This is a genomic window from Spiroplasma phoeniceum P40 (assembly GCF_003339775.1).
Taxonomy (GTDB): Bacteria; Bacillota_I; Bacilli_A; order Mycoplasmatales; family Mycoplasmataceae; genus Spiroplasma; species Spiroplasma phoeniceum.
On the sequence record NZ_CP031088.1, the window covers coordinates 1,614,800 to 1,672,470 of the forward strand.

Below are 57,671 nucleotides of genomic sequence, written 5' to 3' on the forward strand. Positions count from 1 at the left end.
TCAAGAATATGAAAAAGATGGTAAGTAACCATCTTTTTTATTTCCCTTGTTTCGCTGTAATTAATTCAATAACTACTTGTTGGCCAATTTCTGGGGCAACTTGTCCTTTTGTTAATTTCATTAATTCACCCATAAAAAACTTAATTACTCGTTCTGGCCGTTGCTCATATTGTTCTAGCATTGCTATATTAGCATTAAAAACTGGCTCAATAATTGTTTTAATTTCAACTGGGTCACTAATTTGTTTTAATCCTAATTCAGCAACAATTTTCGTTGGAGCACAATCTTCATTTAAAATTCGTTGTAACACTGTTTTGGCTTGTTTATTTGAAATTATATTTTGATTAATTAACATAATCATTTCAACTAAATTTTGTGGTGTTAATGCTGTTTCACTTATTGTTAATCCTTTTTGATTTAAATAAGCACTAATATCACCAATTAAATAATGAGCAATCATTTCATAATGTGGTGATAACTTAATTGCTGATTCAAAAAAATTCATTAAGGTATAATCTTGTAAAATAATTTCAATATCAGCTGGTTTTAAATTTAATTTTGATAAATAACGTTTACGTTTGACATCTGGTAATTCTGGCATATTTTTAAGAACTTTTGTCATTCAATTTGGATCTAATTTAATTGGAAAAATATTTGGTTCAGAAAAATATTTATAATCAATAGCATCATTTTTATGACGCATTAAAACCGTTGTTTTTGTTTTTTCATCAAATCGGCGTGTTTCTTGTTCAATTCTTTTTCCCATTAATAAAAGTTCACTTTGTCTTGTAATTTCATATTCAATTGCCTTTTCAACATTTGCAATTGAATTAAGATTTTTTAATTCAACCTTATCACCAAATGTTTTCACACCAATTGGACGTAACGAAATGTTAACATCGCATCGTAATGAACCCTCATTCATTTTAGCATTACTAACTTTTGTATAAACTAAAATTTCACATAAAGCTTCTAAATATTGACGAACTTGAAACGCTGACCGTAATACAGGGCGAGTTACAATTTCAATTAAACCAATTCCAGCACGATTATAATCTAATAACGTTTGGTCTTCTTCATGCAACTGTTTAGCAGTATCTTCTTCAATATGCAGACGTTCAATTTCTACTTTAAAAGGTTTATTATTCTCATCAATAATCGTTAAATATCCATTTTGACCAATTGGATAATATTGCTGAGTAATTTGAAAACCTTTTGCTAAATCAGGGTAATAATAATTTTTACGATCAAATTGAATGACTGGATCAATTGTCAAATTAAGTGCTTGGCAAGCAATTAACGCTAACTCAACTCCCTTTTTATTAACTGTTGGCATTACTCCTGGATACCCAACATCCATTGGATTAACCGTACTATTGGGTTTAGCCCCATAACTCACTGCGCCAGAAGAAAACATTTTTGTCTTTGTTTTTAATTCAACGTGATTTTCAATTCCAATTACTACATCAAAATTAATCATGATTGTTTCCCCTTTCTGGTGCCACTTTATTTTTAATTCCAACAATCTCTTCAATTAATAAACTAGCATTAAAGACCTTTTGGTCAGCAAAAGGAGCAGCATTAACATTTATTCCAATTGGCATTTTATCAACAAAAGCAAGTGGAACAGTTAATGATGGATTACCCATTAAATTACCTAATACTAATAAATCATCAACATAATTTTCTAGTTCTGCCTCTGTTAAAATTTGATCTTTAATAGTAGTAATTTTTGGAGCAATCGTTGATGCAGCTGGTAATAATAAAAAGTCATATTTTGCAAAAACAGTAGTTAAAGCATTGACAATTAAACGTCGTACTCGTTTTGCTTTTAAAAATAATAATGTTTGGTTATTTTTTGTTAAAGTGTATGAACCAATAACATAACGACGTTTAACAACATGACCAAAACCATTAGTTCGTGAATTCATCATTACTTCTTGATAAGTGTCCCCATCAACTCGTTTTCCATAATTAATTCCATCCAACATTGAATGACTACTTACTGCTTCGGCAAAAGAAATCACCATATAAACTGGCATTAATGCTTTTAGTAAATATTCTGGAAAATCAATTGCTGTAACACTAATCCCGCGGGCTGTTAATTCATCATATAAATGATCAAAATGAATTCTAATTTCATCTGGAAGAATCGCATGCGCATTTTTTAAATAAGCAAATTTTTGTTTTTTGATTTTTTCTGATGATAAATTTTTAAAATAACCTTGTTCCTTACTCTTTAATGAGGTTGCATCCTTGTGATCTTCTTGTGCTAAATAATCAAAAACAATTGCACTGTCTTCAACAGTTCGAGTAAAATATCCAACCGTATCTAATGATGGCGCATAAGGAAAAACACCATACCGTGAAATTAAACCATAAGTTGGTTTAAAACCAACAACACCACAATAACCTGCTGGTTTTCGTACTGAATCACCTGTATCTGTTCCTAATGCAAATGGAACAACACCAGCTACAACTAAAGCTGCTGAGCCAGATGATGAGCCACCAGTAATCCGCCTTAAATCTCAAGGGTTTAAAACATCTCCTGTTAAGGCATATAAACCATGCCCACCCATTCCTAACTCATCCAAAGCTGATTTTCCTAATAAAATACTATTGTTTTCTTTCAAAATATTAGTTACTGTTGATTCATAATTTGGAATAAAATTTTCTAAAATTTTTGAACTCGCCGTTGTCTTAATTCCTTTTGTTGCAAAATTATCTTTTGCAAAATATGGTAAGGCAAATAAATAATTATTTTTAGGAACAACAAGGTGGTCTAATTTAGCTGCCAAAGCTGTGGCTTCTGTTTTTAATTCTGTCACTGTTGCATTTAAAACCTGATATTTGTCTAAATTAGTAAAAGCATCCTTAACTATTTGCGATGGAGTAATTTTTTTAGCAACTAAAAGATGATGTAATTCTTTGATTGAATAAGATGCCATTCTATTTAACCACCTTATTAATTACAATATAATCATCTATTTTTTTTGGTGCTGCCGCTAAAATTTCAGCTTGCGGAGCAACATCAATCTCATCATCCTCACGCAAATAGTCAACTGTTAAATCAAATGGAAAATGCATTGAATGAACATTAGTTGTATCAATTTTTTGTACTAAATCCATTTGTTTTAAAATAACATCAAATTCTTGACTTAAATTAGTTAGTTCCTTATCTTGTAAATCTAGCATAATATCATGTGCTAACATTTGTAACACTTCTTTTGTAATTCGTGCCATCTTATCCCTCCTTATTTAATAATTGTTGAAATTCTTCTTCATTAATAATTTTAACATTTAATTTTTGTGCTTTTACTAATTTATTACCAGCATCAGCCCCTGCCAGTAAATAGGTGGTTTTTGCACTAACACTTTCAGAAATTTGCCCACCATAACTTTCAATTAACTCTTTAAAATATTCTCGTGGTTTTGATAAAACTCCGGTAATCACAAACCGATAATTTTCAAACTTCTGTGCTAAATGCTGATTAGTAGCATAATACTCCATTTTAACCCCTTTTTGGCGTAGTAAGGCAAGTTCTTGTTGATTAGCTGGAATTGCAAAATAATCAACAACACTAGCTGCTACAATTGGACCAATATCATTAATAATTGATAATTGTTCAATATTCATGGCGGCTAAATTAGCAATTGTTTTAAATTGTCGTGCTAATAATTTTGCTGTTTTTTGACCAACATGTCGAATTCCTAATGCAAACAATAATCGCTCTAAGGAATTATTTTTTGAATTATTAATTGAAGCAATCATATTTTCAAATGATTTTTCACCAAAATTTTCTAATTCAATAATTTCCGCTCGGTATTGCTCTAATTGATATAAATCACTAAAACTTTTTAAATATCCTAATTTAAATAATCGTTCAATAATTTTTTCACTAATTCCTTCAATATTCATCGCATTTCGTGAACAATAATGTTCTAACCCCCGAGTAATTTTTTTAGGACAAACAGAATTAATACAATACTGGTCAACCTCACCTTCAACACGTTCTAATAAAGAATTACATTCTGGACAATGCGTTGCCTCATGTCATTTTTGAGCATTTTTTTGGCGACAAGATACAACATAATTAATCAGTTCCGGAATAATATCCCCCGCTTTTTTAACTTGAACATTATCACCAATCCGAATATCACGCTCAGTAATAAAATCAGCATTATGTAATGTTGCTGCTCGTACAATTGTTCCTGCAATACGAACTGGTTCAAGAACAGCATTATAAGTAATCCGCCCTGTTCTTCCAACAGAAGGAAAAATATTAAGCAATTTTGTAATCACAACTTCTGCTTGAAATTTATAAGCTATTGCTCATTTTGGATTTTTAGCATTATAACCTATGCGATTATATAAATTTAAGTTATTAACTTTAATCACAATTCCATCAATTTCATAACCTAATTGATGACGTTTTTGTTCATACTCTTGAATATATTCTCACACTGCCGCAATATTTGAACAATAACGATACTCAGGATTTGTTTTAAATTTTAATTGTTCTAATCTTTGTAACGCTTCATACTGTGATTGAATTCCATGCTGCAAAGCATTAACATAATAATATAAAAATGCATTTAACTTTCGTTTTGCAACAATTGTTGAATCTAATTGCCGTAAAGTTCCTGCTGCTGCATTTCGAGGATTAGCAAATTCAGATTCGCCATTTTTTGCACGTTCCTCATTTATCTTCTTAAATTCTTCAACTGATAAATAAACTTCACCCCGAACAGTTAAAGTTGGTTGGACAATTCGAAGCGGAATTGATTTAATTTGTTTAATATTAATAGTAACATCTTCACCAGTAAGACCATCTCCACGAGTTGCCCCCATCACTAAAAGATGATTATCATAAACTAATGAAATTGATAATCCATCAATTTTTAATTCACAAGTATATTCAACCTCTGGCAAACCAGTCAATTCTTTAATTTGTTCATCAAAATGAATTAAATCATCATAATTAAATGCGTTTCCCAAACTTAACATTGGACTTGTATGAACATATTTATTAAACTTTTCGCTAACTTGACCAGAAACACGTTGCGTTGGAGAATCAATTGTAATTAATTCACTATATCGTTGTTCAATTGCAATTAATTCTTGCATTGCTCGATCATATTCTTGATCACTGACACTAGGGTTATCATTCACATAATATTCATAATTTCATTGTTCTAACTGTTCTTTTAATACTAAACTACGTTTTTTTGCTTGTTCAAAAGTCATAATATTCTCCTTTATTTTATTATTTTTAGGTTCTTTTTATGATGCGGGGAAATTGGTGGTTTTTTAAAATGCCATTTTTTAAACGGTTTAATTTTCAATGCATAAACACTAATATTTAAGGCAACTAATAACGCAACAATAAAAACCGTAGCATTGTTTAACAAAGCCTGTTCATTAAAAATTAAAATTAAAAAACGCCCAACTAACGGATTAAAGAAAGTTACTGTTAAAATTGATAGCATATTAATTGGAGTTTTTGCAACAAAATTCGGAATTCGTTCAAAAAGGAATAATCAAATTAAAGCTAAACCTAAAAAGACAAAAGAAATAATTAAAAAGACAATATTTGTTCATGGTTTTCAACTCCCTAATTCTAACTGCACATATAAGGCTGATGCAATTGTTTCTAATGTTCAAAAATTTAAGTTATTTTCCCCCATTGCTAAAACAATGACTACTGAAATTAGAGTAAAAATAATTGGTACAACAAATAATAATTTTTTTTGCCCTAGGTACATCATTATTTCAATATCATGTACTCGTGAATAATTGCGATATAACAAAAATGATAAAATTATCATTAACAAAAATAATCCTAAAAAAATAAAAATTAGTAAAATATTTTTTATTTGTGCGTTGTAAAAGATAAAACATAATGTTGAAAATAAAGTAAACTTAACCATATCTTTTAAGAAATTAGTTTTATATTTTAACATACTAATTCATGTTGAAACATAAATAATAAATAACATAATATACGATGCATCTCATTCAAAGGTAATATAACTTGCAAAAATAATACCAATAATTCAAGGAATATTACCACTGCGGTATTCTTCATTTGTGTAAATTGTCATTAAAATAAAAGTGACAAAAAATAAACCAGTTAACATATTCTGTTGATGCCATGAATCATATCCAAAATAATAAATTAATAATTTTGAAGCAGATAAAACAAGGAGTGATAAAGTACCAATTAAAAAACGATTACTTTTTTTATTAGCAAAATTACTCAATAATGTTACAAAAATTGAAGCAAATAGCATTGCATCTAAAATATTTAATAAATTTCAAATAATATCACTTGGATCAATTCCAGTCATTACAAATCAAACTGAAACATTTGTAAACCAAGATAATGTTGCTAAAGCTTGAGCATTAGCAATCGTAACATTTGGATTTAATTTAAAAATAATATTATTATCAACTGAAGCAAAAAAATAAAAACTTAAAACATAACTATTAGTAATGTTTGAACCTGAAGGAGCAATAAAATAATTTTTAGCATAATATAATGCCATAAAAACACCAAATGCAACAAAAAAAATGGCGTGATTTCAATCTCATAAATTAATATTAAATCAATAACGAATAAATAATAACAAAAATAATGAATATAAAATATTAATTGATAATAATGAATAAACTAAAATAATATAACGTAAATTAGGAATAAATTCTAATGGAATTAGCAAAAAAGAAATAACAGCAAAATAAAAGAAAAAACCCATAATCATACCAAAATAAATATTTTTAGTTCGAATTTTTAAAAATTCGGCTAAAATTGCCCCTGTTGAAGAAAAGACTCAGTAATAATATAAGAAAAAAACAATCGCAATTAAAACTATTTTTACCATTTGACCTTTTTCCTTTCTTAACAATTATAGCAAAAACACTCTAGAATATACTTTATAAACAAAAATAAAAGTGATTTCCATTTTATAAATCACTTATTAGTTAAAATTATTTCCTATTTAATAACAGCAATAATTTCTCCTTGTTTAACATTACCTGTTTTAATAATATTAATTGTCTTACCGCTCATTGTTTCTGGTGTAAAAACAATTGGCGTATCTAAACTTGGTACATTTTCAGCTTTTAAAACTGCTAAATCAACATTACATAATAAATCCCCTTGTTTAACATTATCATCTTGTTTTACTTGAATATCGAATCCTTTTCCATTTAATGAAACTGTATCCATTCCGATGTGTAATAACATTTTAACACCATTATTACTTTTGATTCCATAAGCATGACCTGTCGGAAAAACGGTAATTAATTTCCCAGCAATTGGAGCAATAAAATTACCAGCACTTGGTTTAATTGCTAAACCCTCACCTAACATTTTTTGTGAAAATACTTCATCTTCAACTTTATCTAAAGCAATAACTTCACCATCTACAGGGGCAATTATTTCAAGTTCTTTTGGTTTTTTACTAAATAATCCCATCTTTTCTTCTCCTTTTTTCATTAAGCAGACAACTTTGTCATCTACCTTTAGTATACTATAAAATTATTAAATTTATGTGCTATTTTTAAAACAATGGGAAACCAACTAGTTGTTTGACTAAAACCAAAATAGAACCAATTAAGCAAAAGAAACATAATAAAAATAAATTAAATACTTATTTTTTGAAAAGAAACCCGAATTGTTACCTTATGCTTAACCGCAAAATTATAATTTTTAGCATTATGGCGTGTTTTATACCATTGTCTTCAATATCAAAATCCACTAATAATTGATAATGCCGTAAAAATAACAACAAAAGCAATTAAAACTGGTAATGGAAGGTCAATTATTGCATACGTATTTAGATTTATCATTTAAACCACCTATTTTAATAGAAAAATAACACTATATAGTGTTATTTTATCAAAATTTTAGACTTCTAAAGCATTTTTTGTTCTTTTTTCAACTAAAGCCAAAACTTCATCACCTGTTTGGCATTCTAATGCTTCTGTTACTAATTTTTCCATTGCCGAAACTTCTAATTTGCTAATAATACGACGCGCATTTAAAATACTTGTGGCAGACATTGAAAAGTAATCTAATTTCATTCCCATTAAAAGCGGAATTGCTTGTTCCTCTCCAGCCATTTCACCACACATTCCAACCCATTTTCCTTCTTTATGGGCACCATCAATAATTGTTTTAATTAAACGTAAAACAGATGGATTATATGGTTGGTATAAATATGCCACAAATTGGCTCATTCGATCAGCTGCCATTGTATATTGAATTAAATCATTAGTTCCAATTGAAAAGAAATCAGCGTGTTTTGCAAACTGATCAGCTAACATTGCTGCTGCTGGAATTTCCATCATCATTCCAATTTCAATATTGTCTGCAACTTTATGTCCTTCTTTAAGTAAAATTGCTTTTTCTTCTAAGGTAATTTTTTTTGCAGTTTTAAATTCATCAACTGTCGCAATCATTGGAAACATAATACCAACTTTCCCATGCACACTAGCACGTAATAAAGCACGTAATTGTGTTCGAAAAACATCTGTTTTATCTAAACAAAGGCGAATCGCACGATATCCTAAAAATGGGTTCATTTCTTCTGGAAATTTAAAATATGATAATTTTTTATCACCACCAATATCCAATGTTCGAATAATCACTGGGCGCCCTTGCATTCCTTCCAAAACACCTTTATAAGCTTCATATTGCTCATCTTCAGTTGGGAAATGGTCATTATACATATATAAGAACTCACTTCTAAATAATCCAATTCCTTTCCCACCATTATCCAAAACACCTTGAACATCTTTTGGTGCTCCAATATTTCCTTCTAAAACAAATTTTTGATATCCATCTTTTGAAACTGTTGGTTTATCTTTAAATGCCAATAGTTCTTTTTGCAATTGTAAAAATTTTTCTTTTTCTGTTGTCCAAGTTTTAATCTCCACCGATGTTGGATTTAAGATAACTTCTCCTGTTGTTCCATTAATCATAATTATTTCATGATGGTTTGCTTGTTTTGTAATATCTTTTAATCCTAAGACAGCTGGAATTTCTAGACTACGGGCCATAATTGCAGCATGACTAGTACGCCCCCCCCTATCACAACTAAATCCTTTCACAAATTTAGGATTTAACTGCGCTGTTTGTGAAGGTGTTAAATCTTCAGCAACAATAATAACTTCTTCACTAATAGTTGCTAAATCTAAGACCGGAACATTTAAAATATACTTAATTAAACGATCAGTTACATCTTTAACATCAGATGCACGCTCTTTAAAATATGGATCATCCATACTTGCAAACATTGTAATAAACTTTTGAGCAACAGTATGAATTGCATATGCTGCATTATTTTTATTACTCTTAACGATATTTTTTGCTTCATCAATCATTGCTGGATCAAGCAAAATTTCCTTATGTGCTTCAAAAATTGCTGCTTTTTCCGCTCCTAATTTGTCTAAGGCAATCTTTTGTAGTTTTTCAATATCTGTGTTTGCCTTTTGCATTGCTGCTTCTAGTATTTTAATTTCTTTTGCCGAATCAGAAACCGTATTATTCGAAATTTCATATTTTGGTTCTTCTAATTTAAAAACTTTGGCAATTGCAATTCCATTACTGGCACCTATCCCGTGCAGTTTTTTTGACATAATAAAAAATCCTCACTTCTCTTTCTACTAAAACTATTTTTATTATATACCGAAAACTGGAAAATTGTTGCATTTTAACTAGACTTTTTGTTATAAGACATTATTTTCTGTAAAAAACAATAAATTTAAGTAACTATTTTATTTTTTTATTTTATAAAATTAAAAAACATTATTATACTCGTGGAAGATTATATAAACGAGTTTGCCTAATTCCGTTAATAAAAATCCTATATCAATAAAATCGAATTAATAAAGTACCTTGTTTAAAATTTAAATTTTTTATTGTATTAATTCTCATTCGTTGAATTTTTTTAATACTATAAATAGCAAACCAAGTTGAATTACAAACAAAAGCATAATCTGGAATTAATTCACTTAAATCAATTTTTTGCTCAATGCTTGATATTTTTTTCTACACGAAAAATAAATAACTTATTGTTATTATTATTTAATTTTCATTGTTTATAAAAATATTTAAATTTAAACTGACATTTATAACAAATCATTTGCTGTCCATTTTTTTGCATGACAAAACATACCTAGCTTTTCTTTTTGTCACCCCACAAGTGTTATTAATTAATATAAAATAAAAAATAAATAGAAATCACAGTTTTTTACTAAGTAAATTATATAATAATTTTATTTATTTTATTATTTTTTATTAAAAGTTATTTTAAATAATAAAAAGTAGAGTAAAACTCTACTTTCTAAAAATTTGTTTTATATTTTATTTTTTGACTCACCATTTGTTAAAATTTCTTTTAAATTTTCATATGTTGTTTCAATCATATTTTTGACAGCTTCATCAGTATAAGAACCTATATGTGGTGTAATAATTACTCATGGATATAAGGTAAGTAATTTATTTGTAAGATTATCTGGTGTTTTATTTTCATTAAAATCTTGGAAAAAAACATCACCTTCATTTTCTAATACATCTAATCCTACACCTTTTAAATGATTTGACTTAACAGCTTCATAAACTGCTTCACTATCCATTAGTTGACCACGCGCTGCATTAATTAACACTGCCCACGGTTTCATTTGTGCTAGAAATTCTTTATTAACAAAATGATGATTTTGGTCTTTAATATATGGACAATGTAATGAAAATAAGTCTGATTCTTTAAGCAAAGTATTTAAATCAGTATATGTTAAAACTGCTTGCACACTATCATTTTCATAAATATCATATCCTAATACTTTAGCTTCCATTCCATACCAAGCCTTTGCTGCTTCACATCCAATCCGACCAGTTCCAATAATTCCAATTGTTGAATTACGAATTTCTTTTGCAAACATAAAATCATCAACCTTAAAATTTGTTTGACGTTCATTATTAGCCATATAAAATAAATTACGTAAAAAAGCATTTCCCATTGGTACCGCTAATTCGCTAACTGCATTAGGAGAATATCCTGGTACATAAGCCATTTTAAAACCTAATTCGTGTGCTTTTGTTAAATCAATATGGTTATAACCAACTGTTCTTGTTAATAAATATTTAATCCCATATTCTTGCATTTTTAATAAATTTTCTTCATAACAATCACAATTTACACGAACCATCACTGCTTGATGTCCTTTAACTGTTGCAATATTATCTTTTGTTAAATATTCTTCATTTAAAGTTAAATCATAACCATATTTTTCATTTAGTTTTTCAAAAAATAGTCGTTCGGTTTTCCGAACGCCATAACAAACCATTTTAATTTTTATATTCATTGTTATTTTCTCCTAATATGTAAATAATGTAGTTGCCCCAATTGCTGTCGTAATAATTACTCAGAATGGTAACAAAATAATTGAAAATAAAGTTGAAACTAATGTTAAATTACTTGATAACATTGGTTGTTTTTTATATCCTATTGAATATGCAACAATAACAGACGCTGGTGGTTCTGCCAACATAATGACAATAACAGTCAAGCCAACTGAATCTAATTTTCATACTTTTGTTTCTTTTCCAATCACAGCAAAAATAATTGCTAAAACTAATCCAATAATTGGTGCTAGTATAACTTTCATAATCATTCCATATAAGACTTTTTTATCTTGCATTGCTTCACGCAATTTCCCTTTTGCTAAAGTCATTCCAATTGCTAATCATGCTAATGGTGTACATAATCCTTCCAATGTTTTTGTTATTTTAAATAATGGTGGAAAAGTATTATCTAATCGTAATGGTGAAAATAATCGACCACTACCAATTTTATTTTGATCAGGAACAATTTCAATTCCTGGAATTAATTGTGTTACTCAAAATATAAATCCAATAAATTGTTGCAATTAAAATTGGATTAACAAAAATTTGTTTTAAATTTGCCTTCACAGTTGCCATTTTTTTAGATCTTATTTCGGCTCTTACTTGTGCATAACCCGTAGGATCTATTTTTACATCGACAATTGTTTCTGCTGTTGTTTAAACTGCTGATGCTAATTGTCCTTGCACTGGTTTACTCATAACAATAAATCCTAATGAATATAAAAATACTCGATAAGGAATATTAAAGATATTAGCTGGTAATGTTGTTTGTCCGGCGGCAAATAAAGCTGTAACAACTGGAATTCCGAAGAAAGTAGTTGATGCAAAAACTGTACACATTGCTAACGTATCACGAACATCTTGCTCATATTTAATATAAAAATATTTTGCTACAATTCCTAAAATAATATAAAATAAAAATCCGACTAATAAAATTGCTGCTTGTGTTTTAACTTGTTCAACTGTTGTATCAGCCATAAAACCATCAAATGCTAAACATGGTAAAGCAACAACCATGACAATTTTAATTAAGACAGCTTCTCAATCTTTTTTAAAGGTTCCACGTTTTGTTAAAAACCAACCTAAAAAATTACAAACATGGTTGCAATAATTGCACTTCAAAAACCCCACGCTTTTAAAGTATCAAGTACTGCTGTACCAACATTCGCTTGTAAATATAAATACATTCTATTTTTTCCTTTCATAGTTTTAAATAATATCTAGATGTACTTTTTGTACTATTAATATTATAATCAATTACTAAACAGAATAACATAAAAAATGAAAAATTTTGGTAAATTTAAAGTTTAAGATCCTAAGGAGAAAAATATTTTGAAATTAGAGATATAAGTTACATAGTAATTTAATTTGTAATTATGGTATAATGTTAAAATAACTTATATAAAATCTAGTATTGTATAAAAAGGCTAAAATGTATAAATTATCAAAGTATAGTAAAAAATTAAAAATAATAATTATCACTTTAATGATTTTCTTAATTATTGTCCCAATCTCTGGTGTCATCATAGATTTATGTGACAGAATGATTAATTATGATTATTTTAAACCAAGTAAAAATGGACATAGTGAAAAAACAATTGATCAATTAATTGCATGATTATTTTTTGCTTTCACAAATTGGTATGCTTTATATTGTGTTATTTACGCCACAGTTTTTCTTGCAAGATTAGGATATAAAAATGAACCTTCAGAATTTAAAAAATTTATTATAACTCCAATTATTGCATTTATCTTATTTGGTATTTTTTCATATTATGAACAACATGATTTTAAATATTTTATTAAAAGAATTAATTACTTTAGTTTAATATTACCAATTTTATATATTATATTTTCATGAACCAGACTAGTGATATATGTTGAATGTCATGATTATGCTCCAACAGATGGAAGAATAATGTGATGAAATAGCTACAAAATTTTAAACCCCTATCTTCATCCAGTTTTAGCACCATTAATTATTAGTACTCTTTTCAGGCATTGGAATTTATGGCGTTTCAACTTTAGTTAGTTATCTAGCATTATTTTCGTTAAGAACTAAAAAGAAACAAAAAAAGAAAAAGATTAACAATTGTTAATCTTTTTCTTTTTTATAATTCAATTAAAACTTTAATTCCTGGTCCCATTGTTGTTGTTATAGCAATATTTTTAATATATGCTCCCTTAACAACCGCTGGTTTTGCCTTACGAATTGTTTCATAAATTACATCATAATTAGCTTTTAAATCTTCAACTTTAAATGATGCTTTTCCAATAATTGAATGAATGTTCCCATTTTTATCAACACGATATTTAACTTTTCCTTTTTTAACATCACCAATTGCTTTAATAACATCTGGAGTAACTGTTCCTGTTTTAGGGTTTGGCATTAATTCTTTTGGCCCTAATAATTTTCCAATTTTTCCTAATTCTGCCATAATATCTGGTGTTGCGATAATAACATCATAATCAAATCAGTTTTCTTTTTGAATTTTTTCAATTAAATCTTTACCACCAACAAAATCAGCACCTGCTGCTTTAGCATCAGCTTCCTTGCTATTTGTTAAAACTAAGATTCGTTGTGTTTTTCCTGTTCCTTTTGGTAACACAACAGCTCCACGAATTTGTTGGTCAGCATGACGTGGATCAACGTTTAAATTAAAAGCAACTTCAACGGTTGAGTCAAATTTTGTTGTTGCAGTTTGTTTTGCTAATTCAATTGCTTCTGCAATTGGGTATACCTTATTTTTATCAACTAATTCAGCAACTTTATTATATTTTTTACCAAATTTTGCCATTCTTAGTTTTTCTCCTTCTTACTTGGCATACCTTCAACAACAATCCCCATATTACGAGCAGTTCCTTCAATAATTTGCATTGCTGCTTCAACATCATTTGCGTTTAAATCAACAAGTTTATATTCAGCAATTTTGCGAACTTCATCAGCTGAAATTGTTGCTACTTTTTCATCTTTTGCCTTTGCTGATCCCTTTTGGATTTTTGCTGCTTTTTTTAATAAAATCGCTGCTGGTGTTGTTTTTAATTCAAATTTAAATGTCTTATTATCAAAAGCAGTAATAACAACTGGAACAACATCACCTATTCGTTCTTTTGTTGCATCATTAAACTGTGTACAAAATTGAGGCATATTAATTCCTAATGAAGCTAATTCTGGCCCTGGTTTTGCTTGTCCTGCTTGAAATTCTAATTTTGCAATTCTTGTAATTCTTGCCACGAGCAATTTCCTCCTTTTAATTAAATTCTCGCTGTGGTCCAAACGTAATGTTACCATTACTACCACATTTAAACATATTCTAAATAATAGAATAAATGCCTAATTAATTATAACAATAAAAAAATAAAAAACAACTTTATTTTATTCAAGAATACTACATGTTGAAGCAATTGTACTAGTAATTCCAGCTGAAATAGCGCTAAGAAAGGCAATAGTGGCGACAAGAGGGGGAAATAATAAGGAAAGACCCGCTGAAATTCCTAAAACACTAGCAGTTAAAAACCCATAATTACTACAATCTGTTAACACATTAAAATTGTTATTAGAATGCGAACGATTACATATTAAATCTAAATTATCTTGATATTTTTTTATTTGTTGTTTTAATTGATTAATTTCTTGCTCAATATCTGATTTTCAATAATAAATTTTTTTAACTGCAATTGAATTTTAATTATGTTAATAATATTAGTAATGTAGTATACCACACACATTTTAAAGATTACAAGAAAATAACAAAAATAATAAAAATATTTATTTATAATAAAAAAATATCATAAAATAAATAAATAAAAAATATAAAATTAAACACACTAAAAAATAATTTATTAAATTTTAATTAATAAATACATATTTTATTATTTTAATAACATATTTTATGAGTTAATTTACATATTATTAATTAATTAAAATATAATAAACTTATTTAGTTTAAACACAAAAACTTAATAATTTAAAATTATTTAATTAAACTTAAACTATTCAAAAAATTAAATGGTGCCTGAAAATTTAAAGACTTATGTACTCTTTCAAAATTATAAAAATAATAATAATCATTTAATTTATTCTGTAAACTAACTGCATTTAATATTTTTTCTTCAAATACAAATAATTTAGTATAATTTTGATGAAATATTTCAATCTTACCGTTTGACTGTGGAGAGCGAACTGGTGTTGTTTGATGCAAAATATTTTTATCTGTTAAAAATTGAGTAAAATTAGTCTTTTTAAAACTAATTTTTTGATTATTACGATAATTATTAATAAATTCAGAACCGTTATCAGTTCTAATCCGTGTTATTATAATATCAAATATATTTTTAAAATCACTAATTGCTTTTTTAACAGCATCAATAGCATTATCAGTACTTAATTTATCATAAACATATCCTAATGCTAATCTTGTTTTTTCATCAATAAAATCATAAACATAATACTTTTTATCAACTGGAAATTTACTTGGTACAAAATATTTAGCGTCCATCTGTAACAAACCTATTTCTTTAACTTCATATCTTGGATGTTGTTTTTTAATTTCTTTAATTTTATTTTTTATTTTTAATCATCTTTCATCTTTTTTAAGTAAACGAAAAAATGTTTTTAAATTTTTTGGTGCTTTATTTTTTAATTCTTCTCCATGAATTCCTTTTTTTAAATTATAAAACAAAGATAAAACACCACCAGCATGTTTATTACAATATTCAAAATATAAATCACAAATAATTTTGCGAATATCATCACTATATTGATAATTAATATTATTAGGAATTGTTGACTTTAATAATAATTCAGCAAAATCATTATTTTTATATGCAATTAAAATTTTATTCGCTCAATAATAAAAAGTTGAAAACTTATTTTTAAAATATTTTTTAATTAAATCTTTCAAAAAAAAATTACCATTATAATAATCATTACACAAATTAATATATGAAAATATTTTTTGTTTTATTCTTTTATAATATTTATTTTTATAATTTTTACTTAAAAAATTCTTTAATTTTGCTTGTAAATCAAACAAATTAAAATTATTAATAATATATTTCATTATTTTACACCTACCATCAAAAATATATAAAATTAATATTTAATACAAATAATTGATATATAATTGATATGTGATGAAATCAATTATATATAAATATATAAAACAATAAAAAGGAGCAATATATATGAAAAAATGACTTAGCATAATAGGAGCAATTTGATTAACCGCAACAAGCACAACAACATTAATCAGTTGTAAAAAAGAAAATAATAATGAAAACGGGGGAGGTAATAATCCACAACAACCACCAAAAGATAGTAATTGAAAATTAATTACTGATTATAATTGACTTAAAGATAATTTTGATAATAAATATTATTTTGTAATTTGGAAACAATCTTATAGTAAAGAATGAGAAATAATGAAATTTAAACATAATATACGTTATGATATGAAAATAGAAAGTTACATTAAAAATAATTCTTTTAAAGGTCTTTATCGTTGAGATGGTGATGGTGAACCACAAACACCAACTATTGACAAAAATACTGGTGAAATTACTGACTGAAAAAAACAAAAAGGAACTGAATAACAGTTCCTTTTTTATATTAATCGCACAAATTTCATAAAAATAATTAATAAAAAGATATTTGTTATTGTACTATACAATGCGGGATTAAATTTTCATACTTCAAATATTTGACTAAAAAAACTATATACTATTTCAAAAATCTTACCAACACCACTCGCTAACTCATTAACTTGTTTAACACCAGGAATAGTATTGACAATTCAAATCACCGCATTTTTAATATGAGCACCAAAATCTCATCAACCCTCTGGCGTTACATATTGCACTTGTCATCATTGTTTATCGGGGAACAACCCACCATTATTAATCTCTTGTCAGTTATAAATCCCAAAATTAAAATCATAATATCAGTACATATCATTCTCTTTTTGTGCTTGCAATTCAAAAACATTATAACCGATTTTTTGTTCTTCAATTTTTTTATACTTTAAACCATATTTATCTTTTAAAGCATCTTCAAAAACATAACCCGAATTTGAGTTAATATTATAATTATTAGCAACCGAAAAATCATAATTAAAAACACTACCATAATTATTAATCGTATAAAACCGATTTTTAAATGATGAATATAATTTAATATCTAATTGCTTATATTTATCCGAAAAATAAAAATATCGTGGGTAAATTTTAAAACCATTATTTACTGACAAACCATATTTTTTATTATAACCTTGAACATAAGTATTATTTTCTAAATCAAAAATCGTACGTAAATAATTAGTATAAAATTTCTGTGAAATCTTAAACATACTATTTAATAATTTATCAAATTGTAATTTATCGTTAATATTTTCACTCAACAAAATATTATTAAAATTTTGTAATTTCAACGCAAAAAAGTTAACTAAAACAGTATCATATTGTAAATTATCAATATATCCATTTTCAATAAAAGAACTACGATTTTGAAACACTGGCACCAATGCACTTGCAAAAAACGACTGTAAAAAATTAGATAAATCAAACTGACCGCTAAACTGTTGATAATACTTTAAATCTTTACTATTTAATGATGAATAAATTGAACCATTAAAATTAAAAACTTCACCCATTCACGTTCGCATAAAACTAAAATTAAAACTTAAATCATCATTATTAATATTATTTAACTCTAAACTTAAACTACCAGAAATAATTAAATTTGCTTCATCAACAGTCAAAATCATCCGATAAATTGCTTTTTTAATATTTTTAACATCCAATTCATCAACCGTCTCAAAATCAAAAATTATCCGCTTTGTACCAACCTTATTCGAATTTTCATAATCCGCACTACCACCTTGCTGAACTCTAATATTTTCTTGCAAAACAGAATATAAAGATAAATCAATAAATTCTTTTACGCGAGTTTGTTGATAACTATTTCAGTCAGTAATTTCACCACCACTAGTTATTTCTGGTGTTTTGGGTTCACCAACGCCATCTCAACGATAAAGACCTTTAAAAGAATTATTTTTAATGTAACTTTCTATTTTCATATCATAACGTATATTATGTTTAAATTTCATTATTTATCATTCTTTACTATAAGATTGTTTCCAAATTACAAAATAATATTTATTATCAAAATTATCTTTAAGTCAATTATAATCAGTAATTAATTTTCAATTATCTTGGTTTAACGTAACTCTTGGATAATGAACTAATTTATAACGGTCAACATTTTCCACAATTTTTTTCGATACATTAAACATCTTATATTTAACGGCAAAAGCATAAATAAAATCAGTTAAATCATTCAAAAAATTCTCTTTTTTAACATCATAAAATTTATCAACCATATACTTATTTTTTAAACTATGTCATTGTCGATAATAATTTAAAAATACTTCATTAGGTTATCATAAACAACTCCCGTTGAATAACTATCTTGTAAAAAATCCAAATACCATTTATCATTAAAAGATAATTTTTTTGATGTTTTTAAAGTTGGATTAATAAAATAATTTGTTTCCGACCAATTTTCAAAAAAACTACTGCGTAAAAACATTGTATTAATAAAATCAGTTTCATTAATACCTTTATCAGTACTATTCTCTTGTTTAAGCATATAATGCTCCTCATTTAAGGGTCTAAACGCCGTTAAAGTAATAAATGAAATAACCAAACCCAAAAAACTTAAAATAAATATGGCAAATAAAGATGATAACTTACGCATTATTCTTTACCACCTTTCTTATTTTTAAAATTAATTATAAATAAAATACATCAAACTAATTCAAATCAAAAAAACAAATTTGCAAATAACATAATAGTGAATTAAGATATTGATTTCCTAAGGGAACTGATTTTAATAATGTTAGTCAGAAAAGAATAAATTGAGTAGTTAATGTTATAAATGATAAACTCCGACCGTGTTTAAATTAAATAAGTGCTAAAAAATGTTTTTGCAGAATATATAAACAATAAATATTTAAAAATGTATATTAAATTATAAAATATGTTATTAAAATAATAAAATATGTATTTATTAATTAAAATTAATAAATTATTTTTTAGTGTGTTTAAATATGGATAAAATAAAAATTAAAATATTTTTAATTTTTTTAAATTTATGGTTGATTTTTGTAATTTTTATTATATTATGTATTATGTAAATTCAAGTAGCAAAATCTGTCTCTTGTTAATTTGATAATAACATCATTTTTAACAAATGCAACTCTTTTTTTAAAAAAATAAAATATTTTATAAATATAGCTTAATTTAACCATATTTAAGCACACTAAAAAAGCATTTATTAAATTTTAATTAATAAATTTACTTAATATTCTGTAAAAACATTTCTTTTGCACTTATTCAATTTAAACACGGTCGGAGTTTATCATTTATAACATTAACTACTCAATCAATTTGTTTTTGACTAACATTATTAAAATCAGTGTCCTTAGGAAAGCGTTTTCTAAATTCACGGTTAATTCTTTCAATTAAGGGTTTTTGTTTTGGTGAACCAGGGTCACAATAATAAACATTAGAACCAGTAATCTTTTCCATCTCTTCAAATTTACTAAATTCTTTACCTCTATCTGTTATTATTCCTTTAATTTTTCCAATTAAATTATTACTTATAACAATATCTTTAAACTTTTCTACAACTTCATTAGCAGTATGATTTTCTAATTTCATAGCAAAGTATTTTTTACTTGATTGTTCTACTAAAACTAAAACAGCAGATTTATGGTCTTTTCCAACAACTGTATCCGCTTCAAGTCATCCAACATTAGAAACTTTATTTTCAATATCTCAAATTGACTTAAATCTTTCATCTAATTTGCCACGATTATCAGGTCTTTTCTTTGTTCTATTTCTTCTACCACCATTTAATAAATTTTTCTTTAACAAACCCAAAAGACCTAAATAAATTCATTTATACAATGTTTTTACACAAACGGGAAATTTAATCCCAAACTTTATTAAAAAACGCTGAATAATTTCTGCTGGTGAATCATGATAAGCATTAAATCTCAGATGAATGAAATTTAATTGCTCTTCTGTAAATTCAGGTAGTTTTTTAATACATTTTTTACGCTTTTTATAATAATCTTTTTGTGCTTCTATTGCTATATAATCTTCTATATTTTTAAATCGCTTAATTTCTCTTTTAACAGTATTCACACTGCGATTTGTTTGTCTTGCAATTTCAGATAAATTAAGCGTACCATTTTTCTTTTTACAACTATCAGATAAAAATAAATCCTTAAATAAATTTCGTTCATCATATTTTAGATGTGTATAATCTTTCATATATTCTGTCTCCAATCTTTTTAAAATTATTTATACACTATTTTTAAAAAACTATTGACAATTATTTTTAAAGTTATACAATTAATTTATAACAAGTTGCGAATATCTGTCTCTATACTTGTTTTACAAAAAAAGACTTGAAAAAGTCTTTTTTTAATTGTAAAATAAACATAATAAAAATAATATTAAGTTCTTTAATACATTTTGCTAAGTTTTTAGTTCTTGATAAGTTTGATAGGTTTTTATACTCTTTTATTTAACCATATTGTTTAAATAATAGCAATTTTAATATGCAAAAAGGAGTAAAAAATGGTAACTTTTAAGACTATTTCAAGTAAAACTAAGGCATTTTTGAAGAAAAAAGACACCAAATTAAGCAATAAAAGAGCATATTTATACTATTTAAAACTACCATTTGATAATTGACAAGATGAAGTTGATACAAAAACCGCTTATTTTATTAAAAATACAATAAATCAATTAGAAATAGAATTGGAATTGGCTTTATTAAATGACAAATATGGCGGGGGGAAGAAAATATATGTTGAGAAATATGTTAAAGATACAAATATAAATAATGCTAATATTGTTATTAATTTTGATAATGTTGATTTACCTAAAATAAATGAGGTGATTAAAGATGCTTAAACATTTTTTACATTTAGATGAAATTCCAAGATGATTTTATCAACAACATGTTCCTAATGCACCGTGAAAAGAAATATATAATCCTGCTGATGAATATAATGAAATAGGAAGTCGTTATAGTGCTAAAACTTTTATGATAAAAGATAATGTAGTTGGCAAATGCTGTGCTATATCATTATTGGTTGGTAAGCCAATATTTATTATTGCTGTTATGAAAATGAATAAAGATATTAGAAATGGAGTATTTAAAAATATTCAAAATACTCTTAATGATATGAATATTAATTATAAAGTTAATTTATCTGAGAATTCTTTTACATTAGATAATGGTACTTATATTATTTGTAAAGGTTTACATTCACAAACTAAAAGAGAAAAATTAAAAGCATTTGCTGATTTAAATAATTATGAATTTGCTATTGAATGAAGAGAAGAAGCAGACCAATTAACAAAAGATGATATGAGTGAATTAAAATATGCTATTCGTGGTGCTAAAAGAAAATTTATTATTAATTCATCTAATCCTGAATCATTACACCGTTATATTATTAAATATTGTAATGAAATAATGTTATTTAATGAACAAATATTATTATCTAAATATCCTGATCAAATAGGTAAATTTAAAATTAATTATTATGAAAAGAATAAAAAACTTACTAAAACAGTAATAATACATTATTCTAGTTGAAGACTTAATCCTTATTTAGATGATAATGTAATTCTTGACCAATTAGAAACAGAAAAATTAGACCCAGTTAGAGCAAGAGTATGAAGTTGAGGATTACCTGGGCAAGTACAAGGTGCTGTTTTTGCTAGATATCTTAAATTTACTAAATTAACTTGAAATTTTGACAAAATATTAGGTGGTGTTGATTTTGCCCAAGCAGATAGTCCTAATGGACATAAAACAAGTGCTAGTTTATGAGTATATAATTCAACTTTAAAAAAAGTACATAAAATAGGTAAATATACACATTCTAATGCAACAATGGAATATAAAGATACATTTGAACAAGCAAATGATATTATTCAATTTTATTTATCTAGTTTAAAAAATAGTACTATTTTTATTGAAAGTGGTTTAACTATTAATGTTGATTATGGTGCTGGTGGTAGAGCATTTATTGATGTTCTTAATAAAGAAAAAATAAAATATAGATATGGTAAATTATTAAGATTTGAAGAAGTTGATAAAAGTATCTGGTCAGTTACTAATAGAGTTAATTCATTTATTGCAGCAATGATTAGTGATAAAATGACCCATGATTTAATACTAGAAGAAAGTAATACTGAATATCCAATGATTCAATGAAAAGAAAAACCTAATGGTGGAAAAGAAGAAATAGTTGATTTATATGATGATGAATTTGATGCTGATTATTATGCATTATCAGAATATATAAGAGAGATTGTTCAATCATCAACTAATAGATTAATAAGGGAGTATATTTAAAATGTATATATATTTAATTGATATGGATAAAATTATTGGAAAATATAAAAAGAATGTTCCTAAAAATAATATTTTTGTTTATAAATATAAAAATGATTATAAAGTTTTAAAAGTAGATAAAGTAGAAAAAGACAGTAAGATATTAATTTGTCATCTTGCTAGATTAGGAGTAAATAAAAATGAATAATAATATAAATAATTGATTATCATTTAATAATCGTGATTGAAAAATAAATGTGCCTTTAATTGTTGCACAAAGAAAAGTAAGAATGGAAATTGGGCGTGGTTTACTTTGTGATAGTGAAAATGAACAAGCATTAATACATTGACAAAATTGATATCATAAAAGAAAAATTTATGAAAAATTAATTAAAATGTCATGAACTAAATCATTATTAGGTGTTGCTGTTATGTTTATATATGAAACACATGATGGTGATTTAGATGTTATGTTAGGAACAGCATTATTTACTAATTTTGTATCAAAAATTAATGAAGAAGAGCAAGCAGCAGATATTTGAATATTACCAAATCAAGATGATACTGGTTATATCTTTCATGTTGTTATTAATGATAAATATATTCAAATTGATTCATATCCTAATGATGAAAATACTCAAGCAGGTGCAACTACTGGAAAAATAGATAAAAGTTTAAGAATTGAAAAAAGAACTTATATTAATAAATTAGGTCGTTTTCCATTAATTCAAATTCCTAATTTTATTCGTGCTAATCAACAAGGTCAAGCATCAAGTACAATGTTAAATGCTTATCCCGATATTTACCCTACTATGTGATTAATTGAAGATTTACAAGATAATTTATTTATTAAAAAGAAAACAAGAAGATTTTCACGAGCAAGAGGTTATATTCAAGCAACAAGTGAAGAAATAGATAATGTAAAAAAGAATAAAAAATCTTGAAATGATTATGAAAGTGATTTTGTTATTCAAAATGTATTAAATAACTATGATGAAAAAGGTGGTGGATCAACTGTTAATTATACTCAAGGACAATATAACTCAAATGATTATAATTTAGATACTGATCATATTTTAAAAAATGTTTTTCGTGGTATTGGTTTAAGTTGACAAGCAGATGAACAAGGAACTTATACTAATCAAAATCAAACATTAATTATGCAAGCAGAAGATATTGAATCACAAGCAGTATGACAAGATTTTTTATTAGATTATTTATATCGTTTATTTGATTGTTGATGAATATTTCATAAATATTGAATTGCTGAAAATAGTAATTGAGATAAAATTGAACGCCCCTATTCATTAAAATTTAAACCAGCAGGAATTATTGACCAAATGCGTTTAGTTGATGTAAATAATACAAGAATAGAAAATGGTACTATGTCTCGTGCAAAATATATTCATATTGTTGATAGTATTCCTATGACATTTGCAATAAAAGAAGTTGAAAAAATTGATAAAGCACAATTAGAAACTAATTCTAAATTTGATTTAGAAAATGATAATACAGGTGGTATAAAAGATGAATTTAAACAAAAATAATAGTAAAGAATTAATACAAATTAATAATCAAGTATTATATACTGCAATGAGAATGGCATCTACTGATAGTAAAGTTATTAAGCGTAAAATCCAAGAATTAGATAAATGATTTATTTTTCCTTTTGTAATTACTAATGGGGTTATTCCATTAACTACAAGTGGATATAAACCAATTAATAGTATTCCGCAAGATTATTCAGATTTTACTTTAGCAATTACTGGTAATGCTACTATTATTGCTCAATGAAAAAATGCTTTTAAATTAAAACAAGTTAATAAAGGAACAGAAGAAAAAAACTTTAAAGATGCTGATAATTTTTATACTAAAATTATTAATCCAATGCATTATCCTACTAATCGTGGTGATATGTATGAAGCATATTTACAAAATAGTACAAGTGGTGCATATTTTTCATCGCAAGGAACGCCTGACCCTATTTTTCAAGGTATTTCAACTCAAAGACAATATACTTTATTATCAACAGATAAACAATTTGGTCAAAATGATGAATTAAACCTTTATGTTGTTTTAAATAAAAATAATGAAAATATTGGTGGAGAAACTATTAATACTTATGAATATAATCAATCTATTCAATGATTATATATTTCTAATATTACAGATTACTATGATCCTTTTGATAATAAAAAGTTTTTATTTCAAGAAATTACATTTAGTAGTGTTAATGACCATTTATCTAAATCAGGTATGGCAATATGACAAAAAATACAACATGGTGCTATTGGTGAAGGTTATTTTTTCCCAAGAATTATTAATGGAATTGTTGATTATGACCCAGTTTTAGCCGAAGATGTTGGTGTTAAATGAATTGATTTAAAAGTATTAGGTTTAACTGCTTTTAGTTCTTTAACTGTTATTGGTCGCCCTATTAAATCAGGACAAATTAATAAAAGAGTATATCAACCACGAGATTTATTATTTTCAGATGAATTAAGTGGAATGCCAGATACTTTATTAACTAATTCTAATCCTGCTAATGTTTTATATAATTTACAAGGATTAAAACCATCTAATCAAACTACTTATGGAGAATGAACTAATATTTTTAATGCATTAGCAGATCCATTAGCAAAGAAAAATGCTGAAGGTGTATTAGGAAGTGATTTAATTGCTACTAGAGCAACAAATCCTAATAAAACACCTTTTTGAGATAGTGGATTACAATTTAAACCTAAAGGTGCTTATGATACGAAACAAATTCGTAAATTTATTTATCAAGACCCAGAATATAAAAAAGTCTCTTTTGGTGTTGCATCATTTGATTATTCACAATTAAAATCTTCATCATTTCATGATATATTAAATGCTAATCGTTATACACATTCATCAATTTCATTATTACCTTGAGATGTTAATGAATTTACTAAATTTAGTCTTAATAATTTACCTATTGTTGGTAAAATAATTTCATTTTTTGATTTAGGTTTACCAGTTAAATTAATGAGTCAAAAAAATACGCAATTAATACCAAAAATAGCACAATTAAATGCTTTTATTGATTATTTAAGTTATGAAATTATTCAAAATAGTTTATGAAAAGATAATAGTGCTGGAAAAGGTAATATTCCTTATGATATGTTTCGTAATGAAACAGAAGACCAAGTTGGTGGTTTAATTGGAAGTAATTCATTAACATTTGGTTGTATGCTTAAATTAACTGATAAAATCAAAACACATTATTATTCTGCAACTGGTCAAGATTTAGGTACAAAAGTTTATTCTACTATTGATTTAGGACAAAATAGAATTAATGTTAATGGTGGTACTGATGAAATTGTAATATTATCACAAGATTTTCAAGCATTAGATAAAGATACACCATTAACTAATTTAGATAATAAATTAGATTTTAATCCAACTACTGATGGAACATTAGAAAGTTATGTAATTGATTTAATTAATTTACAAACTATTGGTAAAACTAATTTTAAAATTACAACATATTCAGAAAATCCATTTACTTTAAATGATAATATTACTGCATTTCAAAATTTTCAAGGTGAATGACAAACAATGGCAAAATTTATTAAACCAAATGGGAATGTACAAGCATGAAATAGTGTTATTAAAACAAGTGCATTAGATTATGATTTATTAGAAGAAACAACATTTTTTTACCCTCAAGCAGTATTGCCACCAGACCCATTTACATATAAACCATATACTGTAAATATATTAGATGCTAATAGAAATTATCCATTAAAAACTAATATTACTGTAAATTCACACTGTATTAATCGTGGTAATTTATTTTTAGATAATTTATATACTTCTTATTATGAATTAGAAGTTGATTTAAAACAAATTAACCCAACAATTACTACTTTAGAACAATTTTTAAATGCTTATTCATCAATTCAATTTAATAATCTTAATAATTTATATGTTTGGTGTATTGAACCAGATATAAAATATTTTATTTCTAATAGAAATGTTAATTTATTAGCTGGGAAAAATAGTTGCAGCAATAATTTAGGTTTATTATCTAACGTAACTTTAAAAAAAGAAGGTTTATCACAACTTGACAATGTTAATTTTAATGGTAGTTTAATTTATGACCTTGCTAATATAAAAGAAAATAAGATGAAAACATTATTTACTGGTGAAACTACTAATACACCAAGTGAAGATTATAAAAGTATTTATTGGACTGAAAAAAATAGTGGTGTTTTTCAGTTTTTATTGAAAATTTCTGATATTTCTGATAATAAAGTTAAAGAAATATATTTACAAGCATATTATACAAATGATATGAAATTAAAAATTAGATTTTCAAAAAAATTGAAACCAGAATTAATATTTTTAGGTGGTGCTGGATATTGACCTTATTTTGGTAATGATAAAGATTTAACAATAGATATTAATAATCACCTTGTTTTAGGTATTAGAAATAAAAGTATTAACCCTATTAGTATTACAGTTATTCCCAAAAGTTAGGTTTTGATACTTGAATATATATATATATATATATATAATTGTGATTGTAAAAGGATTTAATGAAAGGAATTATAATAATGAAAAAGATATTAAGTCTTTTAGGTACAATCACTTTAATTGGAACAAGTACAACAAGTTTAGTTGCTTGTAATAAAACACAAGAATACACACCCGAAGAATTAAAAGAACTAAAAGAAAAGAATAAAATAGATACTACTAACCAAGAAATTAAAGATAATTTAGAATGAATAGCAGCACAAGAAAAACCATTTAATTCTCAGGGAGATTATAAATATTATATAATTGTATGAAAAGGTGCAAAAAACGATAATTGAACAATTAAAAAATATAAAAATATAGGTTATACTGAAAATAATACAATAAATGGTATTATTAGTTATACTAAAATTGACAAGTCATATAGTGGCGCATTTTTATATAGAAATGAATTTGATTTAGCTGCAAATAAAACAAGAGAACATGCGACTTGAATTGAAGATGATGGAACTTTTTTTAAATCAGTTTATTGCTGAAATGGTGAAGAACAAAAATTACCTAATTTAGTTATTGATGATAATGGTAATGTAAAAGTTAAGGGTGAATAAGATGGCAGTTATTAAAAAATCGTTAGATTGTGAGATGCCTGATTGTAAAGATAAGGTATTAGCAAAATTTAAAAAAGATGAAAATGATAATTTAGTTAGACAAATGCAGGGTGATTGACCTGTGCAGTTGTGTATTAATCATTTTAAAGAATTTCAACTAAAACTTAAAGAAACAATGGTATATATGGAAAAGCAAGATAAAGAATATAAAGATATGCTTAATACTATGATTGTTAAAAAGAATTAAAAAAGAGATTTAATATCTCTTTTTTTGTCGGGCAGCTTGCCTGCTCTCTAAGAACACACCAGCAATTTTGTTTCTAGAAGTATTTACCGACTAGACTCTGACCGACAACAACGATAATCTTGTATATCATCATTATAAATAATTTTTGGAAATTTGCAAGAATATATTTTAATTTCATGATTATTTAATAAGTCTAAATATTTATATATAAATATATTTGTTTGTAAATACCTTTATTACGTGTTTTAAGGGGTATATTAGCAATAAAATATATTAAGTTTAGATTTATATTTATGGAGAATTATGAAATTAAGTAAAAAAACTCTAGTTAAATGGCGGAACAGGAGAGATTTGAACTCTCACATCGGTTACCCGACCTAACATCTTAGCAGGATGTCCTCTTGTCCAATTTGAGTACTGTTCCATATGGAAATACTAAAAATGTCGTATTTTACAGCATTTCAATTTTATTATAACACTTTTATGTTATTTGTTTAGTATTTATATATAAAAAGTATTGTATTGGTAAAATAATAGTGTAAAATAAAGTTAATGGTTTAATCTTTTTCCATAAAAAGAGTCTTAACTATAATTTGTTAAAAGTGTTAATCCAACACTTAAATAAGGAGTGCAAAATAATGGCAAATGTAGAAAAAATTAAAGAGATTTTAAATATTGATGATGAAAAAGCACAAGCAGTTAATGAATTATTAGATGCTCAAGCAAAACAAATTCGTGAATCAATTAAAAATCGTGAAGATGTAGTTGAAAAAACAGATTGAGAAACTGTTAATGCTCAATTACAAGAATTAAAAAATAAAAGTAATTTATTAGAAAATGAATTATATTTACAAAATTTTACAGATAAAGATAAAAAAATTATTAGTTCATTAATTGATAATGAAAAATATAATGATTTATCTAAACAAGAAAGAATAAATAAAATAGCAGAAGAATATAATCTAAATCAAGTTGATGGCACTGTTGATGGTGGATCAGTTATTGACCAAATGTTAAAAAAGACAAGAAGAAATTAAATCTAATCGTTTAGAAGAAATTAAAAAAATGGTGCTAAAACTGATGAAGATATTATTGAAATTGCTAAAAATTTACAATGACAATAAGGAGATTAACCTATGGCAAAAATAGGTGGAAAATCAAGTATTGCATTACCTACTCTTTTTCAAATTGGTGGAAATAGTCCAACAGAAAAAGCAATTGGTGATGTTGCAGTTTTACAAATTAAAAAAATTTTAGAAGCAGATAGTCAATATATTGACGCAACAGAAATGATGATGATGTCTGCTAAACAAATTTCAATGGCAGGTCCTTTTGAACAAGGGCAATATGTATTTCCTGAAAGAATGGTTTGAGGAAATGATTATGATACATCTGATGGTGCTGAACAACAATCAGTAGGAGTACGAAGAGCAGTCGTTATGATGGATCAAATGCTAACTTTTAAGTATGATGTTCCTTCATTTGATACTGTTCGTTTTATGGAATCACCTGTTGAAGTAAGAACTAATACAATTGGAGAATGAATGCGTACTATTACTCGTAATTGATATTCAAATATGAATGCAATTTATTTACAAGGAGTTATTGATAGTTGTATTGCAACTGGTCAATATATTATATTACCAATTCCAACAGATGCAGATTCAGCACAACAAACATTTTTATAAAATTAATGATATTGCTATTAATTTAGTACAAAAAATAAATGCATTAATGTTTGGTACTTCAAAAGATGATTTAGTAGTACATGTAGCTATGCCAGCATTTGCTCAATTTACAAAAGCATATACTAAAATCTTAGACCAAATTGCAGCAGATACATTAGCAACTGGTCAATTATGAAGAAAATGATTGTTGGTGTTGATGTATTTGAAAGTTGATATTTAGGTCGCCAATTTAATAAAGGTAAAGAAACTGGAATTAATAAAGACTTAGATTTTAATTTAAACTTTTCACAAACAGTTGGAGCATGAGGATTTATTGGACATAAAGAAGATTGTGCTATGCCACAAGGTTGAAAAAGTATTCAACAAGTAATTAATCAAAATACAGGTAATCTTCGTTATATGGGGCGTGGAATTTTTTCATTACCAACATTTATGCGACAAATGCATTGATTATTTGTAACTGGAACTCCAACAAATAATGATATTACTAATGCTCAAAATAAAAAAGGTTATACATTTGAGTTAGCACCTTGAATAAATTTAGTACCGCCAACACTACCTGCTTTATCAACAGTTATTACAACACCTAATTTAGGTCAAAATTACAATGGTTGGTGATACACCAACAACAGCAGAATTAGAAACTGCTATTAAGACAAAAAATACTAATTATCAAACTGGAGATGCAACATTCTCTAATATTACATCTACTGGCACATTAGCAACTGGAAATCCAAATAAATATAGTGGAACAGTTTCTTTAATTTATTCAAAGTAAGTAGTGCCGTAGATATTCACGATAAAATTAAAAATGTTGATAGTTTAACAAATGATGAAATAATTAAAGGAATTATTGTACCTCAAAAAGTATCAAGTGAAGATTTAAGACCGCTTTTAAATGATAAAGTTTTAAAAGCAGTTAAAGCGGTTGATGCAAGTTTAACAGCAGATGATTATGATTGATGACCGTTATATTATCAAGGTGAACCATCAAGTTATGATATTACTACAACAGATATTTATGTTGATATTTATATTGCTGGTAAAAATAATGCAACTGGTGTATCACAAGTTCAGTATTATAAAGTAAAAAAGTAAATCAAATAAGTATTAAACAATTTAATAAAGATAATATTGGAACTTTAAAAACACCTTGATATAGTGATGTTCCTGATTTAACTAAAAAAAGCAGATGTAATTACTGAAATGAATACTGGTTTTATTTAAAGCAATTCAAAAACTTAATGCTGGTTTAACAACTTCAGATTATATTGTTAATATTTTAGATTATGATCATTCAATATTTAATGATAGAGATGAGGGTAATTTTAGCAATAATGTTTCGGTACCATATAGTTTAATTGGTACAAATTGATTAACTGGTGAAAACAACAGGAATGGAAATTACAGTTCCTGCTGCTACTAAAAAATAAAAAGGAGTGAAAATTATGGCAAATACAATTAAACCAACTTTATTTGGAAATAATCAAATAAAATCAATTAATAATTCAAATCAAGAATGGAGTTTGCAAAAAGTAAATAAATCAATTAAAGAACAAATGGAATTAACTTTAACAGTTGATAATGGTTCAAATAGTGGTTCTATTTCATCTAAAAAACCAACAAAAATTGACTAGGAGGTAGGTAGGAAACTACCTTTTATTGTTTAATGTTAAAATTAATTAGATTATTAACTGCTGCTTTACAAGATACTAAAATTGGTGAATTATTAAAAGATGGTTTAAAAAAGTATGGCATTATTAAAAAGAAACTTCTCAATTTAAAAAATTATATAATTGAACAGACCCAAGGAACGTTTTACAATATTTAAAAAAGGCAACAAAACAAGAAATTAATTCTTTATTAGATAAAAATAGAAAAAAGAAGTTTAGAACAAGGGAAAAATTTATTTAATGAGCAATATCAAGATTCAAAAGAATGAGTTAATATTCAATCTAGTTGAATTAAATATGGTAAGTTTGAAATGACAAATAAAATTACTAATACGGGTAATGCTACGTTTTTATTTCAACCAAAGGTAAAAGTATATGGACCTTATACTTATCCTTCAATGCCGGCTGATGTTTGATTAGCAATAAAAAATGCTAATGCTAATGCTGGGACTTTATTTTGAAGAATTTTGATTAAGAGTATGATTACCAAGTATGATTCGTAAACATGTTAAAGAAGGTTTAAAAAAATAAAGGTATTTATTATGGCAAAATATCAAAAAACTTTATAAATGCAAAAGATATTAATGATTTAAGAAAATACATTAGAAAACTTGAACAAGGTTTTTATCGTAATATTGGTCATGATAAACGAAGAACTGTTAATCAAATTGGTACTTATAAGTGAAAACAAAATCAAGCACAACAATTTAGAAAAAAAAGAAGAGAATATTTATCACAATTTTCTAAAATAAATAAACCAATACAATTTGTTAATTTTACTAAAAAAAACACAAAAAGTATTAAGAAATATTAAAATTGAAGGTAAAAAAATACAAAAAAATATTAAATATGTAAGGAGGGCTACATAATGGCAATACAATTAAAAGATATTGTTAATAAGTGAATGTATATATCAATTCAAGAATTAAAAGAATCTGGTTTTTGAACAAATGATTTTGAAGATAATAAACAAACTTATAGTGATGAATGAATTAAAAAAGCAATTAATTTAAGTTCAGTTAAAATTAATGATTGGACTGGTGGTTATATTGGATATGCCGATAATATTAATAATTTAACAGAAGAACAACAAATTGCTGTTAAATGAGCAACTGCTATTTATACTTTACATTGATTATCAAAAGGAACTGAATATCTTTTACAAGCAACAACTTTTTCACAAGGTAGTCAATCATACAATATTGATGTACCACAAGATATGCAATTTGTACCTGATGAAGTACAAAAAATATTAATTAATGCTGGTTTATATGAAAATATTCGATTTGCTAATTTAAAAGAAAAAGATAATTCTTGATTTGGTAATGATTGAAGATATGAATTTGATGAAGGAAGTGGATATGCTAGTTATGATTGAGTAAAAAATAATTATATTTCCAACAATAATATTACTTCAAGTGATAATTCAATTTTAATTAATTTTATAAATAAAATTGATTCTGTTCCTAAAAAATTAGATTTAAAAGTTAATAATATTTCCGTTAAACTGGATAATAAAAGTATTATATATAATTCTAATAATGAATTATCAGTGCCTTTTGATAATGATACGATTTATTATGAAAATAATGTATGAAAAGCAAAACAAGGTGGTGATATACCATCTGATGTTATTAAAGATAGTGATTTAAATAAAGATTATATTGATAAAGAAGATGGAAAATATATTGTTAAAAAAGCACAAAGTGGTAGTTCAATAACAGTTAATGCCCCATTACATCAAAAAGATGATAGTAGTTTAGAATTATTATTATCAGATGAATTTGGTGTTAAAAATAATAAATTATCTTTAAATCAAAGTTTTAAAGATACTTTTGAACAAGTAATAAAATGAATATTTGATATAGGTAAAAAAATAAAATGAGAAAAAGTAAGTATATCTTATACACCTGATAGTGCTAAGTATATTGATATTCCTGAATTTTCAGAAGAATATCGTTATCAAGTTTGATTATCACCAACTAATCGTAAAGGTGCTGAAGGTATGTTATGACTTGAACCACCTTATTTTACAGAAACAAAAGAAAATAAAACTTTATCTAAACATCAAGCAACTTGTTTTATTGATGATTTCGATAAAACCCCTTATAGTATTGCTTTATATAGTGCTAGTGGTCGGATTTATTTAACTAATGGTTCAGAGGGTTCTAATATACCAATTAATAGTGTTCGTATTTTTCGACAAGAGGTGTAAATATGATAGATAAAGAAAATATTATTATTAAAAATGAAAATGGTACTTATTGACAAAGATTAGGTTTTGAACAAAGAAATCCAAGTCAAAGTTTTAAAGCATGAAAAAATCGTAAGTTTTTAAAATATGATAAATATCCATTTCATATTAAAAAAAGCATATATTATGCGATATAATGCACTGTCAATTTTATATCATACTCCATTTTTAAGTTTATATGGATTATTTTTTACTAGTTTACATTTTAATTGAATACCAACATTAGAACCAATTAAAGAGTTTATGTTTGGTCAACACAATATAACTGATGGTGGTTTTTTTGGATATACTGGGATTATTATATCTTATCCAATATTACATGGTACTGCTTGATTAACAACAAAAATACCTAAAATACCAGCAATTAAATTACCGATTGGTAAATGTTTAGAGCAAGTTTATAAAATACCAAGTTATATCTTATATTTAATATTATTTGGTTGATTAATATTTCGTAAATATCTTAAAAAACATAATGTTAATATTTGTCATAATTGTAAAAAAACAATAGAACAAGTTAAAAGTTGAAATCAATATTGTCTTAAAAAAAGATGAATAAAAGAATAAGATTTGTTATAATTAAATTGTACGTACGGCAAAATATATAGATTATAAAATAGAAAGGTGGCAATTTATGCTTACATCAACAATTGGAATTATTGTAATTGTTGCTTCTGTTGTAGGTGGGGTTGTTGCTAGTTTATTAATTGGTTATATTAGTAAATTAATTAAAAATAAAGCAATCTCAGTAAAAGCAGAACGCATTACAGATGATTTTAGAGAAAATGCTGAAGAAAAAATCTTTAATAAAATTGAAGATGCATTTGAAAATATTGTGTTAGTTATGAATGATATTAAAAATCATTTTGGTGGTGTTGGTACTCAAAATATTGCTCGTGTTGAAGAAGATATTAATGATTTAAAATTAGCAATTTCTGATTTAGAAAAATATGATAATGAAGAATTAATTGAAGCTACTTTACAACATAAAGCAACAAAACGAGACATTACTCATAAAGCACATAAAGTCGCAGGACTTAAATTAAAAAAATAACCAATTAAGGTTATTTTTTATTTGTTATTTACAATATAATAATTAATAAAATATTCTACTTTTTCTGAAAAAGTATAGTTTTGTGGTAAATTATTTCATATTTTTTCTTGTTCGGTATTTAAGTAAAGATTAACAGTTTTACGAACCATACTAGAATAATATATTTTTCTTCTTTGATTATATTTTTCTTTTCGTTTTTTATTATATGTTTTCTTCATAATATTACCTCTCATAATTAGCAATTATAATTGCATCGCGGAGATGATTACTTATTTTTTCATTATTATAAAATCAACCTTTACCATATTGATAAGTTAAATTAGGATCTTTATCATATTTTCATAAACAACTATTATTATATTTACTTAAATTTTCCATATTTTTAACAACTGATTTAGTATATTTTGGTGATATAAAATTAAAAGTAAATAAAGTATTTTCAATCGCACCCAGTAATCTTAATAAATCATCACGGTCTTTTGAACCATTAGCATTTGTATATAAGCAATCTTCAATATTTCGTATGTCTGATAAAATTTTACCTTTATTTTTTACATAATAATCTGAATATAAATATTCAAGTATAAATCCATCTATAAACTCAAAATGTTCTTTTCAATCTTTATTTTTAAATTCATGCTGTTTAACTAATTTATTATCTTCATAAATAACAATACCAGTAGTACCAGTACCTGATGGGTCAATACCTATTTTTATCATTATTTTAAAAACCTTTCTTTAAATTGATAATAAAAATCTTCACTTTGTTTTTTAATAATAACTGGTTCTAATTTTGTTGCACTTGTAGTTTCTTTAATAAATTTTTTTGCTTCTTCTTTAATATTTATATCTATTTTTGTATTTGTAATAAAATTTTTAATATTATTAAAATGTTCTAAACTCATTGAATTTGGATTATTATTTTCTTTAATAACTTGATTACTATTTTCTTTACTTATTTCAGTACTATCAGGATCTAATTCATCTGTTGCTATACCAAAAGTTTTACATAATCAATAACGAGCTCCATAAGTTAAAGCACTACCAATTGCTTTTGCAATATCTGAATTTTGTGCTGATAAAATAATTCCTAATTCTATTTTTTCACTACCTTTATAAAGTGTTAATAATCCTTTTGAATAATAATTTATTAATTTTCCACCTTTACTACTTTGTGTTTCTGTAAAACTTGGTTCTCCAACTGCTTGAATAGTATAAGTTATACCTTGTTTACGTAATTGTGGTTTTAAGGTTTGATAGAGGTCACTTTCTGTAAAATAATTATAATTATTATGGTCATTTCTGGCATTTTTACCAACAAAAAGATTTATATCAGATTGAATTTCTCCAATACTTTCAATTAAGGTTTTTGTTTTAGTTTCTTGTGGCATTTTCTCACTCCTCTCTTTCTTGTCATATTAAAATGGCTTCTTTAATTTGTTCTAAATCTTGTTTAGTAATATTAACTTTTTCTTTAATTACTATTTTTAATTTTGGATTTATAATTATCATTAATATTTTTTTATTATCTATACAAAAGTTTTTTTCTAATAAATAATAAAGTTTTAATTGTCAAATATAGCGTTCAATATCCGCTTTTTCATTAGAACTTGTAATTTTTCAATCACACATTATATATTCATTATCTGTTGTTATACCAATAAAATCAGTTGTACCACACATTAAAGGACTATAAAGTGTTTTTTCAGTTTCATAATGTCTAAATTTAATATCTTTAAAAGTTTCTTGATATAGTTTTATAAAATTTTTAAATAATTCACGATGTGATTTTATTTCACAATCAATAAATTCAATTAATTCATCATCAAAATTATTTTTTATTCAAACATCAATCATATTATGTATACATATTCCACGATTTTGTGCTAATTTTAAAATATTATCATCAATTTGCGAATAGTCTTTTGGTAATAAAATATTAACAATTTGACTAACACTAGGAATTAAAATGCTATACTTATGTAATTCATCATTATAAATATATAAAGGTTTTAAATCTAATCTCATAAAATTGCTTCATCATTACCAATATTTTGATTATCATTATTAAATAATTCTTTTGTATCAGATGAATTAAATTCTATTTTTTCTTGTGGTTTTTCAGATAAAGTATCTTTTTTTAAATTATTATTAGTTTGTAAAAATTCACAACTATAAACTCTTACCATTCATTGTATTTTATTATCTTTATCTTTATAAGATTGTAAAATACCTGTAATTGCAATTTGACTACCTTTTTGACAATATTGTTGTAATAAATTTGCTTGTTTATTTCAAACTTGACAAGGAATAAAATCAGTTTCTTTTTGGGTTGAATGTGGTCTTGCTACTGCTAATTGAAACATAGCATATTCTTTCCCATTTTGAGTTTTCTTAATTTCAATATCTTTTGTTGTTCTTCCAATTCCAATAAATTTATTCATTATTCATCCTCCTTACTAGGTAATTTGTCATATTTAGAATTATCTTTAAGATAAAATGTTATTCCATTATCGCAGCAAATTGAACTATGTTCTCATAAACAAGTTACTTTTTGAAAATCTTCTTTATATAATATTTGTTGTTTTAATTCTGTAAGTTCTTCTTTAAGTACATCATTATCACAAAATAAACAATAATCAGAGTTAATTTGATTAACAGGGCATTGACATTTTTTACAATATTTTGCCATTATTCATCCTCCTTAATAACAGTTAATTGGTCTAATTGTTTTTTTGTAATTCTAACACCTCTTAAATTAGCACCTTGTAAATCAGCACCTCGTAAACTAGCGCCAGATAAATCAGCACGATATAAATCAGCTTCTATTAAAACAGCATCTCGTAAATCAGCCCAACATAAATCAGCACATTGTAAATCAGCTTCTAATAAATCAGCACCTCGTAAATCTAATGTTTTACTTTCTAAATATTTACTGATTTGATTTTGTTCAACATCAATTCCTGTTAAATCTTTAATTAAATCTTGTAATGTTTTCATTTTATAATTCCTCCAAATTCTTTTCTGCAATTAAAGTATCAATATAGTCATAAGCACTTTCTTCTGAATGACATTCTTCTAATGCTTCATTAAATAAATCTTCTTTTGTGTAAACTTTGCCATCTTCATCTTTTCACATATTATTTATTCTCCTTTAATATAAGTTCTAATAATTTAATAGTTTTTTTATGATTTTCAATGCTTTCAGTATATGGTTTACACATATTTAAACTTTTTTTAAGATATCCATTAAGATTTTCAATGCTTTTTTCCCTATTTTTTATTAATTCATTTATTGATACATAGTCGTCGCTACTTGATATTTCTAACAAGAAATTACCATCATTATCAATAATATTAATAGCGGTATCTTTATTTTGTTCTTGTGATGAAATTTTATAGCAGTACTCATCATCTAATTTATTAATAATTTCTTTTTGAAATTCTGATAATTGTAAATTTCTAATTTCTTTCATATTATTTATCTCCTTGTCATTTAATATTTTCGTTTTCTAAATCAATAATGGTTGTTAATCATTCATTTTCATTTTCAACACTAGCAGTAAGTTTTGCTTCTTTTAATGTATAAAACGATTTAGTTAGAACTTCATTTTCAAATTTCATTACTAATAAGTATCTTTTTTCCATAATTTTATTCCTTCCTACTTTTAATCTTTTTAATTATTTTTTTAGTTTTAATGACTTGGATTATTCCATATATTGTAAAAGGTAATGACACTAAGCATGAAATAATATTTATTATGATTATTATTAATGTTCATATACTCATATTTAATTCCTCCTAATTCTTTTTATTTAATGCTCAATGTTCATCAGTAATTTCATTGTGGGTAGGGATATATTTATTTTGTTTATCACATTTAAAGCAATAACCTCAATATCTTTTTTTAAGACAATATTTCTTTTTCATCTTTACCTCCTAAATTATTCCTTTTATTTTTTTCTCAAATTGTAATATTTTTCATCCATCTGATGCTAAATCTAAAATATCGTTAATTTTGTAATGTTCCATATAAGACGCAATAACACCTCATTTATCTTTAAATAAATTTAAGTACATTTTTGCTCATTCTAAACATTGAAAATCATAATGTTTTTTATGATGTAAAATACGACAATCAATAGGTTGACAATTAACTCAATCAAAAGATGTTGTTATTTCATCTCAAGTTTTATTAATATATTTACTTTTATATTCCATCATTTTTTCTCCTATCTTTAACTCGCTGGCACTCACTCCCAAGTGAAAGTGCCGAAGCGATAATTAGTTATATAAGTATTTATCTATTTATTTACTACGCCATCCGCTTTACTGGGGTAAGCGGTGGCGGTGTTATGTTTGTTTTAGCATCTATTAAAAATCTGCAACTATATTTTTAAATTAGACGCCAGACATATATATGTCTTCCTTCTCCGTTCCTTTTTCAAGGAGGCAACGCTCAGTTTTTGAAATTAAATTTACTCGCATCAATTTGAAGGACCTAATGCTAATCGCAAATTTAATTGTTTGTGTCACCATCTCTATTTTTATTGTGGTTTGATGTTAGCCTTGGACACATCACCACTATCGCAAGTTATTAAAAATAATAACCAACGCCGATTTACCTCTTTCCTCATACACTATTTCAGTACTTGCCTCGGACGGCTGTGGGAATGAGTTAATACTCATGTTCTTATGGAAGCACTTAGTTATTTAAAATAACCGTCCCACTCTGCATTAAGTTGTTTTATAAAATCAAATTTTTAATGAACCAGTTTCATAATCAAAGATAATTTTTGAATTTTCTAGTTTTTGATAAAATTGTTGTTGTGTTTTATCTTTTACCTTATTCAATAAATTTCTATGTTTTTCACAAGTTCATAAAACTTTATTTGATACAAATTCTTCGGTGATGAATGATGATAATTTATAACAATCATTAACATCACATATTTTTTGTTGTTTAATTATCATTACCTCCTTTTAGGAGTTGTTTTATTTCAAATAAAAAAACAACCCTTTAACAAGAGTTGCTTTTTTGCCGCTTCATCGTACATTATACATTATGTATTATGTAAATTCAAGTAGCAAAATCTGTCTCTTGTTAATTTGATAATAACATCATTTTTAACAAATGCAACTCTTTTTTTAAAAAAATAAAATATTTTATAAATATAGCTTAATTTAACCATATTTAAGCACACTAAAAAAGCATTTATTAAATTTTAATTAATAAATTTACTTAATATTCTGTAAAAACATTTCTTTTGCACTTATTCAATTTAAACACGGTCGGAGTTTATCATTTATAACATTAACTACTCAATCAATTTGTTTTTGACTAACATTATTAAAATCAGTGTCCTTAGGAAAGCGTTTTCTAAATTCACGGTTAATTCTTTCAATTAAGGGTTTTTGTTTTGGTGAACCAGGGTCACAATAATAAACATTAGAACCAGTAATCTTTTCCATCTCTTCAAATTTACTAAATTCTTTACCTCTATCTGTTATTATTCCTTTAATTTTTCCAATTAAATTATTACTTATAACAATATCTTTAAACTTTTCTACAACTTCATTAGCAGTATGATTTTCTAATTTCATAGCAAAGTATTTTTTACTTGATTGTTCTACTAAAACTAAAACAGCAGATTTATGGTCTTTTCCAACAACTGTATCCGCTTCAAGTCATCCAACATTAGAAACTTTATTTTCAATATCTCAAATTGACTTAAATCTTTCATCTAATTTGCCACGATTATCAGGTCTTTTCTTTGTTCTATTTCTTCTACCACCATTTAATAAATTTTTCTTTAACAAACCCAAAAGACCTAAATAAATTCATTTATACAATGTTTTTACACAAACGGGAAATTTAATCCCAAACTTTATTAAAAAACGCTGAATAATTTCTGCTGGTGAATCATGATAAGCATTAAATCTCAGATGAATGAAATTTAATTGCTCTTCTGTAAATTCAGGTAGTTTTTTAATACATTTTTTACGCTTTTTATAATAATCTTTTTGTGCTTCTATTGCTATATAATCTTCTATATTTTTAAATCGCTTAATTTCTCTTTTAACAGTATTCACACTGCGATTTGTTTGTCTTGCAATTTCAGATAAATTAAGCGTACCATTTTTCTTTTTACAACTATCAGATAAAAATAAATCCTTAAATAAATTTCGTTCATCATATTTTAGATGTGTATAATCTTTCATATATTCTGTCTCCAATCTTTTTAAAATTATTTATACACTATTTTTAAAAAACTATTGACAATTATTTTTAAAGTTATACAATTAATTTATAACAAGTTGCGAATATCTGTCTCTATACTTGTTTTACAAAAAAAGACTTGAAAAAGTCTTTTTTTAATTGTAAAATAAACATAATAAAAATAATATTAAGTTCTTTAATACATTTTGCTAAGTTTTTAGTTCTTGATAAGTTTGATAGGTTTTTATACTCTTTTATTTAACCATATTGTTTAAATAATAGCAATTTTAATATGCAAAAAGGAGTAAAAAATGGTAACTTTTAAGACTATTTCAAGTAAAACTAAGGCATTTTTGAAGAAAAAAGACACCAAATTAAGCAATAAAAGAGCATATTTATACTATTTAAAACTACCATTTGATAATTGACAAGATGAAGTTGATACAAAAACCGCTTATTTTATTAAAAATACAATAAATCAATTAGAAATAGAATTGGAATTGGCTTTATTAAATGACAAATATGGCGGGGGGAAGAAAATATATGTTGAGAAATATGTTAAAGATACAAATATAAATAATGCTAATATTGTTATTAATTTTGATAATGTTGATTTACCTAAAATAAATGAGGTGATTAAAGATGCTTAAACATTTTTTACATTTAGATGAAATTCCAAGATGATTTTATCAACAACATGTTCCTAATGCACCGTGAAAAGAAATATATAATCCTGCTGATGAATATAATGAAATAGGAAGTCGTTATAGTGCTAAAACTTTTATGATAAAAGATAATGTAGTTGGCAAATGCTGTGCTATATCATTATTGGTTGGTAAGCCAATATTTATTATTGCTGTTATGAAAATGAATAAAGATATTAGAAATGGAGTATTTAAAAATATTCAAAATACTCTTAATGATATGAATATTAATTATAAAGTTAATTTATCTGAGAATTCTTTTACATTAGATAATGGTACTTATATTATTTGTAAAGGTTTACATTCACAAACTAAAAGAGAAAAATTAAAAGCATTTGCTGATTTAAATAATTATGAATTTGCTATTGAATGAAGAGAAGAAGCAGACCAATTAACAAAAGATGATATGAGTGAATTAAAATATGCTATTCGTGGTGCTAAAAGAAAATTTATTATTAATTCATCTAATCCTGAATCATTACACCGTTATATTATTAAATATTGTAATGAAATAATGTTATTTAATGAACAAATATTATTATCTAAATATCCTGATCAAATAGGTAAATTTAAAATTAATTATTATGAAAAGAATAAAAAACTTACTAAAACAGTAATAATACATTATTCTAGTTGAAGACTTAATCCTTATTTAGATGATAATGTAATTCTTGACCAATTAGAAACAGAAAAATTAGACCCAGTTAGAGCAAGAGTATGAAGTTGAGGATTACCTGGGCAAGTACAAGGTGCTGTTTTTGCTAGATATCTTAAATTTACTAAATTAACTTGAAATTTTGACAAAATATTAGGTGGTGTTGATTTTGCCCAAGCAGATAGTCCTAATGGACATAAAACAAGTGCTAGTTTATGAGTATATAATTCAACTTTAAAAAAAGTACATAAAATAGGTAAATATACACATTCTAATGCAACAATGGAATATAAAGATACATTTGAACAAGCAAATGATATTATTCAATTTTATTTATCTAGTTTAAAAAATAGTACTATTTTTATTGAAAGTGGTTTAACTATTAATGTTGATTATGGTGCTGGTGGTAGAGCATTTATTGATGTTCTTAATAAAGAAAAAATAAAATATAGATATGGTAAATTATTAAGATTTGAAGAAGTTGATAAAAGTATCTGGTCAGTTACTAATAGAGTTAATTCATTTATTGCAGCAATGATTAGTGATAAAATGACCCATGATTTAATACTAGAAGAAAGTAATACTGAATATCCAATGATTCAATGAAAAGAAAAACCTAATGGTGGAAAAGAAGAAATAGTTGATTTATATGATGATGAATTTGATGCTGATTATTATGCATTATCAGAATATATAAGAGAGATTGTTCAATCATCAACTAATAGATTAATAAGGGAGTATATTTAAAATGTATATATATTTAATTGATATGGATAAAATTATTGGAAAATATAAAAAGAATGTTCCTAAAAATAATATTTTTGTTTATAAATATAAAAATGATTATAAAGTTTTAAAAGTAGATAAAGTAGAAAAAGACAGTAAGATATTAATTTGTCATCTTGCTAGATTAGGAGTAAATAAAAATGAATAATAATATAAATAATTGATTATCATTTAATAATCGTGATTGAAAAATAAATGTGCCTTTAATTGTTGCACAAAGAAAAGTAAGAATGGAAATTGGGCGTGGTTTACTTTGTGATAGTGAAAATGAACAAGCATTAATACATTGACAAAATTGATATCATAAAAGAAAAATTTATGAAAAATTAATTAAAATGTCATGAACTAAATCATTATTAGGTGTTGCTGTTATGTTTATATATGAAACACATGATGGTGATTTAGATGTTATGTTAGGAACAGCATTATTTACTAATTTTGTATCAAAAATTAATGAAGAAGAGCAAGCAGCAGATATTTGAATATTACCAAATCAAGATGATACTGGTTATATCTTTCATGTTGTTATTAATGATAAATATATTCAAATTGATTCATATCCTAATGATGAAAATACTCAAGCAGGTGCAACTACTGGAAAAATAGATAAAAGTTTAAGAATTGAAAAAAGAACTTATATTAATAAATTAGGTCGTTTTCCATTAATTCAAATTCCTAATTTTATTCGTGCTAATCAACAAGGTCAAGCATCAAGTACAATGTTAAATGCTTATCCCGATATTTACCCTACTATGTGATTAATTGAAGATTTACAAGATAATTTATTTATTAAAAAGAAAACAAGAAGATTTTCACGAGCAAGAGGTTATATTCAAGCAACAAGTGAAGAAATAGATAATGTAAAAAAGAATAAAAAATCTTGAAATGATTATGAAAGTGATTTTGTTATTCAAAATGTATTAAATAACTATGATGAAAAAGGTGGTGGATCAACTGTTAATTATACTCAAGGACAATATAACTCAAATGATTATAATTTAGATACTGATCATATTTTAAAAAATGTTTTTCGTGGTATTGGTTTAAGTTGACAAGCAGATGAACAAGGAACTTATACTAATCAAAATCAAACATTAATTATGCAAGCAGAAGATATTGAATCACAAGCAGTATGACAAGATTTTTTATTAGATTATTTATATCGTTTATTTGATTGTTGATGAATATTTCATAAATATTGAATTGCTGAAAATAGTAATTGAGATAAAATTGAACGCCCCTATTCATTAAAATTTAAACCAGCAGGAATTATTGACCAAATGCGTTTAGTTGATGTAAATAATACAAGAATAGAAAATGGTACTATGTCTCGTGCAAAATATATTCATATTGTTGATAGTATTCCTATGACATTTGCAATAAAAGAAGTTGAAAAAATTGATAAAGCACAATTAGAAACTAATTCTAAATTTGATTTAGAAAATGATAATACAGGTGGTATAAAAGATGAATTTAAACAAAAATAATAGTAAAGAATTAATACAAATTAATAATCAAGTATTATATACTGCAATGAGAATGGCATCTACTGATAGTAAAGTTATTAAGCGTAAAATCCAAGAATTAGATAAATGATTTATTTTTCCTTTTGTAATTACTAATGGGGTTATTCCATTAACTACAAGTGGATATAAACCAATTAATAGTATTCCGCAAGATTATTCAGATTTTACTTTAGCAATTACTGGTAATGCTACTATTATTGCTCAATGAAAAAATGCTTTTAAATTAAAACAAGTTAATAAAGGAACAGAAGAAAAAAACTTTAAAGATGCTGATAATTTTTATACTAAAATTATTAATCCAATGCATTATCCTACTAATCGTGGTGATATGTATGAAGCATATTTACAAAATAGTACAAGTGGTGCATATTTTTCATCGCAAGGAACGCCTGACCCTATTTTTCAAGGTATTTCAACTCAAAGACAATATACTTTATTATCAACAGATAAACAATTTGGTCAAAATGATGAATTAAACCTTTATGTTGTTTTAAATAAAAATAATGAAAATATTGGTGGAGAAACTATTAATACTTATGAATATAATCAATCTATTCAATGATTATATATTTCTAATATTACAGATTACTATGATCCTTTTGATAATAAAAAGTTTTTATTTCAAGAAATTACATTTAGTAGTGTTAATGACCATTTATCTAAATCAGGTATGGCAATATGACAAAAAATACAACATGGTGCTATTGGTGAAGGTTATTTTTTCCCAAGAATTATTAATGGAATTGTTGATTATGACCCAGTTTTAGCCGAAGATGTTGGTGTTAAATGAATTGATTTAAAAGTATTAGGTTTAACTGCTTTTAGTTCTTTAACTGTTATTGGTCGCCCTATTAAATCAGGACAAATTAATAAAAGAGTATATCAACCACGAGATTTATTATTTTCAGATGAATTAAGTGGAATGCCAGATACTTTATTAACTAATTCTAATCCTGCTAATGTTTTATATAATTTACAAGGATTAAAACCATCTAATCAAACTACTTATGGAGAATGAACTAATATTTTTAATGCATTAGCAGATCCATTAGCAAAGAAAAATGCTGAAGGTGTATTAGGAAGTGATTTAATTGCTACTAGAGCAACAAATCCTAATAAAACACCTTTTTGAGATAGTGGATTACAATTTAAACCTAAAGGTGCTTATGATACGAAACAAATTCGTAAATTTATTTATCAAGACCCAGAATATAAAAAAGTCTCTTTTGGTGTTGCATCATTTGATTATTCACAATTAAAATCTTCATCATTTCATGATATATTAAATGCTAATCGTTATACACATTCATCAATTTCATTATTACCTTGAGATGTTAATGAATTTACTAAATTTAGTCTTAATAATTTACCTATTGTTGGTAAAATAATTTCATTTTTTGATTTAGGTTTACCAGTTAAATTAATGAGTCAAAAAAATACGCAATTAATACCAAAAATAGCACAATTAAATGCTTTTATTGATTATTTAAGTTATGAAATTATTCAAAATAGTTTATGAAAAGATAATAGTGCTGGAAAAGGTAATATTCCTTATGATATGTTTCGTAATGAAACAGAAGACCAAGTTGGTGGTTTAATTGGAAGTAATTCATTAACATTTGGTTGTATGCTTAAATTAACTGATAAAATCAAAACACATTATTATTCTGCAACTGGTCAAGATTTAGGTACAAAAGTTTATTCTACTATTGATTTAGGACAAAATAGAATTAATGTTAATGGTGGTACTGATGAAATTGTAATATTATCACAAGATTTTCAAGCATTAGATAAAGATACACCATTAACTAATTTAGATAATAAATTAGATTTTAATCCAACTACTGATGGAACATTAGAAAGTTATGTAATTGATTTAATTAATTTACAAACTATTGGTAAAACTAATTTTAAAATTACAACATATTCAGAAAATCCATTTACTTTAAATGATAATATTACTGCATTTCAAAATTTTCAAGGTGAATGACAAACAATGGCAAAATTTATTAAACCAAATGGGAATGTACAAGCATGAAATAGTGTTATTAAAACAAGTGCATTAGATTATGATTTATTAGAAGAAACAACATTTTTTTACCCTCAAGCAGTATTGCCACCAGACCCATTTACATATAAACCATATACTGTAAATATATTAGATGCTAATAGAAATTATCCATTAAAAACTAATATTACTGTAAATTCACACTGTATTAATCGTGGTAATTTATTTTTAGATAATTTATATACTTCTTATTATGAATTAGAAGTTGATTTAAAACAAATTAACCCAACAATTACTACTTTAGAACAATTTTTAAATGCTTATTCATCAATTCAATTTAATAATCTTAATAATTTATATGTTTGGTGTATTGAACCAGATATAAAATATTTTATTTCTAATAGAAATGTTAATTTATTAGCTGGGAAAAATAGTTTGCAGCAATAATTTAGGTTTATTATCTAACGTAACTTTAAAAAAAGAAGGTTTATCACAACTTGACAATGTTAATTTTAATGGTAGTTTAATTTATGACCTTGCTAATATAAAAGAAAATAAGATGAAAACATTATTTACTGGTGAAACTACTAATACACCAAGTGAAGATTATAAAAGTATTTATTGGACTGAAAAAAATAGTGGTGTTTTTCAGTTTTTATTGAAAATTTCTGATATTTCTGATAATAAAGTTAAAGAAATATATTTACAGCATATTATACAAATGATATGAAATTAAAAATTAGATTTTTCAAAAAAATTGAAACCAGAATTAATATTTTTAGGTGGTGCTGGATATTGACCTTATTTTGGTAATGATAAAGATTTAACAATAGATATTAATAATCACCTTGTTTTAGGTATTAGAAATAAAAGTATTAACCCTATTAGTATTACAGTTATTCCCAAAAGTTAGGTTTTGATACTTGAATATATATATATATATATATATAATTGTGATTGTAAAAGGATTTAATGAAAGGAATTATAATAATGAAAAAGATATTAAGTCTTTTAGGTACAATCACTTTAATTGGAACAAGTACAACAAGTTTAGTTGCTTGTAATAAAACACAAGAATACACACCCGAAGAATTAAAAGAACTAAAAGAAAAGAATAAAATAGATACTACTAACCAAGAAATTAAAGATAATTTAGAATGAATAGCAGCACAAGAAAAACCATTTAATTCTCAGGGAGATTATAAATATTATATAATTGTATGAAAAGGTGCAAAAAACGATAATTGAACAATTAAAAAATATAAAAATATAGGTTATACTGAAAATAATACAATAAATGGTATTATTAGTTATACTAAAATTGACAAGTCATATAGTGGCGCATTTTTATATAGAAATGAATTTGATTTAGCTGCAAATAAAACAAGAGAACATGCGACTTGAATTGAAGATGATGGAACTTTTTTTAAATCAGTTTATTGCTGAAATGGTGAAGAACAAAAATTACCTAATTTAGTTATTGATGATAATGGTAATGTAAAAGTTAAGGGTGAATAAGATGGCAGTTATTAAAAAATCGTTAGATTGTGAGATGCCTGATTGTAAAGATAAGGTATTAGCAAAATTTAAAAAAGATGAAAATGATAATTTAGTTAGACAAATGCAGGGTGATTGACCTGTGCAGTTGTGTATTAATCATTTTAAAGAATTTCAACTAAAACTTAAAGAAACAATGGTATATATGGAAAAGCAAGATAAAGAATATAAAGATATGCTTAATACTATGATTGTTAAAAAGAATTAAAAAAGAGATTTAATATCTCTTTTTTTGTCGGGCAGCTTGCCTGCTCTCTAAGAACACACCAGCAATTTTGTTTCTAGAAGTATTTACCGACTAGACTCTGACCGACAACAACGATAATCTTGTATATCATCATTATAAATAATTTTTGGAAATTTGCAAGAATATATTTTAATTTCATGATTATTTAATAAGTCTAAATATTTATATATAAATATATTTGTTTGTAAATACCTTTATTACGTGTTTTAAGGGGTATATTAGCAATAAAATATATTAAGTTTAGATTTATATTTATGGAGAATTATGAAATTAAGTAAAAAAAACTCTAGTTAAATGGCGGAACAGGAGAGATTTGAACTCTCACATCGGTTACCCGACCTAACATCTTAGCAGGATGTCCTCTTGTCCAATTTGAGTACTGTTCCATATGGAAATACTAAAAATGTCGTATTTTACAGCATTTCAATTTATTATAACACTTTTATGTTATTTGTTTAGTATTTATATATAAAAAGTATTGTATTGGTAAAATAATAGTGTAAAATAAAGTTAATGGTTTAATCTTTTTCCATAAAAAGAGTCTTAACTATAATTTGTTAAAAGTGTTAATCCAACACTTAAATAAGGAGTGCAAAATAATGGCAAATGTAGAAAAAATTAAAGAGATTTTAAATATTGATGATGAAAAAGCACAAGCAGTTAATGAATTATTAGATGCTCAAGCAAAACAAATTCGTGAATCAATTAAAAATCGTGAAGATGTAGTTGAAAAAACAGATTGAGAAACTGTTAATGCTCAATTACAAGAATTAAAAAATAAAAGTAATTTATTAGAAAATGAATTATATTTACAAAATTTTACAGATAAAGATAAAAAAATTATTAGTTCATTAATTGATAATGAAAAATATAATGATTTATCTAAACAAGAAAGAATAAATAAAATAGCAGAAGAATATAATCTAAATCAAGTTGATGGCACTGTTGATGGTGGATCAGTTATTGACCAAATGTTAAAAAGACAAGAAGAAATTAAATCTAATCGTTTAGAAGAAATTAAAAAAATGGTGCTAAAACTGATGAAGATATTATTGAAATTGCTAAAAATTTACAATGACAATAAGGAGGATTAACCTATGGCAAAAATAGGTGGAAAATCAAGTATTGCATTACCTACTCTTTTTCAAATTGGTGGAAATAGTCCAACAGAAAAAGCAATTGGTGATGTTGCAGTTTTACAAATTAAAAAAATTTTAGAAGCAGATAGTCAATATATTGACGCAACAGAAATGATGATGATGTCTGCTAAACAAATTTCAATGGCAGGTCCTTTTGAACAAGGGCAATATGTATTTCCTGAAAGAATGGTTTGAGGAAATGATTATGATACATCTGATGGTGCTGAACAACAATCAGTAGGAGTACGAAGAGCAGTCGTTATGATGGATCAAATGCTAACTTTTAAGTATGATGTTCCTTCATTTGATACTGTTCGTTTTATGGAATCACCTGTTGAAGTAAGAACTAATACAATTGGAGAATGAATGCGTACTATTACTCGTAATTGATATTCAAATATGAATGCAATTTATTTACAAGGAGTTATTGATAGTTGTATTGCAACTGGTCAATATATTATATTACCAATTCCAACAGATGCAGATTCAGCACAACAAACATTTTATAAAATTAATGATATTGCTATTAATTTAGTACAAAAAATAAATGCATTAATGTTTGGTACTTCAAAAGATGATTTAGTAGTACATGTAGCTATGCCAGCATTTGCTCAATTTACAAAAGCATATACTAAAATCTTAGACCAAATTGCAGCAGATACATTAGCAACTGGTCAATTATGAAGAAAAATGATTGTTGGTGTTGATGTATTTGAAAGTTGATATTTAGGTCGCCAATTTAATAAAGGTAAAGAAACTGGAATTAATAAAGACTTAGATTTTAATTTAAACTTTTCACAAACAGTTGGAGCATGAGGATTTATTGGACATAAAGAAGATTGTGCTATGCCACAAGGTTGAAAAAGTATTCAACAAGTAATTAATCAAAATACAGGTAATCTTCGTTATATGGGGCGTGGAATTTTTTCATTACCAACATTTATGCGACAAATGCATTGATTATTTGTAACTGGAACTCCAACAAATAATGATATTACTAATGCTCAAAATAAAAAAGGTTATACATTTGAGTTAGCACCTTGAATAAATTTAGTACCGCCAACACTACCTGCTTTATCAACAGTTATTACAACACCTAATTTAGGTCAAATTACAATGGTTGGTGATACACCAACAACAGCAGAATTAGAAACTGCTATTAAGACAAAAAATACTAATTATCAAACTGGAGATGCAACATTCTCTAATATTACATCTACTGGCACATTAGCAACTGGAAATCCAAATAAATATAGTGGAACAGTTTCTTTAATTTATTCAAAGTAAGTAGTGCCGTAGATATTCACGATAAAATTAAAAATGTTGATAGTTTAACAAATGATGAAATAATTAAAGGAATTATTGTACCTCAAAAAGTATCAAGTGAAGATTTAAGACCGCTTTTAAATGATAAAGTTTTAAAAGCAGTTAAAGCGGTTGATGCAAGTTTAACAGCAGATGATTATGATTGATGACCGTTATATTATCAAGGTGAACCATCAAGTTATGATATTACTACAACAGATATTTATGTTGATATTTATATTGCTGGTAAAAATAATGCAACTGGTGTATCACAAGTTCAGTATTATAAAGTACAAAAAGTAAATCAAATAAGTATTAAACAATTTAATAAAGATAATATTGGAACTTTAAAAACACCTTGATATAGTGATGTTCCTGATTTAACTAAAAAAGCAGATGTAATTACTGAAATGAATACTGGTTTTATTAAAGCAATTCAAAAACTTAATGCTGGTTTAACAACTTCAGATTATATTGTTAATATTTTAGATTATGATCATTCAATATTTAATGATAGAGATGAGGGTAATTTTAGCAATAATGTTTCGGTACCATATAGTTTAATTGGTACAAATTGATTAACTGGTGAAACAACAGGAATGGAAATTACAGTTCCTGCTGCTACTAAAAAATAAAAAGGAGTGAAAATTATGGCAAATACAATTAAACCAACTTTATTTGGAAATAATCAAATAAAATCAATTAATAATTCAAATCAAGAATGGAGTTTGCAAAAAGTAAATAAATCAATTAAAGAACAAATGGAATTAACTTTAACAGTTGATAATGGTTCAAATAGTGGTTCTATTTCATCTAAAAAACCAACAAAAATTGACTAGGAGGTAGGTAGGAAACTACCTTTTATTGTTTAATGTTAAAATTAATTAGATTATTAACTGCTGCTTTACAAGATACTAAAATTGGTGAATTATTAAAAGATGGTTTAAAAAAGTATGGCATTATTAAAAAAGAAACTTCTCAATTTAAAAAATTATATAATTGAACAGACCCAAGGAACGTTTTACAATATTTAAAAAAGGCAACAAAACAAGAAATTAATTCTTTATTAGATAAAATAGAAAAAAGAAGTTTAGAACAAGGGAAAAATTTATTTAATGAGCAATATCAAGATTCAAAAGAATGAGTTAATATTCAATCTAGTTGAATTAAATATGGTAAGTTTGAAATGACAAATAAAATTACTAATACGGGTAATGCTACGTTTTTATTTCAACCAAAGGTAAAAGTATATGGACCTTATACTTATCCTTCAATGCCGGCTGATGTTTGATTAGCAATAAAAAATGCTAATGCTAATGCTGGGACTTTATTTTGAAGAATTTGATTAAGAGTATGATTACCAAGTATGATTCGTAAACATGTTAAAGAAGGTTTAAAAAATAAAGGTATTTATTATGGCAAAATATCAAAAAACTTTATAAATGCAAAAGATATTAATGATTTAAGAAAATACATTAGAAAACTTGAACAAGGTTTTTATCGTAATATTGGTCATGATAAACGAAGAACTGTTAATCAAATTGGTACTTATAAGTGAAAACAAAATCAAGCACAACAATTTAGAAAAAAAAGAAGAGAATATTTATCACAATTTTCTAAAATAAATAAACCAATACAATTTGTTAATTTTACTAAAAAAACACAAAAAGTATTAAGAAATATTAAAATTGAAGGTAAAAAAATACAAAAAAATATTAAATATGTAAGGAGGGCTACATAATGGCAATACAATTAAAAGATATTGTTAATAAGTGAATGTATATATCAATTCAAGAATTAAAAGAATCTGGTTTTTGAACAAATGATTTTGAAGATAATAAACAAACTTATAGTGATGAATGAATTAAAAAAGCAATTAATTTAAGTTCAGTTAAAATTAATGATTGGACTGGTGGTTATATTGGATATGCCGATAATATTAATAATTTAACAGAAGAACAACAAATTGCTGTTAAATGAGCAACTGCTATTTATACTTTACATTGATTATCAAAAGGAACTGAATATCTTTTACAAGCAACAACTTTTTCACAAGGTAGTCAATCATACAATATTGATGTACCACAAGATATGCAATTTGTACCTGATGAAGTACAAAAAATATTAATTAATGCTGGTTTATATGAAAATATTCGATTTGCTAATTTAAAAGAAAAAGATAATTCTTGATTTGGTAATGATTGAAGATATGAATTTGATGAAGGAAGTGGATATGCTAGTTATGATTGAGTAAAAAATAATTATATTTCCAACAATAATATTACTTCAAGTGATAATTCAATTTTAATTAATTTTATAAATAAAATTGATTCTGTTCCTAAAAAATTAGATTTAAAAGTTAATAATATTTCCGTTAAACTGGATAATAAAAGTATTATATATAATTCTAATAATGAATTATCAGTGCCTTTTGATAATGATACGATTTATTATGAAAATAATGTATGAAAAGCAAAACAAGGTGGTGATATACCATCTGATGTTATTAAAGATAGTGATTTAAATAAAGATTATATTGATAAAGAAGATGGAAAATATATTGTTAAAAAAGCACAAAGTGGTAGTTCAATAACAGTTAATGCCCCATTACATCAAAAAGATGATAGTAGTTTAGAATTATTATTATCAGATGAATTTGGTGTTAAAAATAATAAATTATCTTTAAATCAAAGTTTTAAAGATACTTTTGAACAAGTAATAAAATGAATATTTGATATAGGTAAAAAAATAAAATGAGAAAAAGTAAGTATATCTTATACACCTGATAGTGCTAAGTATATTGATATTCCTGAATTTTCAGAAGAATATCGTTATCAAGTTTGATTATCACCAACTAATCGTAAAGGTGCTGAAGGTATGTTATGACTTGAACCACCTTATTTTACAGAAACAAAAGAAAATAAAACTTTATCTAAACATCAAGCAACTTGTTTTATTGATGATTTCGATAAAACCCCTTATAGTATTGCTTTATATAGTGCTAGTGGTCGGATTTATTTAACTAATGGTTCAGAGGGTTCTAATATACCAATTAATAGTGTTCGTATTTTTCGACAAGAGGTGTAAATATGATAGATAAAGAAAATATTATTATTAAAAATGAAAATGGTACTTATTGACAAAGATTAGGTTTTGAACAAAGAAATCCAAGTCAAAGTTTTAAAGCATGAAAAAATCGTAAGTTTTTAAAATATGATAAATATCCATTTCATATTAAAAAAGCATATATTATGCGATATAATGCACTGTCAATTTTATATCATACTCCATTTTTAAGTTTATATGGATTATTTTTTACTAGTTTACATTTTAATTGAATACCAACATTAGAACCAATTAAAGAGTTTATGTTTGGTCAACACAATATAACTGATGGTGGTTTTTTTGGATATACTGGGATTATTATATCTTATCCAATATTACATGGTACTGCTTGATTAACAACAAAAATACCTAAAATACCAGCAATTAAATTACCGATTGGTAAATGTTTAGAGCAAGTTTATAAAATACCAAGTTATATCTTATATTTAATATTATTTGGTTGATTAATATTTCGTAAATATCTTAAAAAACATAATGTTAATATTTGTCATAATTGTAAAAAAACAATAGAACAAGTTAAAAGTTGAAATCAATATTGTCTTAAAAAAAGATGAATAAAAGAATAAGATTTGTTATAATTAAATTGTACGTACGGCAAAATATATAGATTATAAAATAGAAAGGTGGCAATTTATGCTTACATCAACAATTGGAATTATTGTAATTGTTGCTTCTGTTGTAGGTGGGGTTGTTGCTAGTTTATTAATTGGTTATATTAGTAAATTAATTAAAAATAAAGCAATCTCAGTAAAAGCAGAACGCATTACAGATGATTTTAGAGAAAATGCTGAAGAAAAAATCTTTAATAAAATTGAAGATGCATTTGAAAATATTGTGTTAGTTATGAATGATATTAAAAATCATTTTGGTGGTGTTGGTACTCAAAATATTGCTCGTGTTGAAGAAGATATTAATGATTTAAAATTAGCAATTTCTGATTTAGAAAAATATGATAATGAAGAATTAATTGAAGCTACTTTACAACATAAAGCAACAAAACGAGACATTACTCATAAAGCACATAAAGTCGCAGGACTTAAATTAAAAAAATAACCAATTAAGGTTATTTTTTATTTGTTATTTACAATATAATAATTAATAAAATATTCTACTTTTTCTGAAAAAGTATAGTTTTGTGGTAAATTATTTCATATTTTTTCTTGTTCGGTATTTAAGTAAAGATTAACAGTTTTACGAACCATACTAGAATAATATATTTTTCTTCTTTGATTATATTTTTCTTTTCGTTTTTTATTATATGTTTTCTTCATAATATTACCTCTCATAATTAGCAATTATAATTGCATCGCGGAGATGATTACTTATTTTTTCATTATTATAAAATCAACCTTTACCATATTGATAAGTTAAATTAGGATCTTTATCATATTTTCATAAACAACTATTATTATATTTACTTAAATTTTCCATATTTTTAACAACTGATTTAGTATATTTTGGTGATATAAAATTAAAAGTAAATAAAGTATTTTCAATCGCACCCAGTAATCTTAATAAATCATCACGGTCTTTTGAACCATTAGCATTTGTATATAAGCAATCTTCAATATTTCGTATGTCTGATAAAATTTTACCTTTATTTTTTACATAATAATCTGAATATAAATATTCAAGTATAAATCCATCTATAAACTCAAAATGTTCTTTTCAATCTTTATTTTTAAATTCATGCTGTTTAACTAATTTATTATCTTCATAAATAACAATACCAGTAGTACCAGTACCTGATGGGTCAATACCTATTTTTATCATTATTTTAAAAACCTTTCTTTAAATTGATAATAAAAATCTTCACTTTGTTTTTTAATAATAACTGGTTCTAATTTTGTTGCACTTGTAGTTTCTTTAATAAATTTTTTTGCTTCTTCTTTAATATTTATATCTATTTTTGTATTTGTAATAAAATTTTTAATATTATTAAAATGTTCTAAACTCATTGAATTTGGATTATTATTTTCTTTAATAACTTGATTACTATTTTCTTTACTTATTTCAGTACTATCAGGATCTAATTCATCTGTTGCTATACCAAAAGTTTTACATAATCAATAACGAGCTCCATAAGTTAAAGCACTACCAATTGCTTTTGCAATATCTGAATTTTGTGCTGATAAAATAATTCCTAATTCTATTTTTTCACTACCTTTATAAAGTGTTAATAATCCTTTTGAATAATAATTTATTAATTTTCCACCTTTACTACTTTGTGTTTCTGTAAAACTTGGTTCTCCAACTGCTTGAATAGTATAAGTTATACCTTGTTTACGTAATTGTGGTTTTAAGGTTTGATAGAGGTCACTTTCTGTAAAATAATTATAATTATTATGGTCATTTCTGGCATTTTTACCAACAAAAAGATTTATATCAGATTGAATTTCTCCAATACTTTCAATTAAGGTTTTTGTTTTAGTTTCTTGTGGCATTTTCTCACTCCTCTCTTTCTTGTCATATTAAAATGGCTTCTTTAATTTGTTCTAAATCTTGTTTAGTAATATTAACTTTTTCTTTAATTACTATTTTTAATTTTGGATTTATAATTATCATTAATATTTTTTTATTATCTATACAAAAGTTTTTTTCTAATAAATAATAAAGTTTTAATTGTCAAATATAGCGTTCAATATCCGCTTTTTCATTAGAACTTGTAATTTTTCAATCACACATTATATATTCATTATCTGTTGTTATACCAATAAAATCAGTTGTACCACACATTAAAGGACTATAAAGTGTTTTTTCAGTTTCATAATGTCTAAATTTAATATCTTTAAAAGTTTCTTGATATAGTTTTATAAAATTTTTAAATAATTCACGATGTGATTTTATTTCACAATCAATAAATTCAATTAATTCATCATCAAAATTATTTTTTATTCAAACATCAATCATATTATGTATACATATTCCACGATTTTGTGCTAATTTTAAAATATTATCATCAATTTGCGAATAGTCTTTTGGTAATAAAATATTAACAATTTGACTAACACTAGGAATTAAAATGCTATACTTATGTAATTCATCATTATAAATATATAAAGGTTTTAAATCTAATCTCATAAAATTGCTTCATCATTACCAATATTTTGATTATCATTATTAAATAATTCTTTTGTATCAGATGAATTAAATTCTATTTTTTCTTGTGGTTTTTCAGATAAAGTATCTTTTTTTAAATTATTATTAGTTTGTAAAAATTCACAACTATAAACTCTTACCATTCATTGTATTTTATTATCTTTATCTTTATAAGATTGTAAAATACCTGTAATTGCAATTTGACTACCTTTTTGACAATATTGTTGTAATAAATTTGCTTGTTTATTTCAAACTTGACAAGGAATAAAATCAGTTTCTTTTTGGGTTGAATGTGGTCTTGCTACTGCTAATTGAAACATAGCATATTCTTTCCCATTTTGAGTTTTCTTAATTTCAATATCTTTTGTTGTTCTTCCAATTCCAATAAATTTATTCATTATTCATCCTCCTTACTAGGTAATTTGTCATATTTAGAAT

At 25.3% G+C, this 57,671-nt stretch carries 75 protein-coding genes, 2 tRNA genes and 2 pseudogenes (2 of these 79 running past the window's edge); 40 read left to right on the forward strand and 39 right to left on the reverse strand.

Features of this window, described 5'->3' with window-relative positions; genetic code table 4:
* Positions 1 to 28, forward strand: partial view of a potassium channel family protein gene (locus SDAV_RS09875; protein WP_114565446.1) — the end only. Its footprint begins 674 nt before the window's first position; 28 of the gene's 702 nt are visible here — the last part of the coding sequence; its start codon lies off the left edge, out of view; its stop codon occupies positions 26 to 28.
* 9 nt (positions 29 to 37) lie between these two features.
* On the opposite strand, the gene gatB is transcribed toward SDAV_RS09875, so the two are convergent.
* The 11 genes from gatB to SDAV_RS13660 all read right to left on the reverse strand — a co-directional run bounded on the left by gatB (position 38) and on the right by SDAV_RS13660 (position 12,533).
* Positions 38 to 1,480 (reverse strand): Asp-tRNA(Asn)/Glu-tRNA(Gln) amidotransferase subunit GatB, encoded by a 1,443-nt coding sequence (gene gatB, locus SDAV_RS09880; protein WP_114565447.1) that lies wholly within the window; start codon positions 1,478 to 1,480, stop codon positions 38 to 40.
* Complete coding sequence (locus SDAV_RS09885; protein ID WP_114565448.1) at positions 1,473 to 2,948, reverse strand: amidase family protein; 1,476 nt, start codon at positions 2,946 to 2,948, stop codon at positions 1,473 to 1,475. The genes gatB and SDAV_RS09885 overlap by 8 nt, the downstream gene beginning before the upstream one ends.
* Before the next feature lies 1 nt (position 2,949).
* The gene (gene gatC, locus SDAV_RS09890; RefSeq protein WP_114565449.1) at positions 2,950 to 3,243 is read right to left on the reverse strand and encodes an Asp-tRNA(Asn)/Glu-tRNA(Gln) amidotransferase subunit GatC; all 294 of its coding nucleotides are present in this window, start codon (positions 3,241 to 3,243) and stop codon (positions 2,950 to 2,952) included.
* A 1-nt stretch (position 3,244) separates the two neighbouring features.
* A complete protein-coding gene (gene ligA, locus SDAV_RS09895) occupies positions 3,245 to 5,248 on the reverse strand; it encodes an NAD-dependent DNA ligase LigA (RefSeq protein WP_114565450.1) in 2,004 nt (667 codons plus the stop codon).
* Positions 5,249 to 5,259: 11 nt separating this feature from the next.
* A complete protein-coding gene (locus SDAV_RS09900; RefSeq protein WP_114565451.1) occupies positions 5,260 to 6,885 on the reverse strand; it encodes a hypothetical protein in 1,626 nt (541 codons plus the stop codon).
* Between the two features lie 113 nt (positions 6,886 to 6,998).
* A complete protein-coding gene (locus tag SDAV_RS09905; RefSeq protein ID WP_114565452.1) occupies positions 6,999 to 7,481 on the reverse strand; it encodes a PTS sugar transporter subunit IIA in 483 nt (160 codons plus the stop codon).
* Between the two features lie 167 nt (positions 7,482 to 7,648).
* A complete protein-coding gene (locus SDAV_RS09910; RefSeq protein WP_245938401.1) occupies positions 7,649 to 7,855 on the reverse strand; it encodes a hypothetical protein in 207 nt (68 codons plus the stop codon).
* Between the two features lie 57 nt (positions 7,856 to 7,912).
* Positions 7,913 to 9,646 carry a phosphoenolpyruvate--protein phosphotransferase gene (ptsP, locus tag SDAV_RS09915; protein ID WP_114565453.1) on the reverse strand — a complete coding sequence of 578 codons (1,734 nt, stop codon included), beginning with the start codon at positions 9,644 to 9,646 and terminating at the stop codon, positions 7,913 to 7,915.
* 720 nt (positions 9,647 to 10,366) lie between these two features.
* Positions 10,367 to 11,371, reverse strand: coding sequence for an NAD(P)-dependent oxidoreductase (locus tag SDAV_RS09920; protein ID WP_114565454.1), 1,005 nt, complete (start codon positions 11,369 to 11,371; stop codon positions 10,367 to 10,369).
* A gap of 12 nt (positions 11,372 to 11,383) precedes the next feature.
* On the reverse strand, positions 11,384 to 11,935 hold the full coding sequence (locus SDAV_RS13655) for an AEC family transporter (RefSeq protein WP_245938402.1): 552 nt from the start codon (positions 11,933 to 11,935) through the stop codon (positions 11,384 to 11,386).
* A gap of 133 nt (positions 11,936 to 12,068) precedes the next feature.
* The gene (locus SDAV_RS13660) at positions 12,069 to 12,533 is read right to left on the reverse strand and encodes an AEC family transporter (RefSeq protein WP_245938403.1); all 465 of its coding nucleotides are present in this window, start codon (positions 12,531 to 12,533) and stop codon (positions 12,069 to 12,071) included.
* A 310-nt stretch (positions 12,534 to 12,843) separates the two neighbouring features.
* On the opposite strand from SDAV_RS13660, the gene SDAV_RS09930 reads away from it, so the two are divergent.
* Positions 12,844 to 13,443: a hypothetical protein gene (locus SDAV_RS09930; RefSeq protein ID WP_245938404.1), complete on the forward strand. Its 600-nt coding sequence runs from the start codon at positions 12,844 to 12,846 to the stop codon at positions 13,441 to 13,443.
* Between the two features lie 79 nt (positions 13,444 to 13,522).
* Here SDAV_RS09930 and rplA read toward each other — a convergent pair whose 3' ends face one another.
* The 4 genes from rplA to SDAV_RS09945 form a co-directional block, all read right to left on the reverse strand.
* The gene (rplA, locus tag SDAV_RS09935; protein WP_114565455.1) at positions 13,523 to 14,209 is read right to left on the reverse strand and encodes a 50S ribosomal protein L1; all 687 of its coding nucleotides are present in this window, start codon (positions 14,207 to 14,209) and stop codon (positions 13,523 to 13,525) included.
* Between the two features lie 2 nt (positions 14,210 to 14,211).
* On the reverse strand, positions 14,212 to 14,703 hold the full coding sequence (rplK, locus tag SDAV_RS09940; protein ID WP_186823378.1) for a 50S ribosomal protein L11: 492 nt from the start codon (positions 14,701 to 14,703) through the stop codon (positions 14,212 to 14,214).
* 84 nt (positions 14,704 to 14,787) lie between these two features.
* Positions 14,788 to 14,955, reverse strand: a complete 168-nt coding sequence (locus tag SDAV_RS12290) for a hypothetical protein (protein WP_186823379.1) — start codon at positions 14,953 to 14,955, stop codon at positions 14,788 to 14,790.
* Between the two features lie 430 nt (positions 14,956 to 15,385).
* A complete protein-coding gene (locus SDAV_RS09945; protein ID WP_114565457.1) occupies positions 15,386 to 16,474 on the reverse strand; it encodes a DDE-type integrase/transposase/recombinase in 1,089 nt (362 codons plus the stop codon).
* Positions 16,475 to 16,598: 124 nt separating this feature from the next.
* Here SDAV_RS09945 and SDAV_RS12720 point away from each other — a divergent pair, with 124 nt between their 5' ends.
* The gene (locus SDAV_RS12720) at positions 16,599 to 17,006 is read left to right on the forward strand and encodes a lipoprotein (protein ID WP_222611552.1); all 408 of its coding nucleotides are present in this window, start codon (positions 16,599 to 16,601) and stop codon (positions 17,004 to 17,006) included.
* Between the two features lie 11 nt (positions 17,007 to 17,017).
* Here SDAV_RS12720 and SDAV_RS09955 read toward each other — a convergent pair.
* A pseudogene (locus SDAV_RS09955) lies at positions 17,018 to 19,167 on the reverse strand (spiroplasma phage ORF1-like family protein).
* Positions 19,168 to 19,259: 92 nt separating this feature from the next.
* Between SDAV_RS09955 and SDAV_RS12725 the strand changes: the two are divergent.
* A pseudogene (locus tag SDAV_RS12725) lies at positions 19,260 to 19,376 on the forward strand (IS30 family transposase); the annotation flags it as partial.
* Positions 19,377 to 19,766: 390 nt separating this feature from the next.
* On the opposite strand, the gene SDAV_RS09960 reads toward SDAV_RS12725, so the two are convergent.
* On the reverse strand, positions 19,767 to 20,750 hold the full coding sequence (locus tag SDAV_RS09960; protein ID WP_114564589.1) for an IS30 family transposase: 984 nt from the start codon (positions 20,748 to 20,750) through the stop codon (positions 19,767 to 19,769).
* Positions 20,751 to 21,059: 309 nt separating this feature from the next.
* Between SDAV_RS09960 and SDAV_RS09965 the strand changes: the two genes are divergently transcribed.
* The 7 genes from SDAV_RS09965 (at position 21,060) to SDAV_RS09995 (ending at position 28,191) form a co-directional block, all read left to right on the forward strand.
* A complete protein-coding gene (locus tag SDAV_RS09965) occupies positions 21,060 to 21,398 on the forward strand; it encodes a hypothetical protein (RefSeq protein WP_114565458.1) in 339 nt (112 codons plus the stop codon).
* Positions 21,391 to 22,854: a PBSX family phage terminase large subunit gene (locus SDAV_RS09970; protein WP_186823380.1), complete on the forward strand. Its 1,464-nt coding sequence runs from the start codon at positions 21,391 to 21,393 to the stop codon at positions 22,852 to 22,854. The genes SDAV_RS09965 and SDAV_RS09970 overlap by 8 nt, the downstream gene beginning before the upstream one ends.
* Position 22,855: 1 nt before the next feature.
* Positions 22,856 to 23,041: a hypothetical protein gene (locus SDAV_RS09975; RefSeq protein ID WP_053390862.1), complete on the forward strand. Its 186-nt coding sequence runs from the start codon at positions 22,856 to 22,858 to the stop codon at positions 23,039 to 23,041.
* Positions 23,034 to 24,380 (forward strand): hypothetical protein, encoded by a 1,347-nt coding sequence (locus SDAV_RS09980; RefSeq protein WP_114565460.1) that lies wholly within the window; start codon positions 23,034 to 23,036, stop codon positions 24,378 to 24,380. The genes SDAV_RS09975 and SDAV_RS09980 overlap by 8 nt, the downstream gene beginning before the upstream one ends.
* A complete protein-coding gene (locus tag SDAV_RS09985) occupies positions 24,361 to 27,339 on the forward strand; it encodes a hypothetical protein (protein WP_114565461.1) in 2,979 nt (992 codons plus the stop codon). Before SDAV_RS09980 ends, SDAV_RS09985 begins: the two co-directional genes overlap by 20 nt.
* A 77-nt stretch (positions 27,340 to 27,416) precedes the next feature.
* Positions 27,417 to 27,944, forward strand: a complete 528-nt coding sequence (locus SDAV_RS09990; protein ID WP_114565462.1) for a lipoprotein — start codon at positions 27,417 to 27,419, stop codon at positions 27,942 to 27,944.
* A 1-nt stretch (position 27,945) separates the two neighbouring features.
* Positions 27,946 to 28,191 carry a hypothetical protein gene (locus SDAV_RS09995; RefSeq protein ID WP_114565463.1) on the forward strand — a complete coding sequence of 82 codons (246 nt, stop codon included), beginning with the start codon at positions 27,946 to 27,948 and terminating at the stop codon, positions 28,189 to 28,191.
* Positions 28,192 to 28,524: 333 nt separating this feature from the next.
* Here the strand turns inward: SDAV_RS09995 and SDAV_RS10000 are convergent.
* Positions 28,525 to 28,615, reverse strand: a tRNA-Ser gene (locus SDAV_RS10000).
* A 214-nt stretch (positions 28,616 to 28,829) separates the two neighbouring features.
* Here SDAV_RS10000 and SDAV_RS10005 point away from each other — a divergent pair.
* From SDAV_RS10005 to SDAV_RS10045, 12 genes are all read left to right on the forward strand, one after another.
* Complete coding sequence (locus SDAV_RS10005) at positions 28,830 to 29,228, forward strand: hypothetical protein (protein ID WP_114565464.1); 399 nt, start codon at positions 28,830 to 28,832, stop codon at positions 29,226 to 29,228.
* Between the two features lie 99 nt (positions 29,229 to 29,327).
* On the forward strand, positions 29,328 to 29,879 hold the full coding sequence (locus SDAV_RS10010; RefSeq protein ID WP_114565465.1) for a hypothetical protein: 552 nt from the start codon (positions 29,328 to 29,330) through the stop codon (positions 29,877 to 29,879).
* Positions 29,848 to 30,099: a hypothetical protein gene (locus tag SDAV_RS10015; RefSeq protein WP_114565466.1), complete on the forward strand. Its 252-nt coding sequence runs from the start codon at positions 29,848 to 29,850 to the stop codon at positions 30,097 to 30,099. Before SDAV_RS10010 ends, SDAV_RS10015 begins: the two co-directional genes overlap by 32 nt.
* Positions 30,051 to 30,533, forward strand: coding sequence for a hypothetical protein (locus SDAV_RS10020; RefSeq protein WP_151202534.1), 483 nt, complete (start codon positions 30,051 to 30,053; stop codon positions 30,531 to 30,533). Before SDAV_RS10015 ends, SDAV_RS10020 begins: the two co-directional genes overlap by 49 nt.
* Positions 30,487 to 30,657 carry a hypothetical protein gene (locus tag SDAV_RS12295; RefSeq protein WP_186823381.1) on the forward strand — a complete coding sequence of 57 codons (171 nt, stop codon included), beginning with the start codon at positions 30,487 to 30,489 and terminating at the stop codon, positions 30,655 to 30,657. Before SDAV_RS10020 ends, SDAV_RS12295 begins: the two co-directional genes overlap by 47 nt.
* Positions 30,658 to 31,327: 670 nt before the next feature.
* The gene (locus tag SDAV_RS10025) at positions 31,328 to 31,516 is read left to right on the forward strand and encodes a hypothetical protein (protein WP_114565468.1); all 189 of its coding nucleotides are present in this window, start codon (positions 31,328 to 31,330) and stop codon (positions 31,514 to 31,516) included.
* 32 nt (positions 31,517 to 31,548) lie between these two features.
* Positions 31,549 to 31,710, forward strand: coding sequence for a hypothetical protein (locus tag SDAV_RS12300; RefSeq protein ID WP_186823382.1), 162 nt, complete (start codon positions 31,549 to 31,551; stop codon positions 31,708 to 31,710).
* 153 nt (positions 31,711 to 31,863) lie between these two features.
* Positions 31,864 to 32,055, forward strand: coding sequence for a hypothetical protein (locus SDAV_RS10030; protein ID WP_114565469.1), 192 nt, complete (start codon positions 31,864 to 31,866; stop codon positions 32,053 to 32,055).
* A gap of 365 nt (positions 32,056 to 32,420) precedes the next feature.
* The gene (locus SDAV_RS10035; RefSeq protein WP_114565470.1) at positions 32,421 to 33,767 is read left to right on the forward strand and encodes a hypothetical protein; all 1,347 of its coding nucleotides are present in this window, start codon (positions 32,421 to 32,423) and stop codon (positions 33,765 to 33,767) included.
* A 2-nt stretch (positions 33,768 to 33,769) separates the two neighbouring features.
* Positions 33,770 to 33,943, forward strand: coding sequence for a hypothetical protein (locus SDAV_RS12305; protein WP_186823383.1), 174 nt, complete (start codon positions 33,770 to 33,772; stop codon positions 33,941 to 33,943).
* Positions 33,933 to 34,373 carry a hypothetical protein gene (locus SDAV_RS10040; RefSeq protein ID WP_114565471.1) on the forward strand — a complete coding sequence of 147 codons (441 nt, stop codon included), beginning with the start codon at positions 33,933 to 33,935 and terminating at the stop codon, positions 34,371 to 34,373. Before SDAV_RS12305 ends, SDAV_RS10040 begins: the two co-directional genes overlap by 11 nt.
* Before the next feature lie 67 nt (positions 34,374 to 34,440).
* Entirely contained in the window at positions 34,441 to 34,860 is a 420-nt protein-coding gene (locus SDAV_RS10045; RefSeq protein ID WP_114565472.1) for a hypothetical protein, read from the forward strand.
* A 17-nt stretch (positions 34,861 to 34,877) separates the two neighbouring features.
* Here the strand turns inward: SDAV_RS10045 and SDAV_RS10050 are convergent, their stop codons facing one another.
* From SDAV_RS10050 to SDAV_RS10100, 14 genes are all read right to left on the reverse strand, one after another.
* Positions 34,878 to 35,078, reverse strand: a complete 201-nt coding sequence (locus tag SDAV_RS10050) for a hypothetical protein (RefSeq protein ID WP_114565473.1) — start codon at positions 35,076 to 35,078, stop codon at positions 34,878 to 34,880.
* Positions 35,079 to 35,082: 4 nt separating this feature from the next.
* A complete protein-coding gene (locus SDAV_RS10055) occupies positions 35,083 to 35,580 on the reverse strand; it encodes a hypothetical protein (RefSeq protein WP_114565056.1) in 498 nt (165 codons plus the stop codon).
* A complete protein-coding gene (locus tag SDAV_RS10060; RefSeq protein WP_114564604.1) occupies positions 35,580 to 36,251 on the reverse strand; it encodes an ERF family protein in 672 nt (223 codons plus the stop codon). The genes SDAV_RS10055 and SDAV_RS10060 overlap by 1 nt, the downstream gene beginning before the upstream one ends.
* A complete protein-coding gene (locus SDAV_RS10065; protein ID WP_114564605.1) occupies positions 36,235 to 36,888 on the reverse strand; it encodes a hypothetical protein in 654 nt (217 codons plus the stop codon). The genes SDAV_RS10060 and SDAV_RS10065 overlap by 17 nt, the downstream gene beginning before the upstream one ends.
* Entirely contained in the window at positions 36,879 to 37,304 is a 426-nt protein-coding gene (locus SDAV_RS10070) for a single-stranded DNA-binding protein (protein ID WP_114564606.1), read from the reverse strand. The genes SDAV_RS10065 and SDAV_RS10070 overlap by 10 nt, the downstream gene beginning before the upstream one ends.
* Positions 37,304 to 37,552, reverse strand: coding sequence for a hypothetical protein (locus SDAV_RS10075; RefSeq protein ID WP_114564607.1), 249 nt, complete (start codon positions 37,550 to 37,552; stop codon positions 37,304 to 37,306). The genes SDAV_RS10070 and SDAV_RS10075 overlap by 1 nt, the downstream gene beginning before the upstream one ends.
* Positions 37,552 to 37,860: a pentapeptide repeat-containing protein gene (locus tag SDAV_RS10080; RefSeq protein ID WP_114565474.1), complete on the reverse strand. Its 309-nt coding sequence runs from the start codon at positions 37,858 to 37,860 to the stop codon at positions 37,552 to 37,554. The genes SDAV_RS10075 and SDAV_RS10080 overlap by 1 nt, the downstream gene beginning before the upstream one ends.
* A 1-nt stretch (position 37,861) precedes the next feature.
* Complete coding sequence (locus tag SDAV_RS12310; RefSeq protein ID WP_157092848.1) at positions 37,862 to 37,999, reverse strand: hypothetical protein; 138 nt, start codon at positions 37,997 to 37,999, stop codon at positions 37,862 to 37,864.
* 1 nt (position 38,000) lies between these two features.
* Positions 38,001 to 38,336, reverse strand: a complete 336-nt coding sequence (locus SDAV_RS10085) for a hypothetical protein (protein ID WP_114564119.1) — start codon at positions 38,334 to 38,336, stop codon at positions 38,001 to 38,003.
* A 1-nt stretch (position 38,337) separates the two neighbouring features.
* Positions 38,338 to 38,508, reverse strand: a complete 171-nt coding sequence (locus SDAV_RS12315) for a hypothetical protein (RefSeq protein WP_186823384.1) — start codon at positions 38,506 to 38,508, stop codon at positions 38,338 to 38,340.
* Positions 38,509 to 38,662: 154 nt separating this feature from the next.
* Positions 38,663 to 38,791, reverse strand: coding sequence for a hypothetical protein (locus SDAV_RS14185; RefSeq protein ID WP_281268803.1), 129 nt, complete (start codon positions 38,789 to 38,791; stop codon positions 38,663 to 38,665).
* A 9-nt stretch (positions 38,792 to 38,800) separates the two neighbouring features.
* Positions 38,801 to 39,082, reverse strand: coding sequence for a hypothetical protein (locus SDAV_RS10090; protein ID WP_114564609.1), 282 nt, complete (start codon positions 39,080 to 39,082; stop codon positions 38,801 to 38,803).
* 516 nt (positions 39,083 to 39,598) lie between these two features.
* Positions 39,599 to 39,835, reverse strand: a complete 237-nt coding sequence (locus tag SDAV_RS10095; protein ID WP_114565475.1) for a hypothetical protein — start codon at positions 39,833 to 39,835, stop codon at positions 39,599 to 39,601.
* 264 nt (positions 39,836 to 40,099) lie between these two features.
* On the reverse strand, positions 40,100 to 41,083 hold the full coding sequence (locus SDAV_RS10100) for an IS30 family transposase (RefSeq protein WP_114564589.1): 984 nt from the start codon (positions 41,081 to 41,083) through the stop codon (positions 40,100 to 40,102).
* Between the two features lie 309 nt (positions 41,084 to 41,392).
* Between SDAV_RS10100 and SDAV_RS10105 the strand changes: the two genes are divergently transcribed.
* The 9 genes from SDAV_RS10105 to SDAV_RS10135 all read left to right on the forward strand — a co-directional run bounded on the left by SDAV_RS10105 (position 41,393) and on the right by SDAV_RS10135 (position 48,525).
* A complete protein-coding gene (locus SDAV_RS10105; protein WP_114565458.1) occupies positions 41,393 to 41,731 on the forward strand; it encodes a hypothetical protein in 339 nt (112 codons plus the stop codon).
* On the forward strand, positions 41,724 to 43,187 hold the full coding sequence (locus tag SDAV_RS10110) for a PBSX family phage terminase large subunit (RefSeq protein ID WP_186823380.1): 1,464 nt from the start codon (positions 41,724 to 41,726) through the stop codon (positions 43,185 to 43,187). Before SDAV_RS10105 ends, SDAV_RS10110 begins: the two co-directional genes overlap by 8 nt.
* 1 nt (position 43,188) lies before the next feature.
* A complete protein-coding gene (locus SDAV_RS10115; RefSeq protein WP_053390862.1) occupies positions 43,189 to 43,374 on the forward strand; it encodes a hypothetical protein in 186 nt (61 codons plus the stop codon).
* Entirely contained in the window at positions 43,367 to 44,713 is a 1,347-nt protein-coding gene (locus SDAV_RS10120) for a hypothetical protein (protein WP_114565460.1), read from the forward strand. Before SDAV_RS10115 ends, SDAV_RS10120 begins: the two co-directional genes overlap by 8 nt.
* On the forward strand, positions 44,694 to 47,207 hold the full coding sequence (locus SDAV_RS10125; RefSeq protein WP_114565476.1) for a hypothetical protein: 2,514 nt from the start codon (positions 44,694 to 44,696) through the stop codon (positions 47,205 to 47,207). The genes SDAV_RS10120 and SDAV_RS10125 overlap by 20 nt, the downstream gene beginning before the upstream one ends.
* 112 nt (positions 47,208 to 47,319) lie before the next feature.
* Positions 47,320 to 47,496 carry a hypothetical protein gene (locus SDAV_RS12320; protein WP_186823385.1) on the forward strand — a complete coding sequence of 59 codons (177 nt, stop codon included), beginning with the start codon at positions 47,320 to 47,322 and terminating at the stop codon, positions 47,494 to 47,496.
* Between the two features lie 21 nt (positions 47,497 to 47,517).
* On the forward strand, positions 47,518 to 47,673 hold the full coding sequence (locus tag SDAV_RS12325; protein WP_186823386.1) for a hypothetical protein: 156 nt from the start codon (positions 47,518 to 47,520) through the stop codon (positions 47,671 to 47,673).
* 77 nt (positions 47,674 to 47,750) lie between these two features.
* Positions 47,751 to 48,278: a lipoprotein gene (locus tag SDAV_RS10130; RefSeq protein ID WP_114565462.1), complete on the forward strand. Its 528-nt coding sequence runs from the start codon at positions 47,751 to 47,753 to the stop codon at positions 48,276 to 48,278.
* 1 nt (position 48,279) lies between these two features.
* Positions 48,280 to 48,525: a hypothetical protein gene (locus SDAV_RS10135; RefSeq protein ID WP_114565463.1), complete on the forward strand. Its 246-nt coding sequence runs from the start codon at positions 48,280 to 48,282 to the stop codon at positions 48,523 to 48,525.
* A gap of 334 nt (positions 48,526 to 48,859) precedes the next feature.
* Here the strand turns inward: SDAV_RS10135 and SDAV_RS10140 are convergent.
* A tRNA-Ser gene (locus SDAV_RS10140) sits at positions 48,860 to 48,950 on the reverse strand.
* A 213-nt stretch (positions 48,951 to 49,163) separates the two neighbouring features.
* Here SDAV_RS10140 and SDAV_RS10145 point away from each other — a divergent pair.
* The 8 genes from SDAV_RS10145 to SDAV_RS10180 all read left to right on the forward strand — a co-directional run bounded on the left by SDAV_RS10145 (position 49,164) and on the right by SDAV_RS10180 (position 55,187).
* On the forward strand, positions 49,164 to 49,658 hold the full coding sequence (locus tag SDAV_RS10145; RefSeq protein WP_114565477.1) for a hypothetical protein: 495 nt from the start codon (positions 49,164 to 49,166) through the stop codon (positions 49,656 to 49,658).
* A 3-nt stretch (positions 49,659 to 49,661) separates the two neighbouring features.
* Entirely contained in the window at positions 49,662 to 50,990 is a 1,329-nt protein-coding gene (locus SDAV_RS10150; protein ID WP_114565478.1) for a hypothetical protein, read from the forward strand.
* Between the two features lie 428 nt (positions 50,991 to 51,418).
* Positions 51,419 to 51,643: a hypothetical protein gene (locus tag SDAV_RS10155; protein ID WP_114565479.1), complete on the forward strand. Its 225-nt coding sequence runs from the start codon at positions 51,419 to 51,421 to the stop codon at positions 51,641 to 51,643.
* 15 nt (positions 51,644 to 51,658) lie between these two features.
* Positions 51,659 to 51,847 (forward strand): hypothetical protein, encoded by a 189-nt coding sequence (locus SDAV_RS10160; protein WP_114565468.1) that lies wholly within the window; start codon positions 51,659 to 51,661, stop codon positions 51,845 to 51,847.
* A 32-nt stretch (positions 51,848 to 51,879) separates the two neighbouring features.
* Positions 51,880 to 52,749 (forward strand): hypothetical protein, encoded by an 870-nt coding sequence (locus tag SDAV_RS10165; RefSeq protein ID WP_114565480.1) that lies wholly within the window; start codon positions 51,880 to 51,882, stop codon positions 52,747 to 52,749.
* Entirely contained in the window at positions 52,749 to 54,095 is a 1,347-nt protein-coding gene (locus SDAV_RS10170) for a hypothetical protein (protein ID WP_114565470.1), read from the forward strand. Before SDAV_RS10165 ends, SDAV_RS10170 begins: the two co-directional genes overlap by 1 nt.
* Positions 54,096 to 54,097: 2 nt before the next feature.
* A complete protein-coding gene (locus SDAV_RS10175) occupies positions 54,098 to 54,700 on the forward strand; it encodes a hypothetical protein (protein ID WP_114565481.1) in 603 nt (200 codons plus the stop codon).
* Between the two features lie 67 nt (positions 54,701 to 54,767).
* On the forward strand, positions 54,768 to 55,187 hold the full coding sequence (locus SDAV_RS10180; RefSeq protein WP_114565472.1) for a hypothetical protein: 420 nt from the start codon (positions 54,768 to 54,770) through the stop codon (positions 55,185 to 55,187).
* A gap of 17 nt (positions 55,188 to 55,204) precedes the next feature.
* Here the strand turns inward: SDAV_RS10180 and SDAV_RS10185 are convergent, their stop codons facing one another.
* The 6 genes in view from SDAV_RS10185 to SDAV_RS10210 are tightly spaced (at most 4 nt apart) and all read right to left on the reverse strand, a layout consistent with a single transcriptional unit that may run on beyond the window.
* A complete protein-coding gene (locus SDAV_RS10185; protein WP_114565473.1) occupies positions 55,205 to 55,405 on the reverse strand; it encodes a hypothetical protein in 201 nt (66 codons plus the stop codon).
* A gap of 4 nt (positions 55,406 to 55,409) precedes the next feature.
* Entirely contained in the window at positions 55,410 to 55,907 is a 498-nt protein-coding gene (locus tag SDAV_RS10190; RefSeq protein ID WP_114565056.1) for a hypothetical protein, read from the reverse strand.
* Entirely contained in the window at positions 55,907 to 56,578 is a 672-nt protein-coding gene (locus SDAV_RS10195) for an ERF family protein (RefSeq protein ID WP_114564604.1), read from the reverse strand. Before SDAV_RS10195 ends, SDAV_RS10190 begins: the two co-directional genes overlap by 1 nt.
* On the reverse strand, positions 56,562 to 57,215 hold the full coding sequence (locus SDAV_RS10200; protein ID WP_114564605.1) for a hypothetical protein: 654 nt from the start codon (positions 57,213 to 57,215) through the stop codon (positions 56,562 to 56,564). Before SDAV_RS10200 ends, SDAV_RS10195 begins: the two co-directional genes overlap by 17 nt.
* The gene (locus tag SDAV_RS10205; RefSeq protein ID WP_114564606.1) at positions 57,206 to 57,631 is read right to left on the reverse strand and encodes a single-stranded DNA-binding protein; all 426 of its coding nucleotides are present in this window, start codon (positions 57,629 to 57,631) and stop codon (positions 57,206 to 57,208) included. Before SDAV_RS10205 ends, SDAV_RS10200 begins: the two co-directional genes overlap by 10 nt.
* Positions 57,631 to 57,671, reverse strand: partial view of a hypothetical protein gene (locus SDAV_RS10210; protein WP_114564607.1) — the 3' end only. 208 nt of this gene lie beyond the right edge of the window; the window shows 41 of its 249 coding nt (coding positions 209–249); its start codon lies beyond the right edge, outside the window — the gene reads right to left on this strand; the stop codon is at positions 57,631 to 57,633. Before SDAV_RS10210 ends, SDAV_RS10205 begins: the two co-directional genes overlap by 1 nt.